Source organism: Pseudomonas sp. UME65, assembly GCF_014170225.1.
Classification (GTDB): domain Bacteria; phylum Pseudomonadota; class Gammaproteobacteria; order Pseudomonadales; family Pseudomonadaceae; genus Aquipseudomonas; species Aquipseudomonas protegens.
Genome location: NZ_LZZQ01000014.1, coordinates 786411 through 842572, shown reverse-complemented (window position 1 = coordinate 842572; position 56162 = coordinate 786411). Strand labels below are relative to the sequence as shown.

General features: G+C 62.1%; 56 protein-coding genes and 1 tRNA gene (2 of these 57 cut by a window edge). 42 read left to right on the top strand and 15 right to left on the bottom strand.

Annotated features, from left to right (window positions below; genetic code table 11):
• Positions 1–499 carry the 5' portion of a hypothetical protein gene (locus A9971_RS24015; RefSeq protein WP_053153667.1) on the bottom strand. Its footprint begins 20 nt before the window's first position, so 499 of the gene's 519 nt are visible here — the first part of the coding sequence; it begins with the start codon at positions 497–499; its stop codon lies off the left edge, out of view.
• 40 nt (positions 500–539) lie between these two features.
• A complete protein-coding gene (locus tag A9971_RS24010) occupies positions 540–1049 on the bottom strand; it encodes a DUF2938 domain-containing protein (RefSeq protein WP_019094249.1) in 510 nt (169 codons plus the stop codon).
• A gap of 106 nt (positions 1050–1155) precedes the next feature.
• Here A9971_RS24010 and A9971_RS24005 point away from each other — a divergent pair, with 106 nt between their 5' ends.
• From A9971_RS24005 to A9971_RS23995, 3 genes are all read left to right on the top strand, one after another.
• The gene (locus A9971_RS24005; RefSeq protein WP_183000054.1) at positions 1156–1821 is read left to right on the top strand and encodes a metalloregulator ArsR/SmtB family transcription factor; all 666 of its coding nucleotides are present in this window, start codon (positions 1156–1158) and stop codon (positions 1819–1821) included.
• 214 nt (positions 1822–2035) lie between these two features.
• Positions 2036–4084 carry a c-type cytochrome gene (locus A9971_RS24000; protein WP_015636897.1) on the top strand — a complete coding sequence of 683 codons (2049 nt, stop codon included), beginning with the start codon at positions 2036–2038 and terminating at the stop codon, positions 4082–4084.
• Between the two features lie 135 nt (positions 4085–4219).
• Complete coding sequence (locus A9971_RS23995; RefSeq protein ID WP_174395124.1) at positions 4220–4789, top strand: hypothetical protein; 570 nt, start codon at positions 4220–4222, stop codon at positions 4787–4789.
• Positions 4790–4960: 171 nt separating this feature from the next.
• Here the strand turns inward: A9971_RS23995 and A9971_RS23990 are convergent, their stop codons facing one another.
• The 3 genes from A9971_RS23990 to gcvA form a co-directional block, all read right to left on the bottom strand.
• On the bottom strand, positions 4961–5428 hold the full coding sequence (locus tag A9971_RS23990; protein WP_015636894.1) for a hypothetical protein: 468 nt from the start codon (positions 5426–5428) through the stop codon (positions 4961–4963).
• A 37-nt stretch (positions 5429–5465) separates the two neighbouring features.
• Positions 5466–7394, bottom strand: coding sequence for an alkaline phosphatase D family protein (locus A9971_RS23985; RefSeq protein ID WP_183000053.1), 1929 nt, complete (start codon positions 7392–7394; stop codon positions 5466–5468).
• 107 nt (positions 7395–7501) lie between these two features.
• On the bottom strand, positions 7502–8437 hold the full coding sequence (gcvA, locus tag A9971_RS23980; RefSeq protein ID WP_183000052.1) for a transcriptional regulator GcvA: 936 nt from the start codon (positions 8435–8437) through the stop codon (positions 7502–7504).
• Between the two features lie 101 nt (positions 8438–8538).
• Between gcvA and A9971_RS23975 the strand changes: the two genes are divergently transcribed.
• On the top strand, positions 8539–9699 hold the full coding sequence (locus A9971_RS23975; protein WP_183000051.1) for an MFS transporter: 1161 nt from the start codon (positions 8539–8541) through the stop codon (positions 9697–9699).
• 98 nt (positions 9700–9797) lie between these two features.
• Here A9971_RS23975 and A9971_RS23970 read toward each other — a convergent pair whose 3' ends face one another.
• Positions 9798–10070: a hypothetical protein gene (locus A9971_RS23970; RefSeq protein ID WP_011063248.1), complete on the bottom strand. Its 273-nt coding sequence runs from the start codon at positions 10068–10070 to the stop codon at positions 9798–9800.
• 224 nt (positions 10071–10294) lie between these two features.
• On the opposite strand from A9971_RS23970, the gene A9971_RS23965 reads away from it, so the two are divergent.
• The 4 genes from A9971_RS23965 (at position 10295) to A9971_RS23950 (ending at position 14926) form a co-directional block, all read left to right on the top strand.
• On the top strand, positions 10295–11005 hold the full coding sequence (locus A9971_RS23965) for a response regulator (RefSeq protein WP_183000050.1): 711 nt from the start codon (positions 10295–10297) through the stop codon (positions 11003–11005).
• Positions 11002–12342: an ATP-binding protein gene (locus A9971_RS23960; protein WP_011063246.1), complete on the top strand. Its 1341-nt coding sequence runs from the start codon at positions 11002–11004 to the stop codon at positions 12340–12342. The genes A9971_RS23965 and A9971_RS23960 overlap by 4 nt, the downstream gene beginning before the upstream one ends.
• A 455-nt stretch (positions 12343–12797) precedes the next feature.
• Complete coding sequence (locus A9971_RS23955; protein ID WP_053159966.1) at positions 12798–13511, top strand: phosphatase PAP2 family protein; 714 nt, start codon at positions 12798–12800, stop codon at positions 13509–13511.
• Between the two features lie 59 nt (positions 13512–13570).
• A complete protein-coding gene (locus A9971_RS23950) occupies positions 13571–14926 on the top strand; it encodes an OprD family outer membrane porin (protein WP_183000049.1) in 1356 nt (451 codons plus the stop codon).
• 16 nt (positions 14927–14942) lie between these two features.
• On the opposite strand, the gene A9971_RS23945 is transcribed toward A9971_RS23950, so the two are convergent.
• Together A9971_RS23945 and A9971_RS23940 are read right to left on the bottom strand one after the other, a co-directional pair.
• Positions 14943–15680 carry a hypothetical protein gene (locus tag A9971_RS23945; RefSeq protein ID WP_011063242.1) on the bottom strand — a complete coding sequence of 246 codons (738 nt, stop codon included), beginning with the start codon at positions 15678–15680 and terminating at the stop codon, positions 14943–14945.
• A gap of 49 nt (positions 15681–15729) precedes the next feature.
• Positions 15730–16575 carry an AraC family transcriptional regulator gene (locus A9971_RS23940; RefSeq protein ID WP_011063241.1) on the bottom strand — a complete coding sequence of 282 codons (846 nt, stop codon included), beginning with the start codon at positions 16573–16575 and terminating at the stop codon, positions 15730–15732.
• An 84-nt stretch (positions 16576–16659) separates the two neighbouring features.
• On the opposite strand from A9971_RS23940, the gene A9971_RS23935 reads away from it, so the two are divergent.
• From A9971_RS23935 to A9971_RS23920, 4 genes are all read left to right on the top strand, one after another.
• On the top strand, positions 16660–17283 hold the full coding sequence (locus tag A9971_RS23935; protein WP_011063240.1) for a glutathione S-transferase family protein: 624 nt from the start codon (positions 16660–16662) through the stop codon (positions 17281–17283).
• Between the two features lie 127 nt (positions 17284–17410).
• Positions 17411–18754, top strand: coding sequence for a SidA/IucD/PvdA family monooxygenase (locus A9971_RS23930; RefSeq protein ID WP_019094258.1), 1344 nt, complete (start codon positions 17411–17413; stop codon positions 18752–18754).
• Positions 18755–18819: 65 nt separating this feature from the next.
• The gene (gene ectB / locus A9971_RS23925; protein WP_019094259.1) at positions 18820–20142 is read left to right on the top strand and encodes a diaminobutyrate--2-oxoglutarate transaminase; all 1323 of its coding nucleotides are present in this window, start codon (positions 18820–18822) and stop codon (positions 20140–20142) included.
• Positions 20132–21037, top strand: coding sequence for a DMT family transporter (locus A9971_RS23920; RefSeq protein WP_011063237.1), 906 nt, complete (start codon positions 20132–20134; stop codon positions 21035–21037). Before ectB ends, A9971_RS23920 begins: the two co-directional genes overlap by 11 nt.
• 96 nt (positions 21038–21133) lie before the next feature.
• On the opposite strand, the gene ppk2 is transcribed toward A9971_RS23920, so the two are convergent.
• On the bottom strand, positions 21134–22030 hold the full coding sequence (gene ppk2 / locus A9971_RS23915; RefSeq protein ID WP_161466650.1) for a polyphosphate kinase 2: 897 nt from the start codon (positions 22028–22030) through the stop codon (positions 21134–21136).
• A 426-nt stretch (positions 22031–22456) separates the two neighbouring features.
• On the opposite strand from ppk2, the gene A9971_RS23910 reads away from it, so the two are divergent.
• Positions 22457–23125, top strand: coding sequence for a M35 family metallo-endopeptidase (locus tag A9971_RS23910; RefSeq protein ID WP_053159962.1), 669 nt, complete (start codon positions 22457–22459; stop codon positions 23123–23125).
• Positions 23126–23226: 101 nt separating this feature from the next.
• On the opposite strand, the gene A9971_RS23905 is transcribed toward A9971_RS23910, so the two are convergent.
• Positions 23227–23311 (bottom strand) — tRNA-Leu (locus tag A9971_RS23905).
• A gap of 108 nt (positions 23312–23419) precedes the next feature.
• Here A9971_RS23905 and queA point away from each other — a divergent pair.
• From queA to A9971_RS23875, 6 genes are all read left to right on the top strand, one after another.
• A complete protein-coding gene (gene queA, locus A9971_RS23900; RefSeq protein ID WP_053153610.1) occupies positions 23420–24484 on the top strand; it encodes a tRNA preQ1(34) S-adenosylmethionine ribosyltransferase-isomerase QueA in 1065 nt (354 codons plus the stop codon).
• Positions 24485–24498: 14 nt separating this feature from the next.
• A complete protein-coding gene (gene tgt, locus A9971_RS23895) occupies positions 24499–25614 on the top strand; it encodes a tRNA guanosine(34) transglycosylase Tgt (RefSeq protein ID WP_162470478.1) in 1116 nt (371 codons plus the stop codon).
• A 47-nt stretch (positions 25615–25661) separates the two neighbouring features.
• Positions 25662–26000, top strand: a complete 339-nt coding sequence (yajC, locus tag A9971_RS23890; protein ID WP_015636884.1) for a preprotein translocase subunit YajC — start codon at positions 25662–25664, stop codon at positions 25998–26000.
• Positions 26001–26062: 62 nt separating this feature from the next.
• Positions 26063–27931, top strand: coding sequence for a protein translocase subunit SecD (gene secD / locus A9971_RS23885; protein ID WP_183000048.1), 1869 nt, complete (start codon positions 26063–26065; stop codon positions 27929–27931).
• A gap of 9 nt (positions 27932–27940) precedes the next feature.
• Entirely contained in the window at positions 27941–28855 is a 915-nt protein-coding gene (gene secF / locus A9971_RS23880) for a protein translocase subunit SecF (RefSeq protein WP_053153604.1), read from the top strand.
• Positions 28856–28977: 122 nt separating this feature from the next.
• Positions 28978–29532 carry a glycine zipper 2TM domain-containing protein gene (locus tag A9971_RS23875; protein ID WP_041752543.1) on the top strand — a complete coding sequence of 185 codons (555 nt, stop codon included), beginning with the start codon at positions 28978–28980 and terminating at the stop codon, positions 29530–29532.
• 129 nt (positions 29533–29661) lie between these two features.
• On the opposite strand, the gene suhB is transcribed toward A9971_RS23875, so the two are convergent.
• The gene (gene suhB / locus A9971_RS23870) at positions 29662–30477 is read right to left on the bottom strand and encodes an inositol-phosphate phosphatase (protein WP_011063220.1); all 816 of its coding nucleotides are present in this window, start codon (positions 30475–30477) and stop codon (positions 29662–29664) included.
• Positions 30478–30722: 245 nt separating this feature from the next.
• On the opposite strand from suhB, the gene trmJ reads away from it, so the two are divergent.
• The 22 genes from trmJ (at position 30723) to A9971_RS23760 (ending at position 50153) form a co-directional block, all read left to right on the top strand.
• Positions 30723–31496 carry a tRNA (cytosine(32)/uridine(32)-2'-O)-methyltransferase TrmJ gene (trmJ, locus tag A9971_RS23865; protein WP_019094261.1) on the top strand — a complete coding sequence of 258 codons (774 nt, stop codon included), beginning with the start codon at positions 30723–30725 and terminating at the stop codon, positions 31494–31496.
• A complete protein-coding gene (gene cysE, locus A9971_RS23860; RefSeq protein ID WP_011063218.1) occupies positions 31496–32272 on the top strand; it encodes a serine O-acetyltransferase in 777 nt (258 codons plus the stop codon). The genes trmJ and cysE overlap by 1 nt, the downstream gene beginning before the upstream one ends.
• A gap of 240 nt (positions 32273–32512) precedes the next feature.
• Positions 32513–33004 (top strand): Fe-S cluster assembly transcriptional regulator IscR, encoded by a 492-nt coding sequence (gene iscR / locus A9971_RS23855; protein ID WP_011063217.1) that lies wholly within the window; start codon positions 32513–32515, stop codon positions 33002–33004.
• A 50-nt stretch (positions 33005–33054) separates the two neighbouring features.
• A complete protein-coding gene (locus A9971_RS23850; protein ID WP_015636881.1) occupies positions 33055–34269 on the top strand; it encodes an IscS subfamily cysteine desulfurase in 1215 nt (404 codons plus the stop codon).
• A 94-nt stretch (positions 34270–34363) separates the two neighbouring features.
• On the top strand, positions 34364–34750 hold the full coding sequence (gene iscU / locus A9971_RS23845) for a Fe-S cluster assembly scaffold IscU (RefSeq protein ID WP_007929523.1): 387 nt from the start codon (positions 34364–34366) through the stop codon (positions 34748–34750).
• Positions 34751–34792: 42 nt separating this feature from the next.
• Complete coding sequence (gene iscA / locus A9971_RS23840; RefSeq protein ID WP_007929524.1) at positions 34793–35116, top strand: iron-sulfur cluster assembly protein IscA; 324 nt, start codon at positions 34793–34795, stop codon at positions 35114–35116.
• Positions 35117–35124: 8 nt separating this feature from the next.
• Positions 35125–35646, top strand: a complete 522-nt coding sequence (gene hscB / locus A9971_RS23835) for a co-chaperone HscB (RefSeq protein ID WP_011063215.1) — start codon at positions 35125–35127, stop codon at positions 35644–35646.
• Between the two features lie 51 nt (positions 35647–35697).
• On the top strand, positions 35698–37560 hold the full coding sequence (hscA, locus tag A9971_RS23830; protein ID WP_011063214.1) for a Fe-S protein assembly chaperone HscA: 1863 nt from the start codon (positions 35698–35700) through the stop codon (positions 37558–37560).
• Positions 37561–37563: 3 nt separating this feature from the next.
• Positions 37564–37905, top strand: coding sequence for an ISC system 2Fe-2S type ferredoxin (gene fdx / locus A9971_RS23825; RefSeq protein ID WP_011063213.1), 342 nt, complete (start codon positions 37564–37566; stop codon positions 37903–37905).
• 15 nt (positions 37906–37920) lie between these two features.
• A complete protein-coding gene (gene iscX / locus A9971_RS23820; RefSeq protein ID WP_011063212.1) occupies positions 37921–38121 on the top strand; it encodes a Fe-S cluster assembly protein IscX in 201 nt (66 codons plus the stop codon).
• A gap of 94 nt (positions 38122–38215) precedes the next feature.
• Entirely contained in the window at positions 38216–38641 is a 426-nt protein-coding gene (ndk, locus tag A9971_RS23815; RefSeq protein WP_011063211.1) for a nucleoside-diphosphate kinase, read from the top strand.
• A 28-nt stretch (positions 38642–38669) separates the two neighbouring features.
• Positions 38670–39818 carry a 23S rRNA (adenine(2503)-C(2))-methyltransferase RlmN gene (gene rlmN, locus A9971_RS23810; protein WP_011063210.1) on the top strand — a complete coding sequence of 383 codons (1149 nt, stop codon included), beginning with the start codon at positions 38670–38672 and terminating at the stop codon, positions 39816–39818.
• 12 nt (positions 39819–39830) lie between these two features.
• Positions 39831–40589, top strand: coding sequence for a type IV pilus biogenesis/stability protein PilW (pilW, locus tag A9971_RS23805; protein WP_053153598.1), 759 nt, complete (start codon positions 39831–39833; stop codon positions 40587–40589).
• Complete coding sequence (locus A9971_RS23800; RefSeq protein ID WP_015636879.1) at positions 40589–41605, top strand: RodZ domain-containing protein; 1017 nt, start codon at positions 40589–40591, stop codon at positions 41603–41605. Before pilW ends, A9971_RS23800 begins: the two co-directional genes overlap by 1 nt.
• A gap of 3 nt (positions 41606–41608) precedes the next feature.
• Entirely contained in the window at positions 41609–42718 is a 1110-nt protein-coding gene (gene ispG / locus A9971_RS23795; protein ID WP_011063207.1) for a flavodoxin-dependent (E)-4-hydroxy-3-methylbut-2-enyl-diphosphate synthase, read from the top strand.
• A 23-nt stretch (positions 42719–42741) separates the two neighbouring features.
• Entirely contained in the window at positions 42742–44031 is a 1290-nt protein-coding gene (gene hisS / locus A9971_RS23790; protein ID WP_183000046.1) for a histidine--tRNA ligase, read from the top strand.
• A 40-nt stretch (positions 44032–44071) separates the two neighbouring features.
• On the top strand, positions 44072–44713 hold the full coding sequence (locus A9971_RS23785) for a tetratricopeptide repeat protein (RefSeq protein WP_011063205.1): 642 nt from the start codon (positions 44072–44074) through the stop codon (positions 44711–44713).
• Positions 44706–45857, top strand: coding sequence for an outer membrane protein assembly factor BamB (gene bamB / locus A9971_RS23780; RefSeq protein ID WP_011063204.1), 1152 nt, complete (start codon positions 44706–44708; stop codon positions 45855–45857). Before A9971_RS23785 ends, bamB begins: the two co-directional genes overlap by 8 nt.
• A 207-nt stretch (positions 45858–46064) precedes the next feature.
• On the top strand, positions 46065–47537 hold the full coding sequence (der, locus tag A9971_RS23775) for a ribosome biogenesis GTPase Der (RefSeq protein WP_011063203.1): 1473 nt from the start codon (positions 46065–46067) through the stop codon (positions 47535–47537).
• Between the two features lie 186 nt (positions 47538–47723).
• The gene (locus A9971_RS23770) at positions 47724–48872 is read left to right on the top strand and encodes a pyridoxal phosphate-dependent aminotransferase (protein WP_047337705.1); all 1149 of its coding nucleotides are present in this window, start codon (positions 47724–47726) and stop codon (positions 48870–48872) included.
• Positions 48860–49651: an amidohydrolase gene (locus tag A9971_RS23765; protein ID WP_011063201.1), complete on the top strand. Its 792-nt coding sequence runs from the start codon at positions 48860–48862 to the stop codon at positions 49649–49651. The genes A9971_RS23770 and A9971_RS23765 overlap by 13 nt, the downstream gene beginning before the upstream one ends.
• A 94-nt stretch (positions 49652–49745) precedes the next feature.
• Positions 49746–50153 carry a hypothetical protein gene (locus tag A9971_RS23760; RefSeq protein ID WP_011063200.1) on the top strand — a complete coding sequence of 136 codons (408 nt, stop codon included), beginning with the start codon at positions 49746–49748 and terminating at the stop codon, positions 50151–50153.
• A gap of 97 nt (positions 50154–50250) precedes the next feature.
• Here A9971_RS23760 and leuA read toward each other — a convergent pair whose 3' ends face one another.
• The 4 genes from leuA to A9971_RS23740 form a co-directional block, all read right to left on the bottom strand.
• A complete protein-coding gene (leuA, locus tag A9971_RS23755) occupies positions 50251–51930 on the bottom strand; it encodes a 2-isopropylmalate synthase (protein ID WP_011063199.1) in 1680 nt (559 codons plus the stop codon).
• 376 nt (positions 51931–52306) lie between these two features.
• On the bottom strand, positions 52307–53128 hold the full coding sequence (locus A9971_RS23750; RefSeq protein WP_077934721.1) for a M23 family metallopeptidase: 822 nt from the start codon (positions 53126–53128) through the stop codon (positions 52307–52309).
• Positions 53129–53131: 3 nt separating this feature from the next.
• Positions 53132–54511 carry an exodeoxyribonuclease VII large subunit gene (gene xseA / locus A9971_RS23745; RefSeq protein ID WP_011063197.1) on the bottom strand — a complete coding sequence of 460 codons (1380 nt, stop codon included), beginning with the start codon at positions 54509–54511 and terminating at the stop codon, positions 53132–53134.
• A 47-nt stretch (positions 54512–54558) separates the two neighbouring features.
• Complete coding sequence (locus tag A9971_RS23740) at positions 54559–55455, bottom strand: LysR family transcriptional regulator (protein ID WP_011063196.1); 897 nt, start codon at positions 55453–55455, stop codon at positions 54559–54561.
• A 101-nt stretch (positions 55456–55556) separates the two neighbouring features.
• On the opposite strand from A9971_RS23740, the gene A9971_RS23735 reads away from it, so the two are divergent.
• Positions 55557–56162 carry the 5' portion of a sulfite exporter TauE/SafE family protein gene (locus A9971_RS23735; protein WP_183000045.1) on the top strand. 165 nt of this gene lie beyond the right edge of the window, so 606 of the gene's 771 nt are visible here — the first part of the coding sequence; it begins with the start codon at positions 55557–55559; the stop codon falls past the right edge of the window.

The following is a 56162-nucleotide window of genomic DNA, read 5'->3' as shown; positions in this document are numbered from 1 at the left end:
CTTGCTCGGCCCAGGCGGACTTGGACGAGGGATAGCGTACTTCAACCTGGGCACCGGCTTGAATCAGGGACTCCTGCCAGACACTGAACTGTTGCGGCCAGGCCTGGATCACCTTGAAGGGGACGCTGGTCAGCAAGTTTCTGGCCACGTTGGGGCTTACGCCCATGGCTTGCCTGATCAGCGCGAAGATCTTCGCGGGGTTGGGGCCCACCTCGGTGATCCAGAGTGCTGGATCACTGGAGGCGAGGGGCGGGTAGTCCGCAAGCGGAGCATACTGCCGGGTCAGCACTGCCCTGGCATCGCTATAGCTCAGCGAAGCCAGGGCCCGGGCACTGGCCAGATGTTCATCGCAGAACCACTCGTAGCCATGAGGGTGCCCCGCGCACCCTTGGCCCAGCGGGCGATAATCGGCGAACTGCACCATGCCGCCGCCAGTTCCGGCATGGCACATCTCCGAGGAAAAATCGTTGTGGCACAGGTCGCATACAGGTGGCTTCATCGATCGATCTCTCTGGGCATGCTCGGCCTCTGGGCTGAGGTCACGCAGTCTGCCCCAACACCCACGCCCAGAACATCCCGGCCATGTACAAGCCCAGCCCGAACACCGAATGCGCCATCAGGCTGCGCAGCCGGGCCACATTCGGCTTGGGCATCTTGCTCGCCGCGATCCCGGCGCCCATGCCCGGTTGCATCAGCAGGAACGGCGCAGCCACCGTCAATACGCCGATGATCAGGGCCGGTGCCAGGGTCGGTTGCCGCGCCCACTCCAGGCCGCAGGCCAGCAGCAACAGGGCGGCAAACAGGACGCCGATCAGGTAGTGGGCCAGCCAGCCCAGGGCCCGTTCCCCCGGAACCGTGGCGGCTTGGGCAATGCTCTGGTGCAGGAACTGGCCACGAGGAAAATGCCCGATCCAGCGTCCGACCATGGCCCAGTTGGGGCCAGGAATGTTCAACACTCGCGCCAGAAACAGCGTCCACAAATCAAGGACCAAGGTAGCGCCGACACCGATCAGCAGTGCCGGTAAAATCAACGCCATGAACTCATGCATAAAGACTCCTGGGTATGGATGGCTGCACTTCAGCCTCGGCTATGGGTGTGATAATGTTTCATTCAATTAAGTAATTGAATGATCAATAAAGCAGCAGGAGCTGTCAATGACCGATTCGATTTCCCCTCAACAGCCTCTGGCGGACATGGCCGAGCTGGCACGTATTCTCGGCCATCACCATCGCCTGATCCTGCTGGAGCACATTGCTCGTGGCGAGCAGCCGGTGGAGCGCCTGGTGAAAGCCTCGGGACTCTCGGTGGCCAACACCTCGCAACATTTGCAACAGCTGCGCCGGGGCGGTTTCGTGCAGACCCGGCGCGACGGCAAGCGGGTGCTCTACAGCCTCAGCCAGGGGCCGTTGGCCGCACTTCTGGGGGGCTTGCGCCAATACGTCGATTACAACCACGGGCAGATCCGTGAGCTGCTGGCCGACAGCGAGCAGCAGCCGGGGCGCCTGGAGGGCATCTCCCGGGAAGAGCTGCGCCAACGCCTGCAGGAGGGCGGCATGACCCTGCTGGACGTGCGCTCGCCGCAGGAGTTCGCCCTTGGGCATTTGCCGGGGGCAATCAATATCCCGGTGGAAGAGTTGGAGCAGCGTCTGGCCGAGTTGCCCGCGGGCCAGGAGTTGGTGGCTTACTGCCGCGGGCCCTACTGCGTGCTGTCACACAATGCCGCGGCCTTGCTTCGCGCCAAGGGTTTCAGGGTGCGGCGCCTGGACGACGGTTTCGTCGATTGGCAGGCCGCCGGCCTAGGGGTGGAAACCACCCGGTAAAAGTGTCGCAGAGTCGGCCATACAGGACATTGCCTATAGGGCCATGATCCATATCAACAGGGTTTTCAGAAAAATCCGCTACAAGGGCATCAGGCTCGGACCCACAAGGTATCGAGCCCCGGGCCTGTACCGTGAAGGCCGGGATAACCAATAAAAACCTTTGTGGATATCGGCCGAGGGGACCACCCCAGGCGGATTTTAAAGGAATAACCTGATGGCTTTTTCTCTGTCACGCCTGTGCCTTCTGGGCGCTGCGTTGCTCTGCGTACCCCTACTGCATGCCAGCGAGCCGACCCCGGCAGCGGCGGCCTCCACCCCAGATTCCGAACTGATCCAGCGTGGCCAGTACGTGGCCCAGCTCGGCGACTGCATTGCCTGCCACACCGCCAAGGGCGGGGCCACCATGGCCGGTGGCCTGGAGCTGAAGACGCCCATGGGCACCATCTACTCCAGCAACATCACCCCGGATAAAGACACCGGTATCGGCAGTTACAGCTTCGAAGCATTCGACCGCGCCATGCGCGAAGGCGTAACCCCTGACGGCAGTCATTTGTACCCGGCCATGCCCTATCCGTCCTACGCCAAGATGACCGAAGAGGACATGCGCGCCCTCTACGCCTACCTGATGCACGGGGTGGAACCCGTAGCCCAGGGCAACCTGGAAGCCGACATGGGGTTCCCCTTCAACCAGCGCTGGGGCCTGTGGTTCTGGAACCTGGTGTTCGTCGACAAGCAGCCCTTCAAGCCTGACCCGGCCAAGGACGAACAGCTCAATCGCGGCGCCTACCTGGTCCAGGGCCTGGGCCACTGCGGTTCCTGCCATACCCCGCGGGGCATCGCCTTCCAGGAGAAGGCCATGAGCGACAGCGAATCCGGCGGCCAGCACTACCTGGCCGGCGAGACGGTGGAAGAGTGGCGAGCCCTGAGCCTGCGCAACCTGTGGACCGTGGAGGACACGGTGCAGTTGCTCAAGACCGGGCAGAACCGCTTTGCCACGGTATCCGGCAACATGGCCGACGTGATCCACCACAGCACCCAGCACTTCACCGACGCCGACCTGACGGCGATCGCCGCGTATCTCAAGTCCCTGCCGGCCGGCAAGGACGACTTGCCCATGCCATCGGTGGCCCTGACCCCGGCGGCCCCGCCGAACGACCTGTTCACCTCCCGTGGCGGCCTGGGCTACGCGCAATTCTGTTCCGACTGCCACCGTCAGGACGGCGCTGGTGTGCCGCAGATGTTCCCGTCCCTGGCCGGCAACCCCAGCGTCGCCTCGGCCAACCCGACTTCCTTGCTGCACATCACCCTGACCGGCTGGAAGACCGCCCAGACCGCGGCCCATCCACGGGTCTACACCATGCCCGGCTTTGCCCAGCTGGCCGATGGCGAGATCGCCGAGATCCTCAGTTTTGTCCGCAGCAGCTGGGGCAACAACGGCTCCGCCATCAGCGCCGAGCAAGTGAAGAAGATGCGGGCGCAACTGAGCCCGCAAGTGGAAAGCACCCTGTTCGAAACCCCGCGCCTGGCCAACCTGCTGGCCGCGCCGAATGCCGAGCAAGTGGTGCGTGGCATGCGCCTGCACCTGGAAACCAAGGCCCTGCTGCCGGACAACGTCGGCAACTCGCTGAACTGCACCAGTTGCCACCTCAACGCCGGCACCGTGGCCGACGGTTCACCCTTTGTCGGCGTCTCGGCGTTCTTTCCCGGCTACGCGCCGCGGGCGGGCAAGACCATCACCCTGGAGGAGCGCATCAACGGCTGCTTCCGCCGCTCCATGCACGGCAAGCCGCTGCCGGTGAACGGCGCCGACATGCAAGCCATGGTGGCTTACTTCGAGTGGATGAAAATGAACACCCGCCCAGAAGACAAGGTGGCCGGCCGCGGTGTGGGCAAGATCGATCCGGCCCTCAAGCCCAATGCCGACAATGGCAAGCAGGTGTATGCCAAGCAATGCGCGGTGTGCCACGGAGCCGATGGCGAAGGCCTGAAACGCGCCGACGGCAGCCTGATCTTCCCGCCGCTGTGGGGCGATCAATCCTTCAACATCGGTGCCGGCATGGCCCGGACCTACACTGCGGCGGCCTTCGTCAAACGCAACATGCCGATCGGTTTCCACGAGAAGTTCCCCCTGGGCCAGGGCGGCCTCTCGGACCAGGAAGCCCTGGACGTGGCCGAATACTTCTCCCACCAGCCGCGCCCGGACTTCCCGGACAAGGTCAAGGACTGGCCCAACGGCGGTCGTCCGGCGGACGCCCGTTACTGAGGGCTTGACCCTGTAGTCGCCGCCTTTGGCTGCGGCTACAGGCCCCGCAGAAAAATCTGCCGACGCGCCCTGGCGCCGAGGTAAGATTGCCATCCTTTGCGTCAGCCTTCGCTGTCGGTCCTTCAAGGATGAATCATGCGGTTTCGCTCGATCCTGTTGCTGAGCCTGTCTCTGGGGCTCAGCGGTTGTGCCTTTGTTTCCGCGCTCAAAGCGACCACCGTCAGCTACCGGGTGCCGGCCGATGCCGGTGACACCGCACTGATCCGCATCGTCGCCCAAGGGCTGGTGCGGGGTGTGCCCTACAGCGATTGCATCGACTGGCGCAAACCGAGCTCCGGGCTGATGGTTCGCCCCCATCGCGGCATTGCCAATCCCAATTTCCGCAACCTGGGCATTCCCATGACGGCCGCTACCGACCGCATGCGCCGCCAGGAGGGCTTTGGTGCCAACGAACTGAAGATCCCGGCCAATCGCCCGTTCGCCTTCATGTTCTACAACACTGAACCGGGGATGGATAAGGACTACCGCGCCGTTTGCGAGCAAAGCGTGACCTTTGTGCCCGAGGCCGGTGCGACCTACCAGATGGTCTTTCTCCAGGACCAGATGTGCACAGCGATGCTGCGCAAGATCGACGATCAGGGCGAGATACTGCCGGAGCGGGTGCCGCTGCGCCCTACCGATTATTGCAGCGCCGATGCCCGATAGAGCGCGAATCTAGGGCGCATAGTGCTTGCAGATTTCCTCCCGGATATAGGCCCCGCGAAAGCGGATCCAGCGGATGAACACACGGTCGCGAAACGCCTGCCAGCGGCCTTAGCGCCGCCGATGCAGACTGTCCTCGATGTCCTCCGCGCCGGATGAGGCGCTGCGACGGGCTCACCAGCGACGATAGGGTTGGCCGAAGGGAACCCCGTTCAAGGTGTGAGTGCAGCAAGGGCAATTGGGGCTCATGGTGGCTGCGCTCAGCTGGGGATTGACCTTCTGCAGCAGGCCCTGGGTATCGACGTACAGACCGCTGAAATAAGCGCAGCCACTGAGCCCCACGTAATCCTGTTGTTCGTGCTCATGCAGGGCCACCAACCAGAAAATCGGCTCTTCCCGATCCAGCCGGCCTTTCGCTTCGCTGAATACCCCATCCCACGGCTGGCCGACCCGGCTGAGCAGAAAACGGAACAGAGGGGTGTAATCCAGCCCCAGGCGCTTGTCGGAGTGCATGCTGCCGCGTTGCTGTTCCCTGGCCAGGAGGGCCTTGCTGTGGCGCTGTTTGGCGTAGGACGGTGAGTTCTTGTGCCCCACGCCCCGGGTCCGGGTGTTGACCTTGCGATACAACGGTTGTTTTTCCATCGGGCGGGTCCTTCCTGGTGGCCGGCGACAGCGGATTCTATCTCGGCGCAATCATCCGTGTCGGCGCCGTGCCATTGGCATTGTGTTGATAGATCGCCACGGGCTGCCCCTGCTCATTGAAAAACACCTGGCCGATCCCCGACGAGTTCCACAGCCGCTCCCCGGCCTCGGCATACTCGGGCACATGGGGCATCACCTTCATCCGCCGGCGCTTGGTGAACCAGTTCAACGGCGAGCGCGGCGAGTAGAGCCAATGGTTGAGGCGGTCGAACCATTCCAGCAGGGCGGCGGGGAATTCGTTCTTGATGCCGCTGCTGGTGATCTGCCAGATCCGCGGGCCGCCCTGGCGGTGACGGATCAGCACTTCGTAGACGAAGGAGTAATGCACATCCCCCGAGAGAATCACGTAGCTGCCCGGGGTTCGCGAGTGGCGGAAGATGTTCAGGATCACCTGGGCGGAACCGCGATGGGCCATCCAGTTTTCCGCGTCCACCAGCAGCGGGTAGCCGCACCAGCTGAAGACCTTCTGCACCGTTTCGATCAGCTTGACGCCGAAGATCGGCGCCGGTGAAACGATTATCGCCGAGGGGTGATCCAGCAGTTCGTGTTGCAGTTCGCTCAGGGCTTCCCAGTCCAGCAGGCCGGAAGGCTGGCCCAGGTTGGACTCGCTGCGCCAGCGCCGGGTGCGGGTGTCCAGCACCACCAGGGCCGGGGTGCTGGGCAATACGTATTGCCATTGTTCAAAGCGCAGCAACTGGTCGATCAGATCGTCCTGGGGCTGACGTTGCAGCAGGTGTTCCGAGGCTTGTGCCGTGGCGCTCAAGGCCCGAGTGTGTTCCAGCAGCTGGGCGAAGGCATCCGGGTTGTTGCCCCAGCCCTGGCACAGCATGTAAGCCAGCAGCGCGTTGCCGATGATGCGCTTGGAGAAGGGGTGACCGTAGGCGGTTTCTTCCCATTGGGCGCTGAGGTTCCAGTCGTCGGTGATGTCGTGGTCGTCGAAGATCATCAGGCACGACAGGTGGGCAAAGACCCGCGCGGCACCCTTCAGGCCCTGGACAAACTCGTCGATGCGCTGCTGTTCCCGGGTGTAGCGCGTTTGCTGTTCCGGCGTCAGTTGCGGCGGCTGTGGCGTGATCAGGGTCCAGGGCAGCGGCGACCAGACCAGCAGGTACATGGCCAGCACCTCGGCGAACGTCACCAGGTGGTTGTCAGCGTTGCTGCTGGTGAAGATCGGCTTTTTCACTCCGCCGAAAAACCGCTCGCGCAGGGTTTCATTGCTCTTCAACGCCGGGAGCAATTCGGCCCGCTGGTAGTAGCTGGCGCCATGGCGGTACAACGCCTGACTGTCGGCCACTACGGCGCCTTCCAGTTGTTCATCGAACAGCCCGAGGCGCTCGATCAGGGCGTGAATGGCCCGCAGCATGGGGCCGGCCACATCGTCGGCGTACACCTGATCGCCGCTCATCATCAGCAAGGCCGGGCGTTGTCCGGGCTCGGGCTGTTGCGCCAGCAGGCGGTCGACGCAGAGCAAGCCGTCAGCGGACGGGTGATGAGGCTTGCGGCAGGAGCCGTGGAGCAGGTTGTCGATGCGGCTGTGGAGCACGAACTCAGGGGCCCCGGCATCGCCATACAGCAGGTGCGGCGCCCAATCGGCAATGGCCCGGGCGCTGTCCTCGGCATCGTTGATCAGCAGGTCATAGGCGATCGTCACGTCCAGGGGCAGGGCATCGTCCAGTGCCACATCGATCAGATGGATGAAGGCATGGCGACCGACGGGAATGACCTGGCATTGCTGCGGGTCGAGGGCCAGATCCAGGGTCGCGCTGCCAGCGGGCTGCAGGCGCAGGGTCAGCGCCAATGCCCTGGAGCCCACCAGCCACAGCACCAGCCGCGTCGGCTCCAGGCGGCGCAGCAACGGGCCGGCGAGAACAGGAGGCAGGGCAGTGGGGGGCGTGGTCGGGAGCATCTGCTGCGGGATCTCTGGCGGTTGCAAAGGGGGCGAAATGGTAGCGCAGCCGATGTCGAAGAAACGTCGGTTGCGCGGGCTGGAGCAAGGCTTTTGTATCCGATTATTTATGGGCGTGGGCCCGCATTGCCCGCAAGCTGTTGTACCTGATGATCCATGGCGTCCTGGTGAATCTGCGCCAGCATCCAGTCGATAAACACCTGGGCTTCGGGGGCCGCATCACTGGCCAGCGCGTAGTAATAGCGGGTCAGGGGCTGGCGCAGGTCCGGCAAGGGGCAGATCAGGCGGCCGCTGGCCAGGTCCTTGGCCAGCAACGATGCCGGGCACAGCGCCAGGCCCAGCCCGTCGACGCAGGCCTGGAGCACGAAGTGCATATGGTCGAAATGCAAGGTTGGCGAGGTACGCAGCGGTTTCAGGCCGCAGTGCTCCAGCCACTTCTGCCAGTCGCTGGCGCGGGTGCGGCTGACCAGCAAGGTATGTCGCGGCAGATCATCGGGGCTGTTCAATGCTGTGCTGTGCAACAGCGACGGCGCTGCCACCACCAGGATTTCGTCTTCCAGCAGGCGTTGGGGTTGCAGCGTGGTTGCCCAGCCCGAGCGGCCACGGCGAATCACCAGGTCGAAGGTTTCCTTGGCGGGGTCGGGGAGCAGGGTGCTGGTCACCACCTCCGGCTGGATCTGCGGGTACAGCGCCATGAACTGCGGCAAGCGGGGAATCAGCCAGCGCACCGCGAAGGACGGCCGCACATTGATGGTGACCTTGCGCAGGGCCGCGCCGCGGCGCAGGGAGGCGGCGGCATTGGCAATCTGGGCCAGGGCCACGCTGACCTGCTCATGGAAGGCTCGCCCGGCAGGGGTGAGCACCGACTGGCGGATGCGCCGCTCGAACAGCAGCACCCCCAGGTGCTCTTCCAGCAACTTGATATGGCGGCTCACCGCGCTGTGGCTCACATGCAGTTCTTCGGCGGCGCGGCTGAAACTCTCGTGGCGAGCAGCGGCGGCAAAGGCGCGGACGGCGTTCAGGGGCGGCAGGTCAGTGATCATGTGTCTAATTTAGTCACATGTATGGCGCAATTAAAGCGTTTGTCAGTGCCGCAACAGAAGGTCACGCTGAACGCCGTTCATGACCTGCCGGTTTGCCTGCCATGCCCGATACCCACGCCCGCACCACCGACAAGGCTTCCGCCCGCGCCGCCTCGATCCTCGGCCTGTGCCTGCCCGGCGACACCTTGCTCTACCTGTTGCTGCCCATGCAGCACGAGGCCTTCGGCGTGACCCTGGCCGAAGCCGGGCTGTTGCTGGCAGCCAACCGCCTGGTGCGGATCTTCGGCTACAGCCATGTGATGCGCTTCTACGCCCAGCGCGGTGATCGCCCGGTTTGCGTGCTGGCCGCCTTCACGGCGGCGTTGTGCGCCCTGGGTTACGCCACCTTGTCCGGTTTCTGGTGGCTGCTGCTGTTGCGCCTGGGCTGGGGCCTGACCTACGCGGCCCTCAACCTTTCAACCCAGGTCATGGCCACCGCCGAGCCCACGGGCGCCGCCCGCCGCACCGGCCGCTCCCGGGCGCTGATCGCCACCGGGCCGATGCTGGCCTTGCCCCTGGGCGCGCTGGTCAGCGTCGAATATGGCCCGCGAGTGATCTTCCTTCTTATGGCCCTGACGTCGCTGGTCGCTCTGCTCCTGGCCTTCGGCCTGCCGAGCAAGCCCCATCCACTGGCCAGTTCCAGCCGCCGTTTTCAGCGCCCCGACAGCGTGGCGCTGTGGTCCTTTATCGAAGGGCTGGTGCTGGATGGTCTGTTCATCATTGGCCTGTCGCTGCAGGCCGAGCAACTGATGGCGGGCAATGCGGTGCTGGTGGCGGGCGGGCTTCTGGCCCTGCGTTACGTTTCGGAAATGCTCCTGAGCCCCCTGGGCGGCCTCGCTGCACAACGCTGGGGCGCGACGCGGATGTTGATCGTCTTCTCCCTGCTGACCTCTGTGGCCCTGGTGGGCTTTGGTTGCCATTGGCTGATTGTCGGCGGCGCCCTGGTGCTGGTGTTGCGGGCCCTGCAATTGCCGCTGGTGGTCACGGTGGTTGCACAGCGGCATCCGGGGACGGGCAGGGTGCGGGCCCTGGCGGCCAATGCGGTGTGGCGGGATATCGGCGCCGGGATCGGGCCCTTGATCGCCGGCTTGCTGCTGCCGGTGGCGTCCACGGTGTGGGTGTATTCGCTGGCGGCGGGGTGTCTGGCGGTGAGTGCGTTGGCGTGTCGAGAGGTTGGTGTCCGTGGGGAGGAGGGCAGACAGGCGTCTGCCGAAGAGGCTTAGGGGCGCCTCTGTGGCCACGGCCAGTCAGATCAGTTAGCGGAGTTCTGTAGAGGCGAGCTTGCTCGCGATCGTCACGAGCAAGCTCGCCCCTACAGGCCTCAGGCCGAGGCCTTGTGTTCTTCTCCGCGTTCAATGCTCTGCGGCTGGCCCTGCTCGATCACCCAGCGCAGCAGGTCGGTCACCGACACCCGATGCTTGCGCTCCACCCACTCCATGCCCTCGGGGCTGTAGTGCTCGCTGTAGCGGGTCAGCACCAGGTGATTCTGGTCTTCAGACATACGCAGGCTGACTTCGCGGCAATGCAGGCTGGCGTTGTCGAGCTTGGTCACGCGTTGCAGCAGCATCAGGGCGTGTTGTTCGCAGGTGGGCATGGGCAGCTCCTTTGCGGCAAGAGGGGCTGGGGCCGAGGCGGGTTTGAGCAGGCGCATGGTCAGGGTTCTCCAGCAAGGGGAAGCCGATGCTGGCAGGTGAACCTTGCGCAAAGATGTCTGCTTTATTGCGTGGCTGAAGGTTTGTTACCACGTTGAAATATATGACGGGCCGCGCCGAATGGTTTTAGATATCGGCTCTTTCCGACCTTGAGTGATGCCTGCTGGTGAGCCGTCTTTTGATCGTGGACGACGACATTGAAGTCCTCGCTCTGCTGAAGAAATTTTTTGTCCAACAGGGCTACCAGGTGGTGGTGGCCACCGATGGCGCGTCGCTGTGGGCGGCTCTGGAGCGGGAGGTGCCGGACCTGATCATCCTCGACCTGATGCTCCCCGGCGACAACGGCCTGACCCTGTGCCAGCGCTTGCGCCAGCAGCACGCCACGCCGGTGATCATGCTCACCGCCATGGGCGAGTTGAGCGACCGGGTGGTGGGCCTGGAGATGGGCGCCGACGATTACCTGAGCAAGCCCTTCGATGCCCGCGAACTGCTGGCCCGGGTACGGGCGGTGCTGCGCCGGGCCGGGGAGAACCGGCCGATGAGCGCGGACGTGCCGCGGCCGCTGATCAAGTTCGCCGACTGGCAGCTGGACCTGACTCGCCGTGAGCTGCGCTCGCCTGACCAGGTGATGATTCCGCTGTCGGCGGGGGAGTTCGACCTGCTGCTGGTGTTTGTCGAGCACCCGCAACGCATCCTCACCCGCGAGCAGCTGCTGGACCTGGCCCGGGGCCAGGCCCATGACGCCTTCGATCGCAGCATCGATGTCCAGGTCAGCCGCCTGCGGCGCAAGCTGGAGTTCGACACCAAGCGCCCGGCGATGATTCGCACGGTACGCAACGGCGGCTATCTGTTCACCCCCAGCGTGACCCGCCAGTGAAGCTGATCAAGCCCTTGTGGCGTTATCGCCTGCGCGACACCGTGGCGCGCTGGATCGCCCTGACCATCATCATGGCCATGCTCACGGCCCTGGCGTTCAATGCACTGTTCGTGCAGTTGGCCGGGGTCTGGGCTTATCCGCCACTGGCGGAAACCGGGTTGCTGGAGAAGTCCGCGGCCATCGTGCGCATGGTCGAGGCCTCGGAGCCGGGCCAGCGCTCGCGGTTGGCGGCTTCGGTCAGCACCGATCACCTGAGCATTGTCTGGCAGGCGACACGGCAGGGCCTGGATCTGCCGCTGCTGGAAGACTCCGAATACCGCGACGGCTCCGAGGCGTTTCGCGCCTTGCTCGGCCCACCGCAGCGGCATATCGAGGCCTATCAGCCCAGCGACTGGCGAAGCGACCAAGGTCGCTACGCGCTGCTGGTGCAGTTGAGCGACCAAAGCTGGCTGATGTTTTCTTCGGCGTCACGCAGTTGGGGGCTGGAGGAGGGCACGCGCAACCTGATCGTAATTGCCCTGGTGCTGATTTCCACCGGCCTGGTGGCCTTGATTGCCACTCGCCGGCTGGCCAAGCCGCTGCAGCAGTTCGCCCAGGGCGCCCGGCGCTTTGCCGTGGACTTTCGCGCGCCGCCCATCGATCCGGTGGGGCCCCACGAGATCCGTCAGGCGATTCTTGCCTTCAACGCCATGCAGGCGCAGTTGCAGCACTTCATCAAGGACCGCACCCAGATGCTCGCGGCCATCTCCCATGACCTGCGCACACCGCTGACCCGCATGCGCCTGCGCGGTGAGTTCATCGAGGATGCCGACCAGCAGCAGCGCCTGTTCCGCGATGTGGACGAGATGCAGGCGATGATCAATTCGGCCCTGGAGTTCTTCCGCGACGATGCGCGGCTGGAGCAGGCCACCCATTTCGACCTGGCCGAACTGTTGCAGACCCTGGTGGACGACTACCGCGACCAGTCCATGGAAATCCTCTTCACCGGGCCGCCGCGTCTGGTGTATTGCGGCCGGCCCCTGGGGCTCAAGCGGGTGATGACCAACCTGCTGGACAACGCGCTCAAGTACGGTGCGCAGCCAGCCATCGCGCTGGAACAGGGGGCGGATCAGGTGCGGGTACGCGTGCTCGATCGTGGCCCGGGGATTCCACCCGAGGCTCTGGAACAGGTGTTTGCACCATTCTTCCGGCTGGAGAGCTCGCGCAACAAGAGCACCGGCGGCGTGGGCCTGGGGCTGTCGGCAGCACGGGCCATTGTCCGCGAACACGGCGGCGAGTTGCGGCTGTTCAATCGTGAAGGCGGTGGGCTGGAGGCGCGGGTGGAGTTGCCGCTGTAGCCGCGCCCGCAGTTGAGGACTTGCGTCAGAGCTCCATTGCCTCCTGCCCTGGCCCGCTGGGCTTTTTTTCAAGCTGCCCGTAGCGTGACTTGCGCCATCCTGCATTTGCAGGATGGTTTCTGCCCTGATGCGCCGGGATACTCGATCAGGCATTACCGCGCCCCTGGGCGCACCCTCGCCGAAACCGATAACAACAAGAACGGTGGGCACTATGAACGCAACCCTGGTCGTCCGGAACGCGCCTGCCGCCTGGACATTGATCGATCCGCCTGTGCAGTACCTGGCCCCGGGCCAAGGTTCTGAACATCACGTCTTCCGCTGTTCGTCCACTGGCATGCGCCAGACATCACGGCCTCAAGCGCCGCCCTGAGTTTGTCCTTCCTGCAATCGCACTTCTCTGTCTGTGGCCTCTGTCGCGGGCCGCTATTGCTCGTCCCAAAGAAAGGATCTGCTTCATGACTGGTAAACCTTTAGCCATGCTGGGCGCTATTTTGCTGATCGTCAGTCTTGGCACTCATGCGGCGCAGCCGCCGGTGCAGCCCTACCTGGCGCCTCAGGCGCTGGATCTGGCGGCCTTCCTGCCTCCACCACCACTTGCCGGCAGCTCCGAGGACCGCCAGGACCTGGAGACCGTACTGCTGGTCCAGGGCCAACGCACGCCGCAGCAGGTGGCGCAGGCCAAACGCGACGATCATCTGAGCGACGCGGTATTTCCCTTTGCCGGGGAGATTTTCGGGCCGCAGTTCACTCTCGACCGGCACCCGCTGACTGCGCAGTTCTTCCGCCGCACCCTCAAGGACCTGGTGCAGACCCTGATGCCTGCCAAGGCCCATTTCGCCCGCCCCCGGCCTTATGAGCTGAGCGCCGAGGTAAAGCCGGTGCTGGCGCCGCCGATGGGCGAGTCCTACCCCAGCGGGCACACCATGGATGCCTACCTGAGCGCCATTCTCCTGGCGCGGATGGTCCCGGAAAAGCGTGACGAGCTGTTTGCACGGGCCGCTGCCGCGGGGCAAAGCCGAGTGGTGGCCGGGGTGCATTACCCCACGGACCTTGAAGGGGGGCGGATCTCGGCGGTGGCCCTGGCCGTCGAGCTGCTGCACAACCCTGAGGCCCTTGACGACTTCAACCGGGCCCGGCGCGAACTGCGCGCCACCCTGGCCCTGGATTGACCTCCTATCCCTGAGCGCCGGCTACGGGCGGCGCTCCTTCACTGACAAGGAACAGTGCCATGTCCGTGTATCGCACAAGCATTGTGCTGCTGGGGTTGTGGCTGGGCCCGGGTGGTATCAGCCAGGCTGGAGATGAGGACTGGGAGGAGCTGTTCACCGAGGGCGAGGCCCGGATGTTTTTCGATAACCAGTACTTCGCCCGGGATTACCGCAACGGGCCCAACAACAGTGGCCGTAACCGCTACAAACCGCGTAGTGAGCGCAATGGTTATCGCCAGGAGTGGGGCCAGTCGGTGCAGCTGTATTACCGTTCCGTTTTTACCCCCGGGCTTCTGGGCCTGGGGTTCGATGCCTTTGCCATGCAGGCCTTCAAGCTCGACAGTGGCGGTGGGCGCACCGGCACCGGCACCCTGGCGCTGGACGGCAAGGGGCATCCGCGGGACAGCCATGGCAAGGTTGGCGGTGCCCTCAAGCTCGAGGTGGCCGAGGCACAGCTGCGTTATGGCAATTTCACCACCCAGGCGCCGGTACTGGCGGCCAACAACAGCCGGATCATTCCCGGGATGGCCTACGGCTGGCAGTTACAGCGCGACTGGGACGGGCTGAGCCTGGAAGCGGCGCGGCTGAGTGCCTTGTCCGGCCCCACCGAAAGCAGGGCCCGAGGCGGGATTTCCACGGTATACGGACGTTTGTCCGGGGCGCGGATCAATATCGACAGCGCCCAGTACCTGGGGCTGAACTACAGGGGCGAGCAATGGCGCGGGGCTTATTACCTGGGGCAACTGGAGGACGTCTGGACCCAGCATTACCTCAACCTGGGCCACACCCTGGAACTGGCTGGCGAGCGCAGCCTGAGCAACACCTTCAACCTGTATCGCACCCGGGACAGCGGCGCCTCGTTGTTTGGCCCCATCGACAACCTGATCGCCTCCCACGCCCTGGCGTACCGTTTCGATGCCCATCACTTGACCCTGGCCTACCAGCGCTCGTTTTCGGATACCCCGTTCGACTACATAGGTTTCGGAGACGGCCAGACCGGGCAATCCATCGTCCTGGCCAACTCCGCGCCCTACTCGGATTTCAACGGGCCACGGGAACGCTCCTGGCAATTGCGTTACGACCAGCGCCTGGCCTGTCTTGGGCTGCCGGACCTGAACCTGGGGCTGCGTTATCAGCGGGGCTGGGGAGTGGATGGCAGTCATGCCCCGGCCAACAGCATCTACCGTGGCCTGTATGGCGAAGATGGCCGTCATCACGAAACCGACCTGGATTTGAGCTACACCTTCAGCAGCGGTTCGCTGAAGGGCCTGCACCTGCGGGCCACGCAGATCTGGCACCGAGGCAACAGCGCCCAGGCCGATGGTTCCATCGACCAGTTGCGGATTCGCGTGCAGTATCCGCTGGCGCTGTTCTGAAGGGGCGGGGTGGGACTCAGGACCAGTCGAAGCAGAACAGCACCAGCCCTTCCACCGGTTCGTAGAACATCACGATCAGGTCGGCGCCGCTGATTCCGTAGTGGCTGGCCGGTACGCTGAGCGCGTGCTCGAAGCGCCGGCCCGCGGGGCTCAAGGGCCAGACGTCGATGTCGCCGCTGTCATCCGTGGCTTCGACGATATCCATGGGAAACTCCACGGTTTCCACCCAGTTGCCATAGCCCTCGGCGATGCCGGCCATCTGGTCGATGAAGGTCATGTGGTAGTCGCTGTCCTCCGGCCAGGTCAGGCGGCCGAGTTCCTGGTAGCGCTGGCGCGAAGCCTGGTAGGTGGCGTGCTCTTGGGCGTAATGGCGTTGCAGGCTGGCCCGCACGTTGCGCCGGGGCTCGGGCAGATCGGCATTGCCCGGGTGCAGGAAGAAGTAGCGCGGGTCGCCGCACAGGCGGTAGCGGCCGTTCTCGATCTTGAAGCCGATCCAGTTGGTCTTCAGCAGTTCGCTGCCAAAGCCGCAGTCTGCCGTCAATTCGCCTACCAGCCCCTCATCGGGTTCGATGGGGCTCAGCAGGTGCAGGCGCCCGGACCAGCCGGGGTTGATCAGGTTGGCGTCGATGGACAGCAGCGGCAGCAGGTGCTCGGCCAGTTCCTGCTGGTCGGCGACGAACACCTCCTGGGCATCGGGGTAGGCGACGGCGCCGGCCGGCAGTTGGGTGCACTCCGGGGTTTGGATCGTGGGCATACAGCGGGTCCTTGCTCAAACGGGAACAACAGGGAAAGAAGGCCGCGCCTCAGGCGCGGCTGTTACGGAAACTGCCGGGGGTAATGCCCACCACCTTCTTGAAGGCGCGGGTCATGTGGCTCTGATCGAAGAAGCCGCAGCTGAACGAGGCTTCCGCCAGGCTGGCGCCGGTGCGCAGCAGGTTCTGCACCTGGGCCACGCGCTTCTGGATCTGGTAGCTGTGGGGCGAGACGCCGACGGTCTTCTTGAACACGCGGATCAGGTACAGCGGGTCCATGTCCACCAGTTGCGCCAGTTCTTCCAGGGGAATGTGCCGGGCGTATTCGTCTTCGAGCTTCTTCTTGATGAACTTGACGGCGCTGCGCTCGGCGCTGGCGATGGCGGCAATGGGGGCGCCGCTGCGTTCGAAGAGCTGGGTCACCAGGTCCAGGAGGATGGATTCGCGCTCCAGGCTGGGTGGGGAATTTTCGATGATCTGGTGTTGCTGGAGGAAGGTCAGGGCAAAGCTGGGGTCCAGGTTCAGGGCATTCTGGAACAGATGGATGTGCTCGGCGCCGAAGCGGCCCTGGAAAATTACCCGGTTGACCCAGCCCGGGTCGAGGTAAAGCATGCGGTACATCCAGCCCTGGTCATGCCCGGGGAGGCCGTCATGAATTTCCCCCGGGGTGATGGTGACCACGCTGCCGGCGCTGCCCAGGTAGTAGCTGCCTCTATAGAAGAGTTTTTCCACCCCGCTGCTTATAACGCCTACTGCATACCGATCATGTGAATGCCTGCCAAAAGACTGAGTGCTGTAACGCGCCGATAACAACTCACAGTCGCCTTCTGGTATTCGCCAAAACTGCACGAAATCCTTGTCTGGCCTAAAGACTTTGCCGGGTTGGTGCTCATCCATGAGTTTGTCCAGTTTTGTGCAATACGTTGGAAAAGAGGGCCGCTAAATTTAGCACCCATTTCACAACGCGAGCTAGGGGAAGTGATGCCTACAAAACTAGTTATTGGGGATTACAAAAAGTCTTCATGGTCATTTCGTGCATGGCTGGTTCTTGTAACGGCAGACGTCTCCTTCGAGACCCTTCAGGTCAAGCTGGAACAGGATGACACCCGCCAGCAGATCCTGCGCTATTCGCCCTCGGGCAAGGTGCCGGCACTGCTGCTGGACAAGGTGGTGATCAACGACAGCCTGGCCATCTGCGAGTACGTTGCCGGTGCCTATCCGGCGGCCAACCTGTGGCCCCAGGACCCGCTGGTCAAGGCCCAGGCCCGCGCTGCCGCGGCGGAAATGCACTCCGGGTTCGTCAACCTGCGTACCCAGATGTCCTTCGGCCTGAACACCGGCGATACCCCCGAGCCGCTGACCGCCGACACCCAGGAGGAGATCCAGCGGATCTTCGACATCTGGACCAACCTGCGCCACGCCAGCGGCTCCAAGCAGTTCCTGTGCGGCGACTTCGGCATCGTCGATGCCATGTTCGTACCGGTGGTGTTCCGCTTCCGTCGTTATGGCGTGGCGGTGCCGGCACAACTTCAGGCGTATGTCGAACAAGTTCTGGCCTACCCGCCAGTACAAAAGTGGCTGAAGTTGGCTGCGGAAGAAGTTTGAAAAAGCCGAACTAGTTATAACGAATAACGCTAACTAAAAATTAATGGCTATTTGACGGAAGGCAGAAAAGACCCTGGTGTTTTTTCTGCTTTTTCGAGTCTGACTTTTGTTGCAGGAAGGGGAATTTATGAGTGTTCATAAAGTGACTGCCAAGGATGTTGGCCGTGAAGGGCAAGTTTACGACGTCATCGGCATCGGTTTTGGCCCGGCGAACATCGCCCTGGCCATCGCCATGGAAGAGATGGAATTTGCCGGCACCCGGCTGTTTCTCGAGCGTCACGCGAGCACTCAATGGCAGCCGGAGATGATGCTCTCCGGCAGCGATATCCAGAACCACCCGAGCCGTGACCTGGTAACGCCGCGCAACCCGCGCAGCCGCTACACCTTCACCAACTTCCTGTTCGAGAACGACCGCCTGTTCGAACACCTGAACCTGGGCCTGGAGTTCCCCCTGCGCAGCGAGTTCGCCGAGTACGTACGCTGGGTTGCCGGCTTTTTCGCCCGGGACGTGGCCTACAACCAGAGCGTGAGCCAGATCCAGGTCGACCCGGCCAGCAACCTCTACACCATCACCACCCAGGCCGGCGTGCAGTACCAGGCGCGCTCCGTGGTCCTGGCCCCGGGCCGCACCCCGGTGATTCCGCAGGTGTTCGCCAACGCCGCGGCGGACCGGGTGTTCCACCTGACCCAGTACCTGGGGCGCCTGGCCAGCCTGGCGCAGAAGGGTGAGCTCAAGCGCGTGGCGGTGGTCGGCGGCAGCCAGAGCGCCATCGAAATCATCCTGCACCTGCGCCACACCTACCCGAACCTGGAAATCGTCAGCGTGCAGCGCGGCTACGGCTTCCGCCTCAAGGACACCAGCCAGTTCAGCGAGCACGTGTACTTCCCGTCCTTCGTCGACCAGTACTACAACAGCTCCGCCGAGGCGAAGAAGAACATCAACCGCCACCTGCACTACACCAACTATTCCGCTGCCGATGCCGACGTAATCAAGGAACTCTACGTGGGCATGTATGAGGACAAGCTGCAGGGCCGCGAGCGCGTGATCATCAAGGGGCTCAGCGAGATCCAGGGCTGCACGCCGGACGGCGAGGGCTACAGCCTGTCGCTGCGCAACAGCAGCACCCACGCCACCGAGGAACTGGGCGGGCTGGACGCGATCGTCCTGGCCACGGGTTTTCGCAACCTCGGCACCGGCCCCCAGGAAGAACGCTACCCGGCGATCCTCAAGGACCTGGCCGAACACCTGGAGAGCGACGCTCAGGGCGTGATCCGCATCGGGCGCGACTACAGCCTGGCCGCAGCCAAGGGCAGCCATCTGCCCGCGTTGTACCTCAATGGTCTGTGCGAATCCTCCCACGGCTATGGCGATGCCGGCTCCTTCAGCCTGCTGTCGCTGCGCTCGCGGGACATTTTCAACTCGCTGAACCAGCAACTGGGCCTGGCCCAGGCTGCAGAAAAGATCGCTTGAGCCGCTGCATCGAATCCTGAACCTCGACCCCTTTATGTGAGCAGGCAGCAATGGATATTTCAGAAATGGATGAGTTGGGCGTATTTGCGGATGTGGAGTCTTCGGCGCGCAGTTACTGCCGCAGCTTTCCGGTGGTCTTCGACCAGGCCCAGGGCAGTCATCTGTATGACCTGAAAGGCCAGGCCTATATCGACTTCCTGAGCTGTGCCGGGTCCGTGAACTATGGCCACAACCCCAAGGCGGTGAAGGCCGCGGTGATCGACTACCTGCAACGGGACGGCATCCAGGCCGCCCTGGACATGCACAGCCGGGCCAAGCAGGAGTTCATCTACAACTTCCGCAAGATCATCCTGGCGCCCCGGGCCCTGCCCTACAAAATGCAATTCACCTCGCCCACCGGCACCAGCGTGGTGGAGTCGGCGGTCAAACTGGCGCGCAAGGTCACCGGGCGCCGGCACATCGTGGCCTTCACCAACGGCTTCCACGGCATGTCCAACACCTCCCTGGGGCTGACCGGCAACCGTGACAACCGCCAGCCAGGGGTGGATCCCTATGTGTTCCGCATGCCGTTCGACGGTTACCTGGAAGGCCTGGATTCCATCGCCTACTTCGAGCGCCTGGTCAAGGACAACAGTTCCGGCATGGACCTGCCGGCAGCGGTGATCCTGGAAACCATCCAGGGCGAAGGCGGGATCAACGTGGCTTCGGCAGAGTTCCTGCAGCGCCTGCGCCAGCTGACCGCCGAGCACGGCATCCTGCTGATCGTCGACGACATCCAGGCCGGCTGCGGCCGCACCGGGACCTTCTTCAGCTTCGAGCCCTCGGGCATCACCCCGGACATGGTGTGCCTGTCCAAGTCCCTCAGCGGCTACGGCTTGCCGTTCGCCCTGCTGCTGCATCGCCCGGAACTGGACCAATGGTCCCCTGGCGAGGACAACGGCACTTTCCGCGGCAACACCCTGGCCTTTGTCGCCGCCACCAAGACCGTGCAGGAGTTCTGGAGCGACGACCGCCTGGTCAAGCACATCCAGGCCAACGAAGCACAGCTCAAGGAGTGGCTGGCTGAGGTGACCGAACGCTTCGCCGGGCATATCAAGGATGTGCGCGGACGCGGGCTGTTCTACGGCATCGAGTTCCACGACCCGGCCCTGGCCGCCGCGGTGATGCGTGCCTGCTTCGCCCGCCGCCTGATCATCGAGCGCTGCGGTCCGGTGGACCAGGTACTCAAGCTGATGCCGGCGCTGACCATCAGCAGCGAAACGCTGCAGGCCGGCCTGGCGAGCATTTTCGACGCCATGCAACAGGTGCTGGAGCAGGGCAAGTTAAGTGACCCGGACCAGGACGTCGATCCTCTGGTCTTCATTAATGGAGTCGCGCATGTCGACTAATACCAACCGCGCCATCATCGAGCTGACCATTGGTGGCTTGATGCTCAGCCTGTCGGCGCTGGCGGTGGCCTTTGCCCACATCGGCGCCGGTGGGGCCGGGTTCTACCGCATGCTGTTCGCCTCGATCCTGTTCTTCCTGCTGCTCAAGGTGCGGCGCATCCCGGTGCTGCTCAAGAGCGCCAAGGCGCAGCTGTACACGGCCCTGGCCGGGGTGTTCCTGGCCATCGACCTGGTGCTCTGGCACCAGAGCATCTACATCGTCGGCCCGGGCATCGGCTCGATCCTGACCAACTGCCAGGTGTTCTTCATGACCCTGCTGGGGCTGTACCTGCTCAAGGAGAAGCCGTCGATCTACTTCCTGATCTCCATCACCCTGGCGTTTATCGGCCTGTACCTGTTGCTGCTGCCGGAAATGACCAGTGCAGTGGGCATCAAGGGTGTGGTCTATGGCGTGCTCTCGGGCCTGGCCTACGCCATTTGCGTGTATTTCCTCAAGGTCAACACGCAGTTGCCTGACGGTGGGGGAGACAAGATCGCACAGATGCTCAATCTGAGCCTGTGGGCCGCGCTGGTGCTGCTGGTGTATGCCCTGGCCATGGGGGAAAGCCTGGCCATCGTCGATGGGCAGACCCTGGTGATGCTGATCATCTATGGGGTGATGGTGCAATTCGTGGGTTGGTTGCTGGTCAACCGCTCCATCGGTGCCATCAGCCTGGGCCTGGCGGGGCTGATCCTGCTGCTGGAGCCGGTGATCACCTACTTCGTCGATGTGGCGTTTCTCGGCAAGGCCAGCTCGGCGCTGCAGATCGCGGGTGCGCTGCTGACCATCTTTGCGGTGTACATCGGCTCTATCAAACCACCGGAGAAGGTGACGCCGGTGACCGAGGCTGCCTGAGGCCTCGAGCTGATCCAGTGCTCTGATTCATAGATCCGCTCGACTTTTGCTGCGCACAGACCCGCCTGTCTGCGCGCAGTTTTTTTTGCCCGGAATTCAGGCCGACAAGGCCAGGCGCGTGGCTCGCGGATCTGTCGCAGCCTGGGCCTGGGTGCCTTCGTCCTCTTCCAGTACCCGCGAGGCGCGGCCCACCAGCAATGGGTCCGGGGCATGGGCGACTTTCAGGTCCTTGCCCGGGTAGTCCAGCTCGTGCAGGAAGTGGCGGATACAGTTGATTCGCGCGCGCTTCTTGTCATCGGACTTGATCACCGTCCAAGGGGCATCGGCGGTGTCGGTGTGGAAGAACATCGCCTGTTTGGCGGCGGTGTACTCGTCCCACTTGTCCAGGGACTTGATGTCGATGGGCGAGAGCTTCCAGTGCTTGAGCGGGTCGTCCCGACGGGAGATGAAGCGGCGCAGCTGTTCTTCGCGGTTCACCGAGAACCAGAACTTGAACATCAGGATGCCGCTGTTGCACAGCATGCGCTCCAGCTCCGGGGTCTGGCGCATGAACTCCAGGTATTGCAGGGGCGAGCAGAACTCCATCACCCGTTCCACCCCGGCGCGGTTGTACCAGGAGCGGTCGAAGAAGACCATTTCCCCGGCGGTGGGCAGGTGCTGGATATAGCGCTGGAAGTACCACTGGCCCTTTTCCTGTTCCGAGGGCTTTTCCAGGGCCACGATCCGCGCGCCGCGGGGGTTGAGGTGTTCCATGAAGCGCTTGATGGTGCCGCCCTTGCCAGCAGCGTCACGGCCTTCGAACAGCACCACGATGCGCTGCCCGGTTTCCTTGACCCAGCTTTGCACCTTGAGCAGTTCGATCTGCAGTTCGTTCTTGGCCTTTTCGTACTCGGCGCGGCGCATGCGGTTGCGGTACGGATAATTGCCCGGCAGCGCAGCGGACACGCTGTCTTCGTTGGAGCCGCGCGGCGCGCTGGCCACCTGCAGGGCCATGGGCTTCTGGCTGATGGCGCTGATTTCGGCCTCGGCGGCTTTCACCGGTGCAGCCTTGCTCGCTGTGCGTGGGCGACGCGGGCGCGGCGTTGCGGGTTTGCGCGGGGTGCTCTTGGCAGGGCTGGCGGAGCTGGCTTCCGGCAAGGCTTTGGGCTGGGTGCGGAGGGTGGATTCTTCACTCATATAAGGAGGGCCTGTGCGTCTCGTTCAAATGTTCACTTACAAGTGTATGGCCCTCAAACGTCGGCTCTTTGACCTCCATCAAGGATGTGCCCGAGAGATGCTTGTATCAGGCGCGCGGGGCCCTGGTGCCGGCTACGGAAGCAATTCCTGCTGATGCACCGCGAGCCTCGGGAATCCAATGCGAGTGTCGCCCCTGGCAGGGGGAGCGACATTCCTCGGAACCTGCATGGAAGGATGCTGAATATGGATACTGATACCGTTGTTCATTCACGCCGCCGTCGTCTGGCGCGTCGCTGGCAAAGTCTGTTGCTGCTACTGGGCCTGGGTGCGCTGGCGCAATCGGCGCTCGCCATCAACGTGGCGTTTGACGGTTCCTGTGCCACCCAGGCTGACCGTACCGCGGTGAGCAATGCCGTGGCCGTCGCTACTACCTGGTCGACCAATGCCTACAACCAGGTCAACAACAATGAAGCGACCTTTCGCCGCAATCAGGACCTGGCCTACCGGACCTGGTTCGGTACCTTCAGCCAGGATCGCTACCAGCGGGTGCGTGCAGTGCTCGACGGGGTGCGTTTCAAGCTCAACAGTGGCAACACCCTGACGGCCTATTGCCGGGTCAACCCGAATGACCCTTGCGACGCGCCCGGGGATATCGCCGCCACCTACGTCAACGCCCGCGGGGACGTGCAGGCCTGGTTCTGCACGGCATTCTTTGCCCTGCCGCCGCGCGTGGGTTTCGATACCCAGGCCGGTACCGTGGTGCATGAACTGACCCATTCCATTGGCCACACCACCGATATCCCCGGCGCCTACGGCGTGGCGGGATCGCAGAACCTGGGAGCCAACCGCCCGAGCGACGCGGTGGAGAATGCCGACAACTACGAGTACTACGTGGAGGACTTGTACGACTGAGCAGGGCGGGGAAAGAGGCCCGCAACGGGAGGTGTGCGCCGTGCTGGCACTTTTCTGCAGACGAAAAAAAAGACCTTGGATTTCAAGGTCTTTTTCATGTTTGGTGCCCCGAGGGAGACTCGAACTCCCACTTCTTGCGAAAACGGATTTTGAATCCGCCGCGTCTACCAATTCCGCCATCAGGGCTCAATGGCGGCGAAGTATAGAGAGGCGCTTACCGTTGGTCAATCGGCTTTCATGGTCAATTTTTGCTTAATCCGCTAAACTTTCCGGCCCTGCTAGACGAACCCCATCATGCGCGTTGCTGACTTTACCTTCGAGCTTCCTGATTCGCTGATCGCCCGCCATCCACTGGCCGAGCGTCGCGGCAGCCGTCTGTTGACCCTGGATGGGCCAACCGGCGCCTTGGCCCACCGTCAATTCACTGATTTGCTTGAGCATTTGCGCCCGGGCGATCTGATGGTGTTCAACAATACCCGGGTGATTCCGGCCCGTCTGTTCGGTCAGAAGGCTTCCGGCGGCAAGCTGGAAATCCTCGTCGAGCGGGTGCTGGACAGCCACCGTGTGCTGGCCCATGTGCGCTCCAGCAAGTCGCCCAAGCCTGGGTCGAAGATCCTCATCGACGGCGGTGGCGAAGCCGAGATGCTGGCGCGCCATGACACGCTCTTCGAGCTGGGCTTTGTCGAAGAAGTGCTGCCGCTGCTGGACCGGGTCGGGCACATGCCGTTGCCTCCTTATATAGACCGTCCGGATGAAGGCGCCGATCGCGAGCGTTACCAGACCGTGTACGCCCAGCGCCTGGGCGCGGTGGCGGCACCGACCGCCGGGCTGCATTTCGACCAGCCGCTGCTGGAGGCCATTGCCGCCAAGGGCGTGGAGACCGCGTTCGTCACCCTGCACGTGGGGGCTGGTACCTTCCAGCCGGTGCGGGTCGAGCGCATCGAAGATCACCATATGCACCATGAGTGGCTGGAAGTCGGCCAGGACGTGGTGGATGCAGTTGCTGCGTGCCGGGCTCGCGGTGGCCGGGTGGTGGCAGTGGGCACCACCAGCGTGCGCTCCCTGGAAAGCGCCGCGCGCGATGGCGTGCTCAAGCCGTTCAGTGGCGACACCGACATCTTTATCTACCCGGGCCGGCCGTTCCATGTGGTCGATGCCCTGGTGACCAACTTCCATCTGCCGGAATCCACGCTGTTGATGCTGGTTTCGGCGTTCGCCGGCTATCCCGAAACCATGGCCGCCTATCGCGCCGCGGTGGAAAATGGATACCGCTTTTTCAGCTACGGTGATGCGATGTTCATCACCCGTAATCCCGCGCCGACCGCTCCCAAGGATCTGGCCCCCGAGGAAACTGTATGAGTCGCACTTGTCGTATGTCCTTCGAGCTCCTGGCCACTGATGGCAAGGCTCGTCGCGGTCGCCTGACCTTCCCCCGCGGCACGGTGGAAACCCCGGCCTTCATGCCGGTGGGCACCTATGGCACGGTCAAGGGCATGCTGCCGCGGGATATCGTCGCTACCGGCGCCGAAATCATCCTCGGCAACACCTTCCACCTGTGGCTGCGCCCGGGTACGGAAGTGATCAAGGCTCACGGTGACCTGCATGATTTCATGCAGTGGAAAGGCCCGATTCTGACCGACTCCGGTGGCTTCCAGGTGTTCAGCCTGGGGGCCATGCGCAAGATCAAGGAAGAGGGCGTGACCTTCGCCTCGCCGGTGGACGGCGCCAAGGTGTTCATGGGCCCGGAAGAGTCGATGCAAGTGCAGCGCGACCTGGGTTCGGACATCGTGATGATCTTCGATGAATGCACGCCGTACCCGGCTGATGAAGACGTGGCGCGAATCTCCATGGAGCTGTCCCTGCGCTGGGCCCAGCGCTCGAAGAATGCCCACGGCGACAACACCGCGGCGCTGTTCGGTATCGTCCAGGGCGGCATGCACCAGGACCTGCGCATGCGCTCCCTGGAAGGCCTGGACAAGATCGGCTTCGACGGCCTGGCCATTGGCGGCCTGTCGGTGGGCGAGCCCAAGCATGAAATGATCAAGGTCCTGGACTACCTGCCAGGCCAGATGCCAGCCGACAAACCTCGTTACCTTATGGGAGTTGGCAAGCCGGAGGATCTGGTTGAGGGTGTGCGCCGCGGTGTGGACATGTTCGATTGCGTGATGCCAACCCGCAATGCCCGCAATGGGCATCTGTTCATCGATACAGGCGTGCTGAAGATCCGTAACGCGTTCCATCGCCATGATGATTCGCCGCTGGACCCAACTTGTGATTGCTACACCTGCCAGAACTTCTCCCGTGCTTATCTGCACCACTTGGACAAGTGTGGGGAAATGCTCGGGAGTATGCTCAATACCATCCATAATTTGCGCCATTACCAGCGTCTTATGGCTGGTTTGCGCGAGGCTATTCAACAAGGTACATTGGCCGCCTTTGTCGATTCCTTCTATGCCAAACGCGGGTTACCCGTGCCGCCTTTAGAATAAGTTCTAAAGACGTTAAGACACTAATTCTGAAATTATCGGAGTGTTAAATGAGCTTTTTGATCCCTGCCGCGTATGCGGACGCCGCTGCACCTGCCGCTGCCGGTCCTGCTGGCACTGGTTTCGAGTGGATTTTCCTGATCGGCTTCCTGGCCATCTTCTATCTGATGATCTGGCGTCCACAGGCCAAGCGCGCCAAAGAGCAGAAGAACCTGCTGGGTAGCCTGCAGAAAGGCGACGAAGTTGTGACCACCGGCGGTATTGCCGGCAAGATCAACAAAGTGACCGACGACTTCGTGGTTCTGGAAGTGTCGGACTCCGTTGAACTGAAGTTCCAGAAGGGCGCGATCGCTGCCACGCTGCCAAAAGGCACGCTGAAAGCGATCTAAGTTTCATCTTTTACCAATCGACGGGGCGCGCAAGGCGCCCCGCGTCATAAACGGGCGGCGTGATGCTGAACAAATATCCTCTGTGGAAGTACCTACTGATCCTGGCGGTGCTGGCGATCGGTTTTATTTATTCCGCTCCCAATCTATACCCTGATGATCCGGCCATTCAGGTCAGCGGCGCGAGTACCGCGTTGCAGGTCACTCAGGCGGATCTGGATCGTGCGAGCAAAGCGCTCACCGACGCCGGCATCAACGTCAAGGCTGCTTCCATTGCTGCCAACGGCAAGGGTGGCCTGCTGCGCTTGACCAACAAGGAAGACCAGCTTCCGGCCAAGGATGTAGTGCGCAAGGCGCTGGGCGATGACTATGTGGTGGCGTTGAACCTGGCGCAAACCACTCCGCAATGGCTGCGCAACCTCGGTGCGCACCCGATGAAACTGGGTCTGGACTTGTCCGGTGGTGTGCACTTCCTGCTGGAAGTGGACATGGACAAAGCCCTCGACGCCCGCCTGAAAGTCTATGAAGGCGACGTCAAGAGCCTGCTGCGCAAAGAGCGCCTGCGCTATCGCAGCCTGCCGCAGCTCAATGGCGCCATCCAGCTGGGCTTCAGCGATGAAGACAGCCGTGAGCAGGCCCGTTCGCTGATTCGCAAGAACTTCAATGATTTCGATATCGTACCGGCCGACCTCAATGGCCAACCGGTGCTGCGTCTGGCGATGACCCCAGCCAAGCTGGCGGAAATCCGCGAATACTCCATCAAGCAGAACTTGACCACCGTGCGTAACCGGGTCAACGAGCTGGGTGTGGCCGAGCCTCTGGTTCAGCGCCAGGGTGCCAACCGTATCGTGGTTGAGCTGCCGGGCGTGCAGGACACCGCTGAAGCCAAGCGGATCCTGGGCAAGACCGCCAACCTGGAGTTCCGTCTGGCCGCCGAGCCGGGTGCTTCCAAGGCGACTTCCGAGTCCTTCGAATTCCGTGAGGGCAATCGTCCTCCAGCGCAGATCGAGCGTGGCCTGATCATCACCGGTGACCAGGTGACCGATGCCCAGGCCGGTTACGACGAGCATGGCCGCCCACAGGTGAACATCAAGCTTGATGGCCACGGTGGCGAGCTGATGAACCGTTCGACCCGCAGCAATGTCGGTCGCAGCATGGCGGTGATCTTCATCGAGCAGAAGCCGATCACCACCTATACCAAGCAGGTGGTCGACGGCGTCGAGAAGGACGTGCCGGTCCAGGCGTTCAAGGAAGAGAAGAAGATCATCAGCCTGGCGACCATTCAGTCGCCGCTGGGCAGTCAGTTCCGTATCACTGGCCTCAATGGCCAGGGCGAGTCCTCCGAACTGGCGCTGCTGTTGCGTGCCGGTGGTCTGGCGGCGCCGATGTACTTCGCTGAAGAGCGCACAATCGGTCCGAGCCTGGGTGCTGACAACATCACCAAGGGTATCGATGCGTCGCTGTGGGGCATGCTGTTCGTGTCGCTGTTCATCATCGCCATCTACCGCTTCTTCGGGGTGATCGCCACTGTGGCGCTGGCCTTGAACATGGTGTTGCTGCTGGCCCTGATGTCCCTGCTGGGGGCTACGCTGACCCTGCCGGGTATCGCCGGTATCGTGCTGACCATGGGTATGGCGGTGGACGCCAACGTGCTGATCTTCTCGCGGATACGTGAAGAGATCGCCGCCGGCATGACCGTGCAGCGAGCAATCAACGAAGGCTTCGGCCGGGCATTCACCGCGATTCTGGACTCCAACCTGACCACATTGCTGGTGGGTGGCATCCTCTTTGCCATGGGCACCGGCCCGGTCAAGGGCTTTGCGGTGACCATGTCCCTCGGGATCTTTACCTCGATGTTCACGGCCATCTGGCTGACCCGCGCGATGGTCAACCTGATCTTCGGCGGTCGTGACTTCAAGAAGTTGTGGATTTAAGGGGCTGCCATGTTACGTACTATTAACTTCATGGGCGTGCGCAACGTTGCGTTCGGCGTCACTGTGCTCCTTACCGTCCTGGCGTTGTTCAGCTGGTTCCATAAGGGCTTGAACTACGGTCTGGACTTCACCGGCGGTACGCTCATCGAGCTGACCTACGAACGTCCGGCGGATGTGATGAAGGTGCGTTCGCAACTGAACGACGCCGGTTATCACGAAGCTATCGTGCAGAGCTTCGGTGCGACCACCGACCTGCTGGTGCGGATGCCGGGCGAAGACCCGCAGCTGGGCCACCAGGTGGCGGCCGCCCTGCAGAAGGTCGGTGGTGACAACCCGGCGCAGGTCAAGCGCGTCGAGTTCGTCGGCCCGCAGGTGGGTGAAGAGCTGCGCGACCAGGGTGGCCTCGGCATGCTCATGGCGCTGGGCGGCATCCTCATCTACCTGGCGTTCCGCTTCCAGTGGAAGTTCGCGGTCGGTGCCATCGTCTCGCTGATCCACGACGTGATCGTGACCGTGGGTATCCTGTCGTTTTTCCAGATCACCTTCGACCTGACGGTGCTGGCGGCGGTACTGGCGATCATCGGTTACTCGCTCAACGACACCATCGTGGTGTTCGACCGGGTGCGTGAGAACTTCCGTGTGCTGCGCAAGGCCAGCCTGATCGAGAACATCAACATCTCGACCACCCAGACCCTGCTGCGCACCATGGCCACTTCGATCTCCACCCTGCTGGCGATCGTGGCCCTGCTGTTCTTCGGTGGCGACAACCTGTGGGGCTTCTCCATCGCCCTGTTCGTCGGTGTATTGGCGGGTACCTACTCGTCGATCTACATCGCCAACGTGGTGCTGATCTGGCTGAACCTGAACAGTGAAGACCTGATTCCTCCGGCCAATACCGAGAAGGAAGTGGACGACCGTCCTTGATGGCCTGACCTGTTCCGGCTGTCAGTTAAAAAGGCGCGAGTGTTGAACTCGCGCCTTTTTTTTTGCTCCAAGGCTGGGAGAAGCGCGGGCTTTTGACCCGCATGTATGGTCAGGAGGTTCACGTGAACAAGTCGTTGCTGGTTGGTGCGGTATTGGGTGCTGTCGGTGTCACCGCCGGGGGTGCTGTTGCCACCTACAGCCTGGTTAAAAGCGGCCCTGAGTATGCGCAAGTGCTGGCCGTTCAGCCGGTCAAGCAACAGATCAAGACCCCGCGGGAGGTCTGCAAGGACGTCGCCGTGACCCGGCAGCGTCCGGTCAAGGATGAGCATCAGATCCTGGGCACCGTGGCTGGCGCAGTGGGCGGTGGCCTGTTGGGTAGCATGATCGGTAATGGCAATGGCAAGAAACTCGCCACGGTTGCCGGTGCTGTTGGTGGGGGCTATGCGGGGAACAAGGTGCAGGAAGGCATGCAGGAGCGTGATACCTACACCACTACGCAGACTCGCTGTAACACGGTCAATGACATCAGTGACAAGATCGTTGGTTATGACGTGAAGTACGACCTGGGTGGCAAGCAGGGCCAGGTGCGTATGGATCGGGATCCGGGCAACCAGATTCCGGTGGATAAAGAAGGGCACCTGATTCTCGGTCAGAACCAGAATCAGCCCGGCCAGTAACCCTCAATTGCAGGAGCCTGTTTGCCGGCGAAGGCGATTTCAAGGTCCCATTCGCCGGCAAGCTGGCTTCTACGGCAATTGCGGGCATAAAAAAAGCACCCCTCGGGGTGCTTTTTTTGTCGCTGGTGCTTAGCGCTTCAGCGAAGCCGGCAGGTGCGGCTGGATGGCGGTCAGAACTGCCTTGAAGCATTTGGTGTTGCCGGCCACGACGTGGCCTTTTTCCAGGAAGTCGTGACCGCCGGTGAAGTCGCTCACCAGGCCGCCGGCCTCCTGGATCAACAGGGCGCCTGCTGCCATGTCCCATTCGGACAGGCCCGATTCCCAGAAGGCGTCAAAGCGACCGGCGGCGACGTAGGCCAGGTCCAGGCTTGCTGCGCCAGCGCGACGGATGCCTGCAGTCTGGCCAACCAGGGCGCGGAACATGCCCAGGTAGTTGTCCAGGTTGTCCATCTGGTCGTCACGGAAGGGGAAGCCGGTGCCCAGCAGGGCGCCGTCCAGGCTGGTGCGGCCGCTGACCCGCAGGCGACGACCGTTCAGCTGGGCACCGCGGCCACGGCTGGCGGTGAATTCTTCCTGGCGAACCGGGTCCAGAACCACGGCGTGTTCCAGGCGGCCACGGTATTTGCAGGCGATGCTCACGGCAAAGTGCGGGATGCCGCGCAGGAAGTTGGTGGTGCCGTCCAGTGGGTCGATGATCCACAGGTAGTCTTCGCCTTCGCCGCTGCCGGCGTGCAGGCCGGTTTCTTCGCCGAGGATGGCGTGGGTCGGGTAGGCTTTGCGCAGCGCGTCGATGATCTTCTGCTCGGCAGCGCGATCAACTTCGGATACGTAGTCTTTGGCGTCTTTTTCGTCGACCTTGATGGTATCCAGGCGCTCGATGGAGCGGAAAATCAATTCACTGGCGCTGCGGGCGGCGCGCAGCGCGATATTCAGCATTGGCTGCATGGATAGGTCACCTAAGGTTGTTAAAGAAAGCCGAGCATTCTAGCAGAAAACTTTTGCAGATGAAGGTCGGCGTTCGCTTTGATTGCATTGATCCGCTGTGTGGCGCATTTCGTCAGCGGGTATTGGCCGCTCCTGTCGCGGGCTCTCAATAAGGCAGCGGAATTGGCAGATGGTTATTTTTGAGGCGGTGGTGCAGCCTGTTCTGTAATATTTGCTCCCCCTTCCCGTGTCCGAGAGCGCCTCCCTTGCTGCAGAACATTCGTGTCGTCCTGGTCAATACCAGTCATCCGGGCAATATCGGCGGGGCTGCGCGTGCCATGAAGAACATGGGCTTGTCGCGGCTGGTGCTGGTGGAGCCGCGGGTATTTCCGTCTCATGAGGCGGATGCGCGGGCTTCTGGTGCCACCGATATTCTCGAAAATGCCCAGGTGGTGGCGACGCTGGAGGATGCTCTGGCGGGTTGCACCCTGGTGTTCGGCACCAGCGCTCGTGATCGGCGCATTCCCTGGCCGCTGCTGGATCCCCGCGAGTCGGGCCTCAAGGTCGTGGAGGAGGCCGGGCAGGGGGCGCAGATCGCTCTGGTGTTCGGTCGTGAAGATTCCGGCCTGACCAATGACGAACTGCAGCGATGTCATTTCCATGTGCATATCCCGTCGGATCCGGAGTTCAGCTCGTTGAACCTGGCCACGGCGGTGCAAGTGCTGACCTATGAAGTGCGCATGTCCTGGTTGGCAGCTCAGGGCCAGCCGAGCAAGGTGGAGAAGGATGAGGTGGCGTCGCCGCGCAGTGATGAGCTGGCAACCATGGATGAGCTGGAGCGGTTCTACGAGCACCTGCAGCAAACTCTGGTGGCCATCGACTTCCTCGATCCGGAGAAACCTCGACACTTGATGGCGCGCTTGCGTCGGTTGTACGGTCGCAGCTCGGTCAGCCGGGCGGAAATGAATATATTGCGAGGCATCCTCACGGAAACCCAGAAAGCGGCTCGTGGGGAGCTACAGAAGCGGAAGGATCAGTGATGTTCGAACGTCTGCGTGAAGATATCCAAAGTGTTTTCCATCGTGACCCGGCTGCGCGCAACGCCTTTGAGGTGCTGACCTGCTACCCGGGGATGCATGCGATCTGGATCCATCGCCTGTCCGGCGCCTTGTGGGGGATGGGCTGGAAGTGGCTGGCGCGGCTGGTCTCGAACTTCGGGCGCTGGCTGACCGGGATCGAGATTCATCCGGGGGCCAAGGTCGGTCGTCGCTTCTTTATTGACCATGGAATGGGCATCGTCATTGGCGAAACCGCCGAGATCGGTGATGACGTCACGCTTTACCAGGGGGTGACCCTGGGTGGCACCAGTTGGAATAAAGGCAAGCGCCACCCGACCCTGGAAGATGGTGTGGTGGTGGGGGCTGGCGCCAAGGTGCTGGGGCCGTTCACGGTCGGGGCCGGGGCCAAGGTTGGTTCCAATGCCGTGGTGACCAAGGCGGTGCCGGCCGGTGCGACCGTAGTGGGGATTCCGGGGCGGATCATCATGAAATCCAATGATGAGCAGGAAGCCAAGCGCAAGGCCATGGCGGAAAAGCTCGGCTTCGATGCCTATGGCGTCAGCGAAGACATGCCTGACCCCGTGGCGCGGGCCATTGGTCAGTTGCTTGATCACCTGCAAGCGGTCGATGGTCGTCTAGAGGGGATGTGTGGCGCGCTGAAGGATCTGGGCAGTGACTACTGCGCCAAGGACTTGCCTGCCCTGCGTGAAGAAGACTTCGCTGAAGTCAAGGGCAAGGGCGACAGCCAGGTCGGCTGATGCCCCGCAAACCGGCTTCTCCTGCAGGAGCCGGTTTGCCGGCGAAAAAGCCCCCGAGAGGCCATAAGCGACCCGCGGGTCAGTTGTTGCCATCGCGCTGTGCCATTACGTCGCAGACTTTGCTATGATTCGCGCGCTCTTTTGCGGGTAAATCCGACTAAAGTAGTTGGTCTTATAGTTGACCTGATTACTCGGGTATTGCATACTCGCCTCCATTCCGAAACTCCGTGGTACTTGTCCATGCGACTGACTACTAAAGGCCGATACGCCGTGACCGCCATGCTCGATCTGGCGTTGCACGCGCAACATGGCCCGGTCTCCCTGGCCGATATCTCCGAGCGCCAAGGCATTTCCCTGTCCTATCTCGAACAGCTTTTCGCCAAATTGCGCCGTAGCAATCTGGTGTCCAGCGTCCGGGGTCCTGGTGGCGGCTATCAGCTGTCCCGCGACATGCAGGGGATCCAGGTGGCCCAGGTGATCGATGCGGTGAACGAATCGGTCGATGCAACCAAATGCCAGGGGCTGGGTGATTGCCATGCCGGCGACACCTGCCTGACGCACCACCTGTGGTGCGATCTGAGCCTGCAGATCCACGAATTTCTAAGCGGTATCAGCTTGGCTGACCTTGTCACTCGCCGTGAGGTGCAAGAAGTAGCCCAGCGTCAGGACCAGCGCCGTTGTAATGGCAAGGCGCCGCGCCTGGACAAGATTGAAGCGTCCGCCGTCGAATGACAGCCAAAGAGCTAGCGGCACGCCAGCCAGCCTGATTTAGGAGAGAGTCCATGAAATTGCCGATTTACCTTGATTACTCAGCGACCACCCCGGTTGATCCGCGCGTCGCGCAGAAAATGAGTGAATGCCTGCTGGTCGACGGGAACTTCGGTAACCCGGCGTCCCGCTCCCACGTGTTTGGCTGGAAAGCCGAAGAATCGGTGGAAAACGCCCGTCGCCAAGTGGCCGACCTGGTTAACGCCGACCCGCGTGAAATCGTCTGGACTTCCGGTGCTACCGAATCCGACAACCTGGCAATCAAGGGTGTCGCGCATTTCTACCACACCAAGGGCAAGCACCTGATCACCTCGAAGATCGAGCACAAGGCTGTCCTGGACACCATGCGCCAACTCGAGCGTGAAGGCTTCGAAGTGACCTACATCGAGCCGGGCGAAGACGGCCTCATCACTCCGGCCATGGTCGAAGCAGCCCTGCGTGACGACACCATCCTGGTTTCGATCATGCATGTGAACAACGAGATCGGCACCATCAACGACATCGCTGCCATCGGCGAGCTGACCCGCTCCAAGGGCGTGTTGTTCCACGTCGACGGCGCTCAGTCCACCGGCAAGGTCGACATCGACCTGCAGGCCCTGAAGGTCGACCTGATGTCCTTCTCCGCCCACAAGACCTACGGCCCGAAAGGGATCGGCGCGCTGTACGTCAGCCGCAAGCCGCGGGTGCGCCTGGAAGCAACCATGCACGGCGGTGGTCACGAACGCGGCATGCGTTCCGGCACCCTGGCTACTCACCAGATCGTCGGCATGGGCGAAGCCTTCCGCGTGGCCAAGGAAGACATGGCCGCCGAGAACCTGCGCATCAAGGCCCTGAGCGACCGCTTCTACAAGCAGGTCGAGCACCTGGAAGAGCTGTACATCAACGGCAGCATGACTGCCCGCGTACCGCACAACCTGAACCTGAGCTTCAACTACGTTGAAGGCGAGTCGCTGATCATGGCCCTCAAGGACCTGGCAGTGTCTTCCGGTTCGGCCTGTACTTCGGCCTCCCTGGAGCCTTCCTACGTGTTGCGTGCCCTGGGTCGCAACGACGAGCTGGCTCACAGCTCGATCCGCTTCACCTTCGGCCGCTTCACCACTGAAGAAGAAATCGATTACGCGGCGCAGAAAGTCTGCGAAGCCGTTACCAAGCTGCGCGCTCTGTCGCCGCTGTGGGACATGTACAAAGATGGCGTCGATATCTCGAAGATCGAGTGGGCGGCGCACTGAATATAAGTCGCCGCACAGGGTTCTGTAGAGCGTACCGATAACGGCGATTTGCAGAACCCAAGAGCGACTCTCTGATGAGTGAGGATTAAGAATCATGGCTTACAGCGAAAAGGTCATCGACCACTACGAGAACCCGCGCAACGTCGGCAAGATGAACGCGGAAGATCCGGATGTCGGCACCGGCATGGTCGGCGCTCCTGCCTGCGGCGACGTGATGCGCCTGCAGATCAAGGTCAATGAGCAGGGCATCATCGAAGACGCCAAGTTCAAGACCTATGGCTGCGGTTCCGCCATTGCTTCCAGCTCCCTGGCCACTGAGTGGATGAAGGGCAAGACCCTGGATGAAGCCGAAACCATCAAGAACACCCAGCTGGCTGAAGAGCTGGCCCTGCCTCCCGTGAAGATTCACTGCTCGGTACTCGCCGAAGACGCCATCAAGGCCGCCGTACGCGACTACAAGCAGAAGAAAGGCCTGATCTGACCGATCGGCTTTCACAGATTTGGCGACAAGTAAGGAGTCACGATGGCTATCAGCATGACAGAAGCGGCTGCTCAACACGTGCGACGCTCCCTCAACGGGCGCGGCAAGGGTGATGGGATTCGTCTGGGTGTTCGCACCACGGGCTGTTCCGGCCTTGCCTACGTGCTGGAGTTCGTCGACGAGATTGGCGAGGACGATCAGGTATTCGAGAGTCACGGCGAGAAAGTGATCATCGATCCGAAAAGCCTGACCTATCTGGACGGCACCGAACTTGATTTCGTCAAGGAAGGGTTGAACGAAGGCTTCAAGTTCAACAACCCCAACGTGCGCGGTGAGTGTGGCTGCGGCGAAAGCTTCAACATCTGAGGCTTGTCGTGGGTACTCCTTGTCATTTCGCTTTATTTGAGCTGCAACCGAGCTTCCGCCTGGATCTCGAGCAGTTGGCCGCGCGCTACCGCGAGTTGGCGCGTGGGGTTCATCCAGACCGTTTTGCCGATGCTTCCGAGCGCGAGCAGCGCCTGGCCCTGGAGCAGTCGGCAAGCCTCAACGAGGCTTACCAGACCCTCAAGAGCCCGCCCAAGCGCGCCCGTTACCTGCTGGCTTTGAATGGCGGCGAGTTGCCGTTGGAAGTCACGGTGCATGATCCGGAGTTTCTTCTGCAGCAGATGCAATGGCGCGAAGAGCTCGAGGATTTGCAGGACAGCGCCGACCTGGCCGGAGTGGCGGCATTCAAGCGTCGGCTCAAGACAGCCCAGGATGAACTGAATGAAAGCTTCGCAGCCTGTTGGGATGATGCGGCGCAACGCGAGCAGGCCGAGCGCCTGATGCGGCGCATGCAGTTCCTCGACAAGCTCACCTACGAAGTGCGCCAGTTAGAAGAGCGCCTCGACGATTAACCCAGTGCCGCTCCGGTCGCACGCCTGATATACAGATAAGTCCAGATAAGCATGGCCCTACTGCAGATCGCCGAACCCGGCCAAAGTCCTCAACCGCACCAGCGTCGCCTGGCTGTGGGGATCGACTTGGGCACTACCAATTCGCTGGTCGCTGCCTTGCGCAGTGGTCTTTCCGAGCCGCTGGCCGACGCGCAGGGGCAGGTGATTCTGCCGTCCGCGGTGCGTTATCACGCCGACCGCGTCGAGGTGGGCGAGTCGGCCCGCCTGGCTGCACCTACCGACCCTTTGAACACCGTGCTTTCGGTCAAGCGCCTGATGGGGCGTGGCCTGTCCGACGTCAAGCAGCTGGGTGAGCAACTGCCCTATCGCTTCGTCGAGGGCGAGTCGCACATGCCGTTCATCGAGACCATCCAGGGGCCGAAAAGCCCGGTGGAAGTATCGGCTGAAGTGCTCAAGGTGTTGCGTCAGCGTGCTGAGGCGGCCCTGGGTGGCGAGCTGGTAGGTGCGGTCATCACCGTTCCTGCCTATTTCGACGACGCCCAGCGTCAAGCCACCAAGGATGCGGCCAAGCTGGCCGGCCTGAATGTGCTGCGCCTGCTCAACGAGCCGACCGCGGCGGCTGTGGCTTATGGTCTGGATCAGCACGCCGAAGGCGTGGTGGCGATCTATGACTTGGGTGGCGGCACCTTCGATATTTCCATTCTGCGCCTGACCGGCGGCGTCTTCGAAGTCTTGGCTACCGGTGGCGATACTGCTCTGGGCGGCGATGACTTCGATCACGCCATTGCCGGCTGGATCATCGAGGGCGCGGGCCTGTCCGCCGACCTCGACCCGGGTACCCAGCGCAGTCTGTTGCAAGCCGCTTGTGCAGCCAAGGAAGCCTTGACCGGCGCCGCGTCCGTGGAAGTGGTGTATGGCGATTGGCGTGCCACCCTGACTCGCGACGCCTTCGACGCCCTGATCGAGCCGATGGTTGCCCGCAGCCTCAAGGCCTGTCGTCGTGCTGTACGCGATTCCAATGTCGAATTGGATGAAGTGCAGGCGGTGGTCATGGTGGGCGGTTCGACCCGTGTGCCGCGTGTGCGTGAGGCGGTGGCTGAAATGTTCGGTCGCCAGCCGTTGACCGAGATCGATCCGGATCAAGTGGTGGCCATTGGGGCCGCGATCCAGGCCGATACCTTGGCCGGCAACAAGCGCGAAGGCGGCGAATTGCTGCTGCTGGACGTGATTCCGCTGTCCCTGGGGTTGGAAACCATGGGCGGGCTGATGGAGAAGGTGATTCCGCGCAACACCACCATTCCGGTTGCCCGTGCCCAGGACTTCACCACCTACAAGGATGGCCAGACGGCCATGATGGTTCATGTGCTGCAAGGCGAGCGCGAGCTGATCAGCGACTGCCGCTCCCTGGCGCGTTTCGAATTGCGCGGCATCCCACCGATGGTGGCCGGTGCGGCGAAGATCCGCGTGACCTTCCAGGTCGACGCCGATGGCCTGCTCAGCGTTTCTGCGCGAGAGCTGGGTTCGGGCGTCGAAGCCAGCATCCAGGTCAAGCCATCCTACGGTCTGACCGACGGCGAGATCGCCAAGATGCTCAAGGATTCCTTCCAGTACGCCGGCGACGACAAGGTGGCCCGTGTACTGCGCGAGCAGCAGGTTGATGCTCAGCGCCTGATCGAGGCGGTGCAAGGTGCCCTGGACGCCGATGGCGAGCGTCTGCTGGATGCCGAAGAACGCATGGTCATCGAGTTGCAGATGCAGGAATTGAGTGAATTGATGCGTGGTACCGATGGTTACGCCATCGAGCAGCAGACCAAGCGTCTGTCGCAAGTGACCGATGCCTTTGCTGCCCGACGCCTGGATTCGACGGTGAAAGCCGCGCTGGCGGGGCGCAACCTGAATGAAATCGAGGAATAACTGATGCCGCAGATCATTTTTCTGCCACACGCCGTGTTCTGTCCGGACGGCCTGGTTGTAGAGGTCGAGCCTGGCGTCTCGGTGCTCGAGGTGGCGCATGACAACCACATCGAGATCGAAAGTGCCTGTGGCGGCGTCTGTGCCTGCACCACCTGCCATTGCATCATTCGTGAAGGCTTCGACTCGCTGAACGAGGCTGACGAGCTGGAAGAAGACCTGCTGGACAAGGCCTGGGGCCTGGAAGCGCAGTCGCGCCTGTCCTGCCAGGCCATCGTCGGCGATGAAGACCTGACCGTCGAAATTCCAAAATACTCGCTCAACCATGCAGCCGAAGCGCCGCACTGATTTCAAGGAACTGGCATGAGCCTCAAGTGGGTTGATGTACTGGAAATCGCGATCCAACTGGCTGAGTCCAAGCCGGATGTGGATCCGCGTTATGTGAACTTTGTCGATCTGCACCAATGGGTTCTGGCACTGCCGGAGTTCAGCGACGATCCGGCTCGCGGAGGCGAGAAGGTTCTTGAAGCAATTCAGGCCGCCTGGATCGACGAAGCTGACTGAATCCGCGGGCTACGCAGTTAGGCAATCCCTATAAACCCGCGTATAATTCGCGGGTTTAATTTTTCGCTTTAATCACCGTTTCTGGAGTTACACCATGGCTGTTCAACGTACTTTCTCCATCATCAAGCCTGACGCTGTTGCAAAAAACGTTATCGGCAAGATCGTTTCCCGTTTTGAAGAAGCCGGCCTGCGCGTTGTAGCTTCGAAAATGAAGCAACTGTCCAAGGCTGAAGCTGAAGGCTTCTACGCTGAGCACAGCGAGCGTGGCTTCTTCGGCGAACTGGTTGCCTTCATGACTTCCGGCCCGGTTGTTGTTCAGGTTCTGGAAGGCGAAAACGCCATCGTTCGCAACCGTGAGCTGATGGGCGCCACCAACCCTAAAGAAGCTGCTGCCGGCACCATCCGTGCTGACTTCGCCGAGTCCATCGACGCCAACGCCGTTCACGGTTCGGACTCCGAAGCTGCCGCTGCTCGCGAAATCGCTTACTTCTTCGCAGCTACTGAAGTAACCGCTCGCTGAGTAAGGCTTGCGCGTGAGAGGTGAAACCATGACTGCATCGATCGGCAAAACTAACCTGTTGGGGCTTACTCAACCGGAAATGGAGAAATTCTTCGACTCAATCGGGGAGAAGCGTTTCCGTGCCGGTCAGGTAATGAAATGGATTCACCACTTTGGCGTCGATGATTTCGACGCCATGACGAATGTCGGCAAGGCCTTGCGCGAAAAGCTCAAGGCTGTTGCCGAGATTCGCGGTCCGGAAGTGGTCAGCGAGGACATCTCCAGCGACGGCACCCGTAAATGGGTGGTGCGCGTGGCGTCCGGCAGCTGCGTCGAGACCGTCTACATTCCCCAGGGCAAGCGCGGCACTCTGTGCGTTTCGTCCCAGGCGGGCTGTGCCCTGGATTGCAGTTTCTGCTCCACCGGCAAGCAAGGCTTCAATAGCAACCTCACCGCCGCCGAAGTCATCGGCCAGGTGTGGATTGCCAACAAATCCTTTGGCAGCGTCCCGGCGACCGTCGACCGTGCCATCACCAACGTGGTGATGATGGGCATGGGTGAGCCGCTGCTGAACTTCGACAACGTCATTGCTGCCATGCACCTGATGATGGACGACCTGGGCTACGGCATCTCCAAGCGCCGGGTGACCCTGTCGACCTCCGGCGTGGTGCCGATGATCGATGAGCTGGCCAAGCACATCGACGTCTCGCTGGCGTTGTCTCTGCACGCACCCAATGATGCGCTGCGCAACCAGCTGGTACCGATCAACAAGAAGTACCCGCTGAAGATGCTGCTCGAGTCCTGCCAGCGCTACATGTCGGCCCTGGGTGAGAAGCGTGTGCTGACCATCGAGTACACCCTCCTCAAAGACGTCAACGACAAGCTTGAGCACGCGGTGGAGATGATCGAGCTGCTCAAGGATGTACCGTGCAAGATCAACCTGATCCCGTTCAACCCGTTCCCGCATTCCGGGTACGAGCGTCCGAGCAACAATGCCATTCGTCGCTTCCAGGACCAGCTGCATCACGCCGGTTTCAACGTCACCGTGCGCACCACGCGTGGTGAAGACATCGATGCCGCCTGCGGTCAGTTGGTCGGGCAGGTGCTGGACCGCACCCGTCGTAGCGAACGCTATATCGCCGTGCGTGAGTTGAGCGCCGACGCCGATATGCCGCAAAGCGCCGCAACCCGTACCTGAGAGAGGATCTCCATGGCCCTGCGCTTTGCGCTGCTCCTGCTTGTTGCCAGCCTGTGTGCTGGCTGTGTTCTGTCGGGTGATTCCAACCCGATGAACACCAGCAAGGGGCGCGACGAGGCGCGCGAGGCCTATGTGCAGTTGGGCCTGGGCTACTTGCAGCAGGGCATGAGCGAGCGGGCCAAGGTGCCACTGAAGAAAGCCCTGGAACTGGCCCCCGCCGATGCCGACGCCAATGCTGCCCTTGCACTGGTGTTCCAGGCCGAGATGGAACCGGCCCTGGCCGACGAGCATTTTCGCCAGGCCCTGGCGGCGCGTCCGGAGAGTGCCCGGATCCTCAATAACTACGGCAGCTTTCTGTTCCAGGAAAAACGTTACAAAGAGGCTTATCAGCGCTTTGAGCAAGCCGCTGCTGATACTCTGTACCCCGAACGTTCCCGAGTGTTTGAAAACCTCGGCATGACCGCTTCAAGGCTCGGCCAGCGTGATCTGGCCCAGCTGCAGCTGGAAAAGGCCTTGCGTCTCAATCATCAACAGCCCCGTGCATTGCTGGAAATGGCTGAGTTGTCTTACGAAGACAGGCATTATGTGCCCGCGCGCGACTATTACGATCGTTTTAGCCTGCTCGGCGAGCAAAATGCACGTAGTCTATTGCTCGGCGTTCGGCTGGCAACGGTGTTCGAAGATCGCGACAAGGCCGCCAGTTACGGTCTGCAACTAAAACGACTTTATCCCGGTACGCCGGAATATCAGCAATACCTGTCGGAGCAATGATGAAAGCGGCCCATCCCGAAGTTCAAGCAGTGACTCGCGTAAACCCCGGTGAGACCCTGCGTCAGGCCCGCGAAAGCAATGGTTGGTCGCTGGCCGAAGTGGCCCACAAGCTCAACCTCACCGTGAGCTCCCTGAGCAACCTGGAAGCTGGCGCCTTCGACAAGCTGCCGGGGCACACTTTCGCCCGTGGCTATATTCGTGCCTACGCCAAATTGCTGGGCATGGATCAGGCGGTACTGGTCCAGGAGTTCGATCAATACACCGGTACCGACTCCCAGGGCAGCAGCGTCCATGCCCTGGGGCGCATCGAAGAGCCGGTGCGGGTTTCCCACACTATCTTGCGCATTGTCAGTTTGCTGCTGCTGGTGGCGGTGGTTGGTGGCGGTTTCATCTGGTGGCAGGATCAGTCCTCCCAGCGCGGCAAGGAGCCGGTCTCCCTGAGCCCCGAGCATGTCGAGGTCGAAGGCGCCGACGGCACTACCCAGATTCATCCTATCGACGAGCCCGAAGACCAAGCGGTTGCCGAGGGGCAGAGCGAGGCGCTGGACAACGCCGCTCAAAGCGAAGGCCAGGCAGCGAGCGAGACTCCTGCCGCCCCAGCCGTTTCGACCGCTCCGGCACCGGCTGCCACTGCGTCCGTCCCCGCAGCTCCCGTGCACAACGCGCCGGCTCCGGCGCCTGTCGCACCGGCTGCCGTGGCGCAAGCGCCTGTCACGCCGACCGCGCCTGCTGCTGCGGTTGCACCGGGCAGCGCTGCGGCAACTGCAGTTGCAGGCGCGGGCCAGGTACAGATCCAGTTCAGCGCCGACTGCTGGGCCCAGGTCATCGATGCCAACGGCAAGGTTCTGCTCAGCGCCCTCAAGCGCAAGGGTGAAAATGTCGATGTCAGCGGCAAGCCGCCTTTTGCCGTACGTCTGGGCTATGCCCGTGGCGCACAAATCACTTACAACGGTCAGGCGGTGGATATCGCCCCGTTCACCAGTGGCGAGACTGCTCGCCTGAAGTTAGGTCAATAAGTCATGCACGGCGAATCTCCAATCAAGCGTCGCGAATCCCGCAAGATCTGGGTCGGCTCGGTACCGGTCGGAGGCGATGCCCCGATTGCGGTGCAGAGCATGACCAACAGCGACACCAACGACGTGGCCGCAACCGTCGCCCAGATCAACCGCCTGGAAGCCGCCGGTGTCGATATCGTGCGGGTTTCGGTGCCGGACATGGACGCCGCCGAGGCGTTCGGCCGGATCAAGCAGCAGGTCAAGGTACCGCTGGTGGCCGACATCCACTTCGACTACAAGATCGCGCTGCGTGTGGCCGAACTGGGCGTCGATTGCCTGCGGATCAACCCGGGCAATATCGGTCGTGAAGACCGGGTACGCGCGGTGGTGGATGCTGCCCGTGATCGCGGGATCCCGATCCGTATCGGGGTCAACGCCGGTTCCCTGGAAAAAGACCTGCAGAAAAAATACGGCGAACCGACCCCGGCTGCATTGGTGGAGTCGGCGCTGCGTCACGTAGAGCACCTGGAACGCCTGAATTTCAAGGACTTCAAGGTCAGCGTGAAAGCCTCTGACGTGTTCATGGCCGTCGAGGCCTACCGCCTGCTGGCCAAGGAAATCATCCAGCCCCTGCACCTGGGGATCACCGAAGCCGGTGGTTTGCGTTCAGGCACAGTGAAATCCGCCGTCGGCCTCGGTATGCTGCTGGCCGAAGGAATTGGCGATACCATTCGCATTTCGCTGGCGGCCGACCCGGTTGAGGAAGTGAAGGTCGGCTACGACATTCTCAAGTCCCTGCACCTGCGTTCCCGTGGCATCAACTTCATCGCCTGCCCGAGCTGCTCGCGGCAGAACTTCGATGTGGTGAAAACCATGAACGAACTGGAAGGACGGCTTGAAGACCTGTTGGTGCCGTTGGATGTTGCAGTGATCGGTTGCGTGGTCAACGGTCCGGGTGAAGCCAAAGAGGCGCACATCGGCCTGACCGGTGGTACACCGAACCTGATCTACATCGATGGCAAGCCGGCACAGAAACTGACCAATGACAATCTGGTGGACGAGCTTGAAAAGCTGATCCGGCAGAAGGCGGCCGAAAAGGTCGAGGCCGACGCAGCGCTGATCGCTCGCGGCTAACCGAACGTATTTAAGGATTTTTTGTGAGCAAGTCTCTGCAAGCCATTCGTGGCATGAATGACATCCTGCCCGAGCAGACGCCCCTGTGGCGTTATTTCGAGGGTACTGTGGCGTGCCTGCTGGATAACTACGGTTACAAGCAGATCCGCATGCCGATCGTCGAGTTCACCGAGCTGTTCAAGCGCTCCATCGGTGAAGTGACCGACATCGTCGAAAAAGAGATGTACACCTTCGAGGATCGCAACGGCGACTCCCTCACCCTGCGTCCGGAAGGCACCGCTGCCTGTGTCCGTGCAGTGCTGGAGCACGGCATTACCGGCGGTGGCCAGGTGCAGAAGCTGTGGTACATCGGCCCGATGTTCCGTCACGAGCGCCCGCAGAAAGGCCGTTATCGCCAGTTCCACCAGATCGGTTGCGAGGTATTCAACCTCGACGGGCCGGACATCGATGCTGAACTGATCGTGCTGACCTGGCGCCTGTGGGGCGAGCTGGGCATCCGTGATGCGGTCAAGCTCGAACTCAACAGCCTGGGTACCGCCGAAGCGCGCGCGCGCTATCGCGACGCGCTGGTGGAGTTCCTGTCGGCGCGCGTGGACAAGCTGGACGAAGACAGCCAGCGCCGCCTGAAGACCAACCCGCTGCGGGTGCTGGATACCAAGAACCCGGACACTCAAGCCGTGCTGGTGGAGGCGCCCAAGCTGGCCGACTACCTGGACGAAGAGTCCCGCGTGCACTTCGAAGGCCTCAAGGCCCGCCTGGATGCTGCGGGTATCCCCTATGTGATCAACCCCAAGCTGGTGCGTGGGCTGGATTACTACAGCAAGACCGTTTTCGAATGGGTCACCGACAAGCTCGGTGCCCAGGGCACTGTCTGTGCCGGTGGCCGTTACGATGGCCTGGTGGAGCAGATGGGCGGCAAGCCTACCTCGGGCGTTGGCTTTGCCATGGGGATCGAGCGTCTGGTGCTGCTGCTGGAAACCCTGGAGCAGGTCCCGGAAGAAATCTCGCGCCAGGTCGACGTTTACCTCTGCGCCTTCGGTGAGGCCGCCGAACTGGCTGCGCTGGCGCTGAGCGAGCGTGTTCGCGATCAATTGCCGAACCTGCGTCTGCAGATCAATGCCGGTGCCGGCAGCTTCAAGAGCCAATTCAAGAAGGCCGACAAGAGCGGCGCGCTGTATGCGCTGATCCTCGGTGACGACGAACTGGCCCAGCAAGTGGTAGGTTTCAAACCCCTGCGTGGCCAGGGCGAACAACAAAGCATTGCCTGGGATGCACTCGCTGCGCACCTGGCCACCTGCGTCGTGCAGGGTTGAAGCTGTCAAACAGCCGATTTAGCGAATAAGGAGTATTGGGGTGTCGAGTACCGAAGATGAACAGCTGGCGGAATTGAAAGACTGGTGGCAGCGTAACGGCAAACCCCTGGTGACTGGCGGCCTGCTGGCCCTGGTTATCGTGTTCGGCTGGCAAGCCTGGCACAAGTATCAGAACAATCAGTCGCAAGGCGCTTCGGTGCTCTATCAGCAACTGCTGGAAACTACCCTGACGCCGGATGGCAAGCCGGATGCGGCTCGTGTTACGGACCTGGCGGGCAAGCTCAACAGCGAGTTCGGCGGTACTGCCTACGCGCAGTACGGCAACCTGTTCGTGGCCAAGGTGGCAGTAGACACCGGCAAGCTGGACGATGCAGCGGCACAGCTCAAGGCCGTGGCCGACAAGCCCGCCAACCCGACCCTGGGTGAAGTGGCGCGTCAGCGCCTGGCACAGGTACTGGCGGCGCAGAACAAGGCCGACGAGGCTCTGAAGCTGCTCGACGGCGATGCCGACAAGGCATTCCTGGCGACTCGTGAAGAACTCAAGGGCGATCTGCTGGTCCAGCTGGGCCGTGTGGACGAAGCCCATGCGGCATACCAAAAAGCCAAGGCGGCGCTCTCGGATGAAGCGGCAGTCGGTGGCCTACAAATCAAGCTGGACGACCTGGCCAAAGGGGATGCATGACGTGATCCGTTGGAAACATGCAGCATTGCTGGCTCTGGCCTTGTTGGCCGCGGGTTGCAGCAGCAACAGCAAGAAAGAACTGCCACCGGCGGAACTGGTCGACTTCAAAGAAGAAGTGGTCCTGCAGAAGCAGTGGAGCCGTTCGATCGGTGACGGTCAGGGCGAAACCTATAACATGCTGGTGCCAGCCATCGATGGTGACACCATCTATGCCGCTGACGTGACCGGCGTGGTGGTTTCCATGGATCGCATGAACGGCGACGTCAAATGGAAGAAAGATCTCGAACTGCCTGTTTCCGGCGCCGTGGGCGTGGGTTATGGGTTGGTCATGATCGGCACTCTGAAAGGCGAAGTGGTTGCCCTGGATGCCTCCAGCGGTGAAGAGAAATGGCGTGCCCGTGTGACCAGTGAAGTGCTGGCTCCGCCAGCTACCAACGGTGACGTGGTGGTGGTGCAGACTCAGGACGACCGCGTGATTGGCCTTGAAGCCAGCACCGGTCACCAGATCTGGCTCTACGACAGCACTCCAGCGGTGTTGACCCTGCGGGGCACCAGTGCGCCGTTGGCGACCAACCGTCTGGCCCTGGCCGGTCTATCCACCGGCAAGGTGGTCGCGCTGGATATTCGCAACGGCGTGCCGGTGTGGGAGCAGCGTGTAGCCATTCCACAAGGCCGTTCCGAACTGGATCGGGTCGTGGACATCGACGGTGGCCTGCTGCTGTCCGGTGGCACCCTGTACGTTGCCAGCTACCAGGGGCGTGTGGTTGCCCTGGACCTGGAGAGCGGCCGTCCGCTGTGGCAGCGTGATGCTTCCAGCTACGCCGGTGTGGCCCAAGGGTTCGGCAGCGTTTATGTCAGCCTGTCCTCGGGTACCGTGGAAGGCGTGGACGAGCGTTCGACTACCGCGCTGTGGAGCAACGACTCCCTGGCTCGCCGCCAACTGTCGGCACCGGAAGTCTTCTCCAGCTACGTAGCCGTGGGCGACCTGGAAGGTTACCTGCACCTGCTGAGCCAGGTTGACGGTCGCTTCGTCGGTCGTACGCGCATCGATAGCGACGGCCTGCGTGCTCGTCCGCTGGTGGTGGGCGACATGATTTATGTGTATGGCAACAGCGGCAAACTGGAAGCCCTGACCATCAAGTAATGGTTTGACTATGCTTGGGGTGATCCCCAAGCGAACTGCAGGAGCGAGCGTGCTCGCGATGGATGCCAGGTGACGCCAGCTTGCTGGACGAGCGCGGCGCCATGGAGTTAATCGCGAGCACGCTCGCTCCTACAGTGCTGCCCCGAGCACCAGCCGCTGCCTCGCAGCGGCTTTTGTATTTTCTGAATTAACGCAGTGGAGAGCCGCATGGTTCCCGTAATCGCCCTGGTGGGCCGACCTAACGTCGGCAAGTCCACCTTGTTCAACCGCCTGACTCGGACTCGCGACGCCATTGTCGGCGACCTGTCCGGTCTGACCCGTGATCGCCAATACGGTGAGGCCAAGTGGCAAGGGCGTACCTATATTCTGATCGACACCGGCGGTATCTCCGGTGACGAGCATGGCATGGATGAAAAGATGGCCGAGCAGTCGCTGCTGGCCATCGAAGAAGCTGATGTGGTGTTGTTCCTGGTGGACGCCAAGGCCGGGTTTACCGCGGCCGACCAGATGATCGGCGAGCACCTGCGCAAACGTAACAAGACTTCCTACGTGATCGCCAACAAGGTCGACAACATCGACCCGGACATGGCCCGCGCCGAGTTCGCGCCGCTGGGCATGGGCGATGCCATCCCGATCGCCGGTGCTCATGGCCGCGGTATCACCCAGATGCTGGAAATCGCCCTGAGCGAATTCCCCAAGGATGACGCTGACGAGCCGGAAGAAGGCGAGGAAGAGATCGTTGCCGAGGGTGAGGAAGCCAAGCGCATTCCGGGCCCGAGCGAGAAGGACGGGATCAAGATCGCCATCATCGGTCGTCCCAACGTCGGCAAGTCGACCCTGGTCAACCGCATGCTCGGTGAAGACCGGGTGATCGTCTATGACCAGCCCGGCACCACCCGCGACAGTATCTACATCCCGTTCGAGCGCAACGACGAGAAGTACACCCTGATCGACACCGCCGGTGTGCGCAAGCGCGGCAAGATCCACGAGGAAGTCGAAAAGTTCTCGGTGGTCAAGACGCTGCAGGCGATCAAGGACGCCAACGTGGTGATCTTCGTCATGGACGCCCGCGAAGGTGTGGTGGACCACGACCTGAACCTGCTGGGCTTTGCCCTGGAAGCCGGTCGGGCCCTGGTGATCGCCCTGAACAAGTGGGACGGCATGCAGCCGAGCGAGCGCGACTATGTGAAGACCGAGCTGCAACGCCGGCTGTTCTTCGTCGACTTCGCCGATATCCACTTCATCTCGGCGCTGCACGGTACCGGTGTGGGCAACCTCTACCAGTCGGTGCAGAACTCCTTCAAGTCGGCGGTAACCCGCTGGCCCACCAGCCGCCTGACGCAGATCCTCGAAGATGCCGTTGGCGAGCACGCGCCGCCCATGGTCAACAATCGCCGGATCAAACTGCGCTACGCCCACTTGGGTGGTGCCAACCCGCCGCTGATCGTGATCCACGGCAACCAGGTGGAGAAGGTGCCCAAGTCTTATGTGCGCTATCTGGAAAACACCTACCGCCGAGTCTTGAAGCTGGTAGGTACGCCGATCCGCATCGAGTTCAAGGGCGGCGAGAACCCGTACGAAGGCAACAAGAACACGCTGACCGACCGCCAGGTCAACAAGAAGCGTCGCTTGATGTCGCACCACAAGAAGGCCGACAAGAAGCGCCGCGACAAGCGCTGACCGGCTTAGGGGCCGGCTTGCCGGTGAAGCTCCGGACCTGCTTCAGAGCTTCGCTGGCAAGCCAGTTCCTACGGGATCTGTGTGGATAAGAGGGCGCCCCGGGCGCCCTTTTTCATGCCTGGCGTTTGGGCTATTCTCGGGGACCTCCGCGCCGCCGTAGTGCGGACTGCTCAGCAGGGAATCCTCATGATCATCAGTAAGTTGCCGAATGTCGGCACCACCATCTTCACGCAAATGTCCCAGCTCGCGGTGGAAACCGGAGCGCTCAACCTGTCCCAGGGCTTTCCTGATTTCGATGGCCCGCAAGCCCTGCGTGATGCGCTTGGCTGGCATGCCGCCAATGGCCATAACCAGTACGCACCCATGACCGGCCTACCGGCACTGCGCCAGCAGGTCGCCGCGAAAATCGCCCGCAGCTATGGCGTCCAGGTCGATGCGGACGCTGAGGTGACCATCACCCCCGGTGCGACCCAGGCAATCTTCTGTGCCATCCAGGCGGTGATCCAGCGCGGTGACGAAGTCATTGTGTTCGACCCCAGTTACGACAGCTATGAGCCGTCGGTGGAGCTGGCCGGTGGGCGTTGTGTGCATGTGCCGTTGGCCGGGCAGGGCTTTGCCCTCGATTGGCAGAAACTCGGTGAAGCCCTGAGTCCGCGCACGCGGATGATCATCCTCAATTCGCCGCACAACCCCAGTGGTGCCTTGATCAGCCGCGCCGAGCTGGACCAGTTGGCCGCCCTGATCCGTGATCGCGATATTTATCTGGTCAGTGACGAGGTCTACGAACACCTGGTGTTCGATGGCGTACCCCATGTCAGTGTGCTGGCCCATGAGGAGCTGTATCAGCGGGCCTTCGTGGTCAGCTCGTTCGGCAAGACCTACCACGTGACCGGCTGGAAGACCGGTTATGTGGTTGCACCACCGGCCCTGAGCGCCGAGCTGCGCAAGGTGCATCAATATGTCAGCTTCTGCGGGGTCACGCCTTTGCAGTACGCTCTGGCGGACTTCATGGCCGACCACCCGGAACATGTCGAAGAGTTGCCGGCCTTTTACCAGGCCAAGCGTGATCTGTTCTGCGATCTGCTGAGCGCCTCGCGTTTCAGCTTCAACCGGGTGTCGGGTACCTATTTTCAATTGGTGGACTATTCGCAGATTCGTCCAGACTTGAATGATGTCGACATGGCGATATGGATGACCCGCGAACACGGCGTGGCGGCCATTCCGGTGTCGGTGTTCTATCAGCAGCCGCCCCAGGGGCAGCGCCTGGTGCGTCTGTGTTTTGCCAAGCGCGAGGAGACGTTGCGCCAAGCAGCGGAGAAACTATGCGTGATCTGAGTGCATTACCCGATCTGAATCTGGCCCTGATCCAGACCACCCTGGCCTGGCACGACCGCCAGGCCAACTTCGAGCATTTCGAGCAGTTGCTGGAGCAGGCCCGTGGTGCAGATCTGATCATCCTGCCGGAAATGTTTACCACCGGATTCTCCATGGAATCCGCGACTCTCGCGGAAGCGGAGAATGGCCCTACCAGCAAATGGCTACGTGGCCAGGCGAAAAAGCTGAATGCGGTGATCACCGGCAGCGTGATAATCCAGGCAGCGGATGGCAGCCATCGCAATCGCTTGCTGTGGGCGCGCCCTGACGGTGAGGTCTGGCACTACGACAAGCGCCACCTGTTTCGCATGGCCGGCGAGCACAATCACTACACGCCGGGGGAACGGCAGGTACAGTTCGAGCTCAAGGGTTGGCGTATTCGCCCGCTGATCTGCTACGACCTGCGGTTCCCGGTGTGGAGCCGGGACGCCCAGGACACCGACCTGCTGCTCTACACCGCCAATTGGCCGGGTGCCCGCCGCCTGCACTGGAATCGCCTGCTGCCAGCCCGGGCCATTGAAAACCTCTGCTACGTTGCGGCGGTGAACCGGGTGGGCACCGACGGCAAGGGCTTTGCCTATACCGGAGACAGCCAGGTTCTGGACTATCAGGGCGAAACCCTGCTCAGCGCCGGAGAGGCCGATGGCGTCTTCCAGGTGTGCCTGAACGCGGGTGAACTGGCGGCTTACCGTGCGCGTTTTCCGGCGAACCTCGACGCCGATACCTTCATGTTCACTTAGGATCGCTTCGGCACTGCACACTTTTTTACAGGTTGTGAATATCAAGCTTCGAGGGTGAAGGCCGATAGCAGGATCAGTTCAGGAGGAATCAACCATGACTACCATCACTGCCACCATCGTCAATCCTTACCCCCTGTCGGCACCCAAAACTGCTTCGACTGAAGCCGAAGGCAACAGCGCCAGCCCGCTGGCGCCGGTGGATGACAGCAAGGACGGTCAGGATAAGGAGCTGCGGGTCAACTCTGGCGATGCCAATATCGATGCGGTAAAGGCCGGTGGTGATCCGGTCAAGGCGCTGCAGAAACAGATCGAGCAGACCCAGAAAACCCTGACCGAACAGCAGGCCCAATTGGCCAATGTGCAGAAGGGCCAGGCCAGCGACGAACAGAAAGCCCAGCAGGTGATGGAAGTCCAGGCGCAGATCGCCGTGACCAACAGCACCTTGCAGGTGCTGCAGGCGGCTTTGCTGCAAGCCATGTTCAGCGTTGATGTGCATGCCTGAAACAGTCGTTGCTGACATTTAGCTGGTGTTATCTGTTCCTGCATAAAAAAGGCCCCGGGGAGTCGAGCTCCTCGGGGCCTTTTGCTTTTGGCAGCCTTTAGGCTGCCTTGGCCTGCTGCTCGCTCAAGGAGCGGTTCAGCGCACTGAACAGCGCCTTGAAGCTGGCGGTGGTGATGTTTTCGTCGATACCGACGCCGTGCACGGCGCGCTCACCGTTGACCCGCAGTTCGATGTAGGCCGCCGCCTTGGCGTTGGTGCCGGCGCCGATGGCGTGCTCGTTGTAGTCCATGATCTCCACCGGAACCGGCAGCCCGGCTACCAGCGCTTCCAGGGCACCGTTGCCCTTGCCGCGCCAGCTGAGGTTGGTCTCGCCCTGGCCCTTGCTCGAGACTTCCACTTCCACGGCGCTGTGGCCGTTCTCTTCCTGCAAGCGATGGCTGACCAGCGCGTAGGGAGTGTTGGCCTGCAAGTACTCGCTGTGCAACAGCGCGTGGATCTGCTGGGCGGTCATTTCCAGGCCCAGGCGGTCGGTTTCCCGCTGCACCACCTGGCTGAACTCGATCTGCATGCGGCGTGGCAAGCTGATGCCGTATTCCTGCTCGAGCAGGTAGGCGATACCACCCTTGCCCGACTGGCTGTTGACGCGGATCACCGCCTCGTAGCTGCGACCGATATCGGCCGGGTCGATCGGCAAGTACGGCACCTCCCACAAGCCATCGGCTTTCTGCTGGGCGAAGCCCTTGCGGATCGCGTCCTGGTGCGAGCCGGAGAACGCGGTGTGGACCAGGTCGCCGACATAAGGGTGACGCGGGTGCACGGCAATCTGGTTGCACTCTTCCACGACTTTGCGCACGCCGTCGATGTCGGAGAAATCCAGTTCAGGGTTTACACCCTGGGTGTAGAGGTTCAAGGCCACGGTGACCAGGTCGACGTTACCGGTACGCTCGCCGTTGCCGAACAGGCAGCCTTCGACACGGTCGGCGCCGGCCATCAGGCCCAGCTCGGTGGCGGCCACGCCCGTGCCGCGGTCGTTGTGGGTGTGCAGGCTGATGAGCACGCTGTCACGACGGTTGATGTTGCGGCAGAACCACTCGATCTGGTCGGCGTAGATGTTCGGTGTGGCGACTTCAACGGTGGCCGGCAGGTTGAGGATCACCTTGTTGCTTGGCGTGGCGTTCCAGACTTCCACCACGGCGTCGCAGACTTCCTTGGCGAACTCCAGCTCGGTGGCGCTGAAGGTCTCTGGCGAGTACTCGAACTGCCACTGGGTTTCCGGTTGCTGGGCGGCGTATTTGACGAACAGCTTGGCCGCATTCACCGCGATCTCTTTCACACCGGCCTTGTCCTGGTTGAAGACAATGCGGCGGAACGAAGGGCTGGTGGCGTTGTACAGGTGGACGATGGCCTTTTTCGCTCCACGCAAGGACTCGAAGGTGCGGGCGATCAAGTCTTCGCGGGCCTGGGTCAATACCTGGATGGTGGTGTCGTCCGGAATGTGGCCGCCTTCGATCAGGGTGCGCACGAAGTCGAAGTCGGTTTGCGAAGCGGCCGGGAAAGAAGCTTCGATTTCCTTCACACCCACAGCCACCAGGGTCTTCCAGAAGCGCAGCTTCTTGACGGCATCCATCGGTTCGATCAACGACTGGTTGCCATCACGCAGGTCCGAACTGCACCAGATCGGCGCGCTGGTGATGGTTTTCGACGGCCAGGTACGGTCCGGCAAGTTGATGGTCGGGAACGCGCGGTACTTGGAGGATGGGTCTTTGAGCATGGTCATGGAGAAATCCTTATTGTCCGGGCCGAAAAGAGGCGGCCTGCCGGTGAGTCAAGAGTGAGGTTGACGCAGGGGGATGAGGCACCGCGATTCAGCCTGGCAGTCGTGCGCTGACGAGGCAGAGGCTCCGGTGTTGACGACGCTGAATGAGGGTGTGAGAGGTTTTCATGTGCTCAACCCTAACCACTGGGGTGAGAGATGGCAAGCAGTCGAAAAAAATTGAGAGGAATACTCGAAAACAAAGCTATATCGAGATTTTATGCTGGGTATTCTTTGAAAGAATACTAACGATTGCGCAGTCGAGTAGGGCTGCGCAATCCCTGTGGGCGTCGGCTCGCCGCTGAATCAATGCCTGATGCAGGCAAGCGGCGCTGCGCGATCAGGGCTGGAAGGCCCCGATAAAGATGGCCGGATCGACACGCGCATCATTCAGGCTGACGTTCCAGTGCATATGCGGCCCGGTGGCGCGGCCGGTCGCCCCCACCTTGCCCACCACGGTGCCACGGGCCAGGGACTGGCCGACCTTCACGTCGATTTTCGACATGTGGCAGAACATGCTGATGAAGCCCTGGCCGTGGTCGACGAACACGGTGTTGCCGTTGAAGAAGTAGTTGCCGATCAGGATCACTTTGCCCGCCGCCGGGGTCTTGATCGGTGTGCCTGCCGGCACCGCGAAGTCCAGGCCCGCGTGAGGGTTGCGCTCTTCACCGTTGAAGAACCGGCGTACGCCGAACTTGCTCGACAGGGGGCCATTCACCGGCTTGTCCAATAGCAGGTTGCTTGGGGTGTTGGGGCTGAAGCTGCGGTAGGCGCGGATCTGTTCCGCCAACTCGCCGTCGATGCGCTTGAGGTCCGCCGGGTTCGGATTGACCTGGCGCTGGTTCTTCAGGGTGATGTGCTGCTCCGGGTATTTCTTGTTGCCGACCACGAAGTTCAGGCTGCGCCCGCCGGTGCTTACTTGTTGAGTGCCGGGCTTGACCGTCAGCGGGATGCCGACAATCGCCAGCCAGTTGTTCTGCTCCTTCACCACCAGCACCGGCTTGCCCTGGTAGCTGGCCTTGGGCGCCTGGGCGGCGCTGCCCAGGTCGACCACCGCTACGCCACCGGGCACGGGTTTGTTCAGCAGGCGGGTGATGTAGCTGTCGGCGTGAGCATTGAAGGCCAGGCACAGCAACAGCAGGGAGCAGAGAAAACGCGGCATGGATCAATCCAGTAGAGAAAGGGTGACGGGCGTCAGGTGGTTGTCTTCGACGCGTACTTGCAGCTCGCCTTCGCCCAGGCGGGCACTGAGGCGCTGGCCTGGGCGGGTCTGGCCGGCACTGCGAATGGCCTGTCCGCGATCGTCCAGCAGGATGCTGTAACCGCGCCCCAGGGTGGCCAGGGGGCTGACCACATGCAGGGTCTGCATCTGGCTGTGCAATTGCAGGCGGCGGCCCTTGAGGCCTTCGCGCATGGCCCGGGGCAGGCGTTCGGCCAGGCTGTCCAGGCGCTGGCGCAGCAGTGCCAGTTGCCGCCCTGGATGTTGGGCTCCGAGGCGGGTTTCCAGGCGGATCAAGCGTTCGCGACGGGTATTGAGGCTGCGCTCGAAGGCGCGGCGCAGGCGCATGTCCAGGTCGTCCAGGCGCTGTGCCTGCTGGCGCAGGCGTTCGCCGGGATGGCGCAGGCGTCGGGCCAGGCCGTCCAGGCGCAGCCGGTCGCGCACCAGCCGGTCGCGCATGCGCATCACCAGGCGTCGATGCAGGTTGTCGACCCGGCGTTGCAGGTCACTGGAATCGGGGGCCAGCAGTTCGGCTGCTGCGGAAGGCGTGGGCGCGCGAACGTCGGCCACGAAATCACTGATGGAGACGTCGGTTTCATGGCCGACGGCGCTGACGATCGGTGTCACGCAGGCATCCACCGCACGGGCCACGGCTTCTTCGTTGAAGCACCAGAGGTCCTCCAGGGAGCCGCCGCCACGGGCCAGGATCAGCGCGTCGAAGCCCCGGGCGTCGGCCAGCTGCAGGGCCCGGACGATCTGCGCCGTAGCCTCGCGGCCCTGCACGGCGGTAGGGATCAGGGTCAGCACGACCTGCGGTGCGCGGCGCCGGAACACACTGATGATGTCGCGGATCACCGCGCCGGTGGGCGAACTGATGATGCCGATGCGTTGCGGATGGGCCGGTAGTGGCACTTTGCGTTCGGCGCTGAACAGCCCTTCGGCGCTCAGCTTGTCTTTCAGGGCATCGAAAGCCAGGCGCAGGGCGCCATCACCGGCCGGTTCCACGGTGTCGAGAATCAGCTGGTAGTCACCGCGCCCTTCGAACAGCGAGACCTTGCCCCGCACCTTGACCGCCAGGCCGTCCTTCAGCGCCTGGCGGACCCGCGCGGCGTTCTGCCGGAACAGTGCGCAGCGCACCTGGGCGCCGCTGTCCTTGAGGGTGAAGTACACATGGCCGGAAGCCGGGCGGGCGAGGTTGGAGATCTCGCCCTCCACCCAGATATTGCTGAACACGTCCTCGAGCAGCACCCGGGCGCGGCCGTTGAGCTGGGTGACGGTGAGGACCTCGCGGTCCAGGCCGAGTCGTGCGAAGGGATCTTTAATCATGGGGCGCAGTTTAAAGGCCTGTCTCTGAATGGAACAACGCAAATCAACTACAAGTGATTGCAAAAATGTTCGACGAATTGCGCCACCAGGGGCGTCGGCTCCTGTCGATAGGCGAGGGCCACGGTGCTCTGGCAATCGGCATCCGCCAGCGGTAGGAAGCGGATGCTGGCCGGGGCGATGTCCTGCATCGACTCCGGCAGCAGGGCGATGCCGAAGCCGGCCTGGATCAGTTGCAATTGGGTGGTCTTGCGCGACATCACCCGCGCCGCCCTGGGAAAGAAGCCCTGGCGCATGCACAGCTCGGCCGAGAGGTAACTCAAGCCGCCCCGCTGGGGGTGGGGGATGGAGATGAAGGCTTCCTCGCGAAGCTGGGCCAGGTCGACGCCCCCGGCCGGAGGGGCCAGCGCCAGTGGGTGCTGAGGTGGCACCGCCAGCAGCAAGGGTTCGGCGAACAGGGGCGTGATCTGTACACCTGCCCGTTGACGTAACACCGGCAGGCGCAACAGGCCGATATCCAGGTGCCCCTGCGCCAACTCTTCCAGTTGCGCCTCGGAAGACAGCTTGGCGATGTCCATCGAGGCTCCAGGGCAATGCTGCAAGTAGCTGCCGATGCCCTGGAGTAGCCGGCCGCTCATGGGCACGGTGCTGGAGTGGCTCAGGCGCAAGGTGCCCAATTGCCCCATGCCTACCTGAGTGGCCAGTTCGCTGGCCTTGTGCAATTCACTCAGCAGGTTGCGTGCCTTGGGGAAAAACGCTTCACCGGCCGCCGTCAGCCGCGGCAGGCGCGCGGTGCGCTCGAACAGTGGGGTCTGCAATTGGTTTTCCAGCTCCTTGATCTGCCGGCTGAGGGCTGACTGGGCGACGAACAGGCGCTCGGCGGCGGCGCTGAAGCTGCCGCATTCGGCGATTTCCACGAAATAGCGCAGTTGGCGGGTCGAAATCACGAGGTATGCCTTTTTGCGATGAGTTGGCGACTTCGACGATATTAGTCGCAAGGCTCACTGCTGGCTAAAGTCACTGCGTATTCAACTGGGAAGTCGCAGCGATGAGCGTGGTAATCGAGGGTTTGAACCAGTGGTCTTTCGGCCCGGGCAGTTGGTTGGTGATCGGCCTGGGCATCGCGCTGGCGTACATAGTGTTCGGCATTGCCGGGTTCGGTACGGCGCTGGTGGCGGGACCGATCCTGATCCTGTTCATGCCATTGTCAAAGATCGTGCCGTTGCTGGTGCTGCTGGATTTCGTCGCCGCCTTTGGCAATCTGCTGCCTTCGCGCAGGGACGTGGCAAAACCCGAGTTGTTGCGGCTGCTGCCCTGCATGGCGCTGGGCTGCATCTTGGGGGTGATCTTCCTGCTCAACCTCAAATCCGATCTGTTGCTGCTATTGATGGGGCTGTTCATCAGTGCCTATGCCATCTACAGCCTGTGGGTGAAGGCGCGTCCGACCCAGTTGGCGGCCGGCTGGGCGGTGCCGATGGGGATTGTCGGTGGGCTGTTTGGCGCCCTCTTCGGCAGTGGCGGCTTTCTATATGCCATCTACCTGAACAGCCGCCTGCCCAAGGACCCGGCGCGGGCGACCCAGAGCGCGCTGATCAGTTGCAGCACCGTGGTGCGCCTGAGCCTGTTCGCCCTGGCCGGGGTCTATGCCGAGTTG

Bases quoted from the DNA above. Each gene is read 5' to 3' on its own strand.
- A9971_RS24010 (WP_019094249.1), bottom strand. From the start codon at position 1,049: ATGCATGAGTTCATGGCGTTGATTTTACCGGCACTGCTGATCGGTGTC.
- A9971_RS23935 (WP_011063240.1), top strand. From the start codon at position 16,660: ATGCCTACAAAACTAGTTATTGGGGATTACAAAAAGTCTTCATGGTCA.
- A9971_RS23850 (WP_015636881.1), top strand. From the start codon at position 33,055: ATGAAATTGCCGATTTACCTTGATTACTCAGCGACCACCCCGGTTGAT.
- yajC (WP_015636884.1), top strand. From the start codon at position 25,662: ATGAGCTTTTTGATCCCTGCCGCGTATGCGGACGCCGCTGCACCTGCC.
- secD (WP_183000048.1), top strand. From the start codon at position 26,063: ATGCTGAACAAATATCCTCTGTGGAAGTACCTACTGATCCTGGCGGTG.
- iscX (WP_011063212.1), top strand. From the start codon at position 37,921: ATGAGCCTCAAGTGGGTTGATGTACTGGAAATCGCGATCCAACTGGCT.
- hscA (WP_011063214.1), top strand. From the start codon at position 35,698: ATGGCCCTACTGCAGATCGCCGAACCCGGCCAAAGTCCTCAACCGCAC.
- rlmN (WP_011063210.1), top strand. From the start codon at position 38,670: ATGACTGCATCGATCGGCAAAACTAACCTGTTGGGGCTTACTCAACCG.
- A9971_RS23975 (WP_183000051.1), top strand. From the start codon at position 8,539: ATGCCCGATACCCACGCCCGCACCACCGACAAGGCTTCCGCCCGCGCC.
- xseA (WP_011063197.1), bottom strand. From the start codon at position 54,511: ATGATTAAAGATCCCTTCGCACGACTCGGCCTGGACCGCGAGGTCCTC.
- ppk2 (WP_161466650.1), bottom strand. From the start codon at position 22,030: ATGGCCCTGCAGGTGGCCAGCGCGCCGCGCGGCTCCAACGAAGACAGC.
- A9971_RS23800 (WP_015636879.1), top strand. From the start codon at position 40,589: ATGAAAGCGGCCCATCCCGAAGTTCAAGCAGTGACTCGCGTAAACCCC.
- iscU (WP_007929523.1), top strand. From the start codon at position 34,364: ATGGCTTACAGCGAAAAGGTCATCGACCACTACGAGAACCCGCGCAAC.
- suhB (WP_011063220.1), bottom strand. From the start codon at position 30,477: ATGCAGCCAATGCTGAATATCGCGCTGCGCGCCGCCCGCAGCGCCAGT.
- queA (WP_053153610.1), top strand. From the start codon at position 23,420: ATGCGCGTTGCTGACTTTACCTTCGAGCTTCCTGATTCGCTGATCGCC.
- A9971_RS23940 (WP_011063241.1), bottom strand. From the start codon at position 16,575: ATGGATGAGCACCAACCCGGCAAAGTCTTTAGGCCAGACAAGGATTTC.
- fdx (WP_011063213.1), top strand. From the start codon at position 37,564: ATGCCGCAGATCATTTTTCTGCCACACGCCGTGTTCTGTCCGGACGGC.
- A9971_RS23985 (WP_183000053.1), bottom strand. From the start codon at position 7,394: ATGCTCCCGACCACGCCCCCCACTGCCCTGCCTCCTGTTCTCGCCGGC.
- gcvA (WP_183000052.1), bottom strand. From the start codon at position 8,437: ATGATCACTGACCTGCCGCCCCTGAACGCCGTCCGCGCCTTTGCCGCC.
- der (WP_011063203.1), top strand. From the start codon at position 46,065: ATGGTTCCCGTAATCGCCCTGGTGGGCCGACCTAACGTCGGCAAGTCC.
- A9971_RS24005 (WP_183000054.1), top strand. From the start codon at position 1,156: ATGACCGATTCGATTTCCCCTCAACAGCCTCTGGCGGACATGGCCGAG.
- A9971_RS23950 (WP_183000049.1), top strand. From the start codon at position 13,571: ATGTCCGTGTATCGCACAAGCATTGTGCTGCTGGGGTTGTGGCTGGGC.
- A9971_RS23920 (WP_011063237.1), top strand. From the start codon at position 20,132: ATGTCGACTAATACCAACCGCGCCATCATCGAGCTGACCATTGGTGGC.
- A9971_RS23990 (WP_015636894.1), bottom strand. From the start codon at position 5,428: ATGGAAAAACAACCGTTGTATCGCAAGGTCAACACCCGGACCCGGGGC.
- leuA (WP_011063199.1), bottom strand. From the start codon at position 51,930: ATGACCATGCTCAAAGACCCATCCTCCAAGTACCGCGCGTTCCCGACC.
- A9971_RS23770 (WP_047337705.1), top strand. From the start codon at position 47,724: ATGATCATCAGTAAGTTGCCGAATGTCGGCACCACCATCTTCACGCAA.
- cysE (WP_011063218.1), top strand. From the start codon at position 31,496: ATGTTCGAACGTCTGCGTGAAGATATCCAAAGTGTTTTCCATCGTGAC.
- A9971_RS23970 (WP_011063248.1), bottom strand. From the start codon at position 10,070: ATGCCCACCTGCGAACAACACGCCCTGATGCTGCTGCAACGCGTGACC.
- tgt (WP_162470478.1), top strand. From the start codon at position 24,499: ATGTCCTTCGAGCTCCTGGCCACTGATGGCAAGGCTCGTCGCGGTCGC.
- A9971_RS23955 (WP_053159966.1), top strand. From the start codon at position 12,798: ATGACTGGTAAACCTTTAGCCATGCTGGGCGCTATTTTGCTGATCGTC.
- A9971_RS23945 (WP_011063242.1), bottom strand. From the start codon at position 15,680: ATGCCCACGATCCAAACCCCGGAGTGCACCCAACTGCCGGCCGGCGCC.
- A9971_RS23760 (WP_011063200.1), top strand. From the start codon at position 49,746: ATGACTACCATCACTGCCACCATCGTCAATCCTTACCCCCTGTCGGCA.
- pilW (WP_053153598.1), top strand. From the start codon at position 39,831: ATGGCCCTGCGCTTTGCGCTGCTCCTGCTTGTTGCCAGCCTGTGTGCT.
- ectB (WP_019094259.1), top strand. From the start codon at position 18,820: ATGGATGAGTTGGGCGTATTTGCGGATGTGGAGTCTTCGGCGCGCAGT.
- secF (WP_053153604.1), top strand. From the start codon at position 27,941: ATGTTACGTACTATTAACTTCATGGGCGTGCGCAACGTTGCGTTCGGC.
- ndk (WP_011063211.1), top strand. From the start codon at position 38,216: ATGGCTGTTCAACGTACTTTCTCCATCATCAAGCCTGACGCTGTTGCA.
- bamB (WP_011063204.1), top strand. From the start codon at position 44,706: ATGCATGACGTGATCCGTTGGAAACATGCAGCATTGCTGGCTCTGGCC.
- A9971_RS23750 (WP_077934721.1), bottom strand. From the start codon at position 53,128: ATGCCGCGTTTTCTCTGCTCCCTGCTGTTGCTGTGCCTGGCCTTCAAT.
- A9971_RS23910 (WP_053159962.1), top strand. From the start codon at position 22,457: ATGGATACTGATACCGTTGTTCATTCACGCCGCCGTCGTCTGGCGCGT.
- A9971_RS24000 (WP_015636897.1), top strand. From the start codon at position 2,036: ATGGCTTTTTCTCTGTCACGCCTGTGCCTTCTGGGCGCTGCGTTGCTC.
- A9971_RS23765 (WP_011063201.1), top strand. From the start codon at position 48,860: ATGCGTGATCTGAGTGCATTACCCGATCTGAATCTGGCCCTGATCCAG.
- iscR (WP_011063217.1), top strand. From the start codon at position 32,513: ATGCGACTGACTACTAAAGGCCGATACGCCGTGACCGCCATGCTCGAT.
- A9971_RS23930 (WP_019094258.1), top strand. From the start codon at position 17,411: ATGAGTGTTCATAAAGTGACTGCCAAGGATGTTGGCCGTGAAGGGCAA.
- ispG (WP_011063207.1), top strand. From the start codon at position 41,609: ATGCACGGCGAATCTCCAATCAAGCGTCGCGAATCCCGCAAGATCTGG.
- A9971_RS23995 (WP_174395124.1), top strand. From the start codon at position 4,220: ATGCGGTTTCGCTCGATCCTGTTGCTGAGCCTGTCTCTGGGGCTCAGC.
- iscA (WP_007929524.1), top strand. From the start codon at position 34,793: ATGGCTATCAGCATGACAGAAGCGGCTGCTCAACACGTGCGACGCTCC.